The sequence below is a fragment of the Flaviaesturariibacter aridisoli genome, from assembly GCF_004343705.1.
Taxonomy (GTDB): domain Bacteria; phylum Bacteroidota; class Bacteroidia; order Chitinophagales; family Chitinophagaceae; genus Flavisolibacter; species Flavisolibacter aridisoli.
The window spans coordinates 1-57671 of the sequence record NZ_SKFH01000003.1; the positions used below are offsets into that span (position 1 = coordinate 1).

The window sequence follows — 57671 nt, forward strand, 5'->3', positions numbered from 1 at the left end:
TTCAAGGCCGTTTTCAGGGCACAGGCAACACCTTCTGTTGCCAGGCTATCGGATACGAAGTGCCCTACAATCTTGCGCGAGTAGGCGTCGGTGATCAGCGACAGGTAGGCGGTATTTTCCTTGGTTGTGACGTAAGTGATGTCGGCCACCCAGAGTTGTTCCGGACGCGTCAGCTCCAGGCCTTCGGTGCGGTTGGGATGCTTGCGCAACCAGTGTTTGGAGTTTGTCGTTTTCGTATAGCACTTACGCGGTTGCACCAACAGGTGCTCGCCCCGCAGGTAGTCGAACAGGGCGTCGCGCCCCAGCTTCAAGCCCCGGGTCTTTAGTTCGGGGGCAAGCAGGTAATGAAGCTTGCGGGTACCAAGACGGGGCATGAGCTGTCGCTTTTCCTGCACCAGGTGGCGTACAGGCGCCAGCCGAAGGGCGCGCACTTCATTGCGGCTGCGCTGCTGGTAAAAGGCTTGCCGTGAGATGCCAAGCAGCCTGCAGGCGCGGCTCAGGCTCAGCCGTCCTTGCGTTTGGAGGGTTTGGGCAGCTTGGCGCGCAACTTTTTTGGCAACACGATTCCGAACTGCTTTTCCGCTACCTCGATGGTGGTTTCCAGCAGCAGGTTCTTGTCGCGCTCCCATTGAAGTGCAGCTTCCAGTTCTTTGATGCGCTGCTCCGGGGTCTTTTCTGCTTTTTCCATACGCGAACGGGTTTTCCACTGTAAGGTACCCAGTTTGCGTAGCCAGACCAACACCGTTGTCTTGCCTTGAATTCCGTAATGACGCTGGGCCTGCAGGTAGGTAAACTCCCCTTTCTCGATCTGGGCAACTACCTGCAATTTGAAGGATAGTGTATAATCCTTCTGACTCTTCCGTTTCCTTGACTGTCCTGATGTTGACATACATAAGTCTCAGATGTGTCAACTTATTTTAGGACGGGGCAGTTTGTTGTCAAAAGGGACGCTGATCGGGCCCAGGTCGATTGTCGTAATGCTTTGCGTCACCAGTGTAACCGCTTCTTTTGCATAAAGCGCCTTGATCAGCGCAAACACCACCGAAAACACACTCAGCATCGGAATCTCCACTAGGATCTTGTCAATCAGCACTTCTCCGAAAGCGGGAATCTTGATTTCGCGGTTCACGGCTTTGGATGATCCGATCAGCGTGTCCTTGTACAGCAGCTTCACGAAGGGAAACTTGATGGAGCAACTGCCTTTGGTCGGGTTTTTCATCAGCAAGTCAACACGGATGATCAGCCCCGTCCAGGATAACTGGTGAATCATTGCTTTCGGAACCACCACAAGGTTCGCTCCTGCCCTTTTCAGATTCTGGAAGTATTTCCAACCGGCAATAGCACCCGCTCCCAAGAGTCCGCCGGTGACCAGTTTGCCAAAGGCACTCATGATTGCTTATTTCGTTTGCGCTCGATATAGTCGGCCGTGATCTTGTAGCCCAACCAGATAGCACCACCGATCGTCGCTTTCAGAGCGTAGTCCAACAGGCCGGTGAAATCGAGGTTGGCCAGCAGGATGCAACCAGTGAGCAAAACATTGGTACCGGAGGTTTCATGTGTTTTTGTTTCCATAGGATTATGCGGCTTTTTTGATATTGATCTTTTGCGGGAATCCTAATTGCTGCGCAACGGATTCCACCTGGCCAATTGAATAGTATTGGCACTTCTCTCTTTTCACTTCGACTTTCAGGCCGTCGATCCACTTTTTCATGGTCTTGGTAGACACATCGTAAATGGCAGCCAGATCTTTCAAACGGTAGGGACGGATGATCAGGTGGCCTTGCTCGTCGAAGTAGCTTTTGACTACTTTCACGTGCGTTAGTTGAACAGGTAATGAATGGCCGTAACCTGGAACAGGCTGAGCAGGCCGGGCGTTTGTTTGTCGATGAAATAGCTGCGCCAGTATTGATAGTTCTGAAACGTCGGCTCCTCACTGAATTCCAGTACCGCTTCCGCCAGTGCTTTGATCTCGGCTTTGTAGTTCGGAAGCGAGGCGCGAATGGCACGGATCTCTCGGAACCAGTTCTTTGTGCCGGCGAAACCCAGCTCATTTTTTTTGTCGAGCCATACCGAAGGAAGCGGGATGTAGCGGCCTTCCCCGCTGAGTACATAATGGCGGGCAAGGAGTACCCGCTGGCAGAAGGAAAGGAAAGCGCGACGCGGGTCGCGGGCGAGCGTCAGGTAGTCATAGATGCTTGCTTTGGCAAGTTCCATTTCACGCGATGAAAATTGGGTGCAGTTCCAAAGCGAACAGTAGGCAAAGTTCCAGGCAGTATTTACCAAATGCTCCAGTTCGGGGTTTTGCGACAGAGTGCCGCGGATGACGCTGAGTCGGGCAGGGAGTCTTTTTTTGAATGTGCTAGCTTGCATTGTCGGTCAGTTTATCGTGGTTGTATATTTACTGAGTACAACACAAACTTACTATGGCCGGCAAAGGCCATTTTCCACTTTGAGCACCTTTGTAAACGTTTCTGCAAGTAGTTGCAACAAGTTGTTGTTTATTGAAAGTTTGGGCACATTATTTCCTCTTTTTTCGCATTTGAGATTCACGTGAAACTCAGTACAGTAGCGACTTACAGAAAATAAAAAAGCCGCTTGATGCGGCAGACTGTTGCAGATGCAAACAGAACTATTCAGAATGTTTTAGCAGTAATATGATATAGAAAGTATGTCGTTGTTCATTTCATCATTCATCCAGTTTTCCAGGCAGCCCGATCTTTTCAAAAATGGTTTTCACTTGCAAGGCTGTATACAGCCTGCCGACTTTTGTGCCGATGGACTCCGCATGTGGCGTCAGCCAGTTCTTAATGGTGCGGTTGGTCACGCCATAAAGATTGGCAAGCTCGGTAATGCTGTACGGCTTCACTTCAAATTGGTTCTTAGTACTCATCACTTATCCCTCGTGTTTTAATGTTTGTTTCCGGTTCCTAGCTTATCCATAATACCCCACATAATCTCCCGGGTCAAGGGACAGCATGGCACTCATTTCGATGATGCCGGAGCCGGTACGGGACATGTACTCGGCCAGCATCTGGCGCATCAGTTTTGGTTGCTCTTTGGGAACATCCAGTTCCTCGGGCTCCCGACGGCGGATCCGCTGTTGGTTAAATTGTTGGATTAGGTATCGTTTCTGGTTGGGTGTGAGTAAGCCAAGATCATCAGCTCGGTACAACAGCGAAATCATCGATACTTTCCACTTCCGCTTCAGTTCCCCCAGGAGCGGAAGCGTGATTCCCCGCTCAAAGTCTTTCACGATGTGGGCTGCCGGCATCAGGAATTCAGCGGCAAACTCATTTGCCTCCCGGCTGATATCCCGCTCGGCTGGCACCTCCGTAAAGGTGTGCATGACCAATTGGGCCAGCTCGTAGGCAAGTGAGTAACGCAGTCGGTCGCCAAGCAGGCTGCTATTGAGGAAAATAACCGGGTATTTGTCCTCCGTGAGCATGCTCCGGCTATCCACACGCTCCGTGCCGAAGGGGAAGCTGTTAACGACGATTCCCTGCCATTCCAGCGTTCGAACTATATTCTCCACTACCGGAGTACGAATCCCCAATACAAGGCGAAGCTTTTTGGCCGCCTGAGCCGGGGTCTGCTCCACTCCAACTTCCAGAACTGGAAGTTGCGGAACCGGCTTTTGCAAGGCCCTGGTCAGGAGCTGCACATGGCGGCGCATGATGTTGATCTGCGCTTCTATGGGGGTTATCAGCTTTACCGGGACGTGCTGGCGTTTCCGATAGGACAAATGAACGGGCACCGGCGATCCATCCTGGAGAAAGAACTGCAATGGGAAGCTGGTAGCCTCCGAAATAGCGGCTAGCGTTTCCTGACTCACCGGGGTATCTCCCTTTTCTAGCCGGGACACGTTGGCCTTGTGCAAATTGATCTTTTGAGCCAAATCCTGTTGTGTCAATCCCCTCGCCTCTCTCGCCAGAACCACCATGTTTGGGTTCACCTGTCCCGAAATGTGCATAATGCCCTATTTGCTAACAAATTTAGCATTCTCATTTTGCAAATATTAGGTTTTTGTTGCGGAAAAGTTATCCACAAGAAAAGGCTGCGTTGGGGAATATTTGAGGAAGGATTATGAAAAGCACCTAATTAGCGTCGTTTTATCCGGGAGGTTTAGGGAGTGTTTAAGGAATGATTCGACAACGATAAAATCAAGGATCTACTTAGCAACTTTGAAGTTCAACTTAAACATCTTGGAAAGTGCATATTCAACAAGTGCTCTAAAATTAGCTAAGTCATCATCGGTTATGGTGACAGTCGCACGTTTGTGCACTAATTCAGATCTTAGCCGATAGTAATAATCGATCTTTTGCCAATGTCTTTGAGTAAATGGCATAGTTAACTGCACCTCTTTATGAACGTCAAACCTATTCTTCATTATTGATTCCAATCGCGGACCGCTGTAGGCTTGGCTTGACTCATTCAACAAATACTCTTTGAAAGCTATTTCTAGCATGCTGTCAAGAGTTAGCATCGCAATTCGATTCTTCTGGTCCAATTTAAGCTTAACGATTTCATCAACAGCAATCACAGTTTCATATAACCCCACTACCCAAGGCTTTTGATGTGCTAAACCTTTATTTTGACGCTTTATTATGTCCCCATACTTCGGTTTAACAATCCTTGGAACCGGTGGTACGTGTAAACGAATAGAAATATCATCGACAACTTCTCGCTGCACCTCTCCAACTGAATATTTAAATACTGTTTCTGCCCAGCCCCCGCCAGTACTAGCCCTTTTTGCGATCGTCGAGTAGTACACAAGCAAGCGCTCTAGGATGTCCTTTACTTTTCGAAATAGCTCGTGGTTTGGATTTACTTCAGTTTTACTGGAGTTCCAAGGCATTGCTTGTGAAGCTCCATTCAATTTTATTATAGCTCTTACTATTGAAACGGAAGGATGGGGATTTCCAATCTTCAAAGGCCGATAGCCAATTTCCGCTCCTTTGTATGCCTTAGTTATTAAGCGGTTATTACAATAAAAATACGCACCATACTCTCCTCCTGATGGATCACCAGATCGAACTAAGCCAGCCACAATTTCAACCGCAACTGGACCGATTTTGTCAATTTGTATTGTTGTGCAGATGCTCCTGGGTTCGCTGCCCGCTGGAAATGACCAACTTTCAAACAACTTCGGTTTTACCGACTTACCGTTAACCGTCAATTCAAAAAGTTTGCCTGATAAATGAAGCCCATAAATCTCTGCTAACTGAACAATTACATCAGACACTAATTCGTCAGTAAGCTTGATCCTAAGTTTGAATAACTCAATTTGAGTTGTACCAGGATCAATATTATCAACCTCATATGCAGGAAAAGACCAAGTAGTATCATCCTTAATCCAATGCTCATCGATTTCAACAAGGAATGTTCTATCACTATTGTAACGAGTTGTGATGTTAACCTTTTCAGCAAGTGCAATCACTGAACGTTTAGAACCCACACCGAAAATTCCAATTGACTCTTCTAACCCCGTGTTGGTAGAATACCCAGGAGCAACGACCATTTTTAAGTCACTCTCTTTTATACCACCACTGTTATCAACTATTGAAATCACCTGCCTCTCTACGTCCAGATGAAGCGACACCGAAAGCTTTTGACGTTGGTTTCTTTTTCTCCAATTGTCAATAGCATTATCTATTAATTCACACAATGAACTTTTTAAATGATAGTCGGAGATTATTGAAAGATAAGTCCGTTTTGACGGGGTGCCATCGAGGTCCGCTATCTTCTTTTTCATATACAAAAAACATTTCAACTAAAATGTCATCGGTAAATAGCAAAACAACCCACTGGTTATACACAACAACCTTAAGCCATCTCTACTCTTCTTCGAAAATCAGGTCGATTGCGTCACTGTAAATCGGAAGCAGCTCCTTTTCTACGCCAAATTCCTTCTCGATCATTATTTCTACAATACTTAAACCATTTATCAAAACGATCGGAACGGCTCCTGATTGGAAAGATACATCTTTTGCACCCCTATTAAAATCAGATGTTGTAAACAAGATTCCTTGCTGAAACTTTCCTTGTATATCACCACGAAACTGGTTCACGATTCGACGGTCCACGAGCTTAGTAGTGTAACGTTTGCACTCAAAAGCGACAGGCAACGAAGCCAAACCTATTTTCAACTCGCCATGTCCATCAATTCCGCCATCCTTAGACCTAGCAGTCACAACCACATCTCTAAAACCGTAGGTTTCCAATAACTTCTTACAAAACTGTTCAAACACGAATGCGTCAAGTTCAAAAAGCTTAGCCAATAATGCCTTTTTGAAAACAGCTAAATACTGCTCATGAAGCGTCTTCAGGCTGTCGAATGAAGAATCACTTTTGATAGCTGAAGATGGCGCAGGTATGCTTAAAGAAATATCTTTTTTACCCTTGATCCAATAAGTCCCATCAGCTAAAAAGAGAAAATGCTTGGTCTTATGCGCAGTTGGAAAGCTAAGATTCTCGCTATGCCGTCTTAGTTGAGTTCGAACAATGTGTTCCGGATTCTCGGCATTAAAGCGATACAAATCGTCTTCTTTTACTCGTTTATAGATCTCCTGAACACGTAGTGGCTTACCTTCTAACTCTAAGGCTGCAATTATTGCTTCATTTATGGTTCTTTTTGGCATATGAAAGTGGAGGAAGGCTTATGTAATTCAATAATTACCTCATTTGCTTATTGTTCGCCAAAACTGTGACGGTTCCAAAAGAAGTGGTTCTTTAATGTTTATTAAGCCCTTACCCTGCTCAAGATTTTGTATTGCCTTTTCAAGTGACGATTTCGTCTTTGGAGTACCAAGAAAATGCTCAATCAATCCATAATCCTTGTTTCTGATATTCAAGCAAACTGGAATTTTAATTTGAGAGGAAAAATCAAAGTTCTTCTGCTTATAATCTTCAACACCTTGAGTAAGTAAAATTACTACAACACCCTTTGATCGGATAAGCCGTAGCATATTTTCCAGGACCTTGCTCGCGTTCTTATTTTTCAAATAAACATGAGCCTCATCTATAGCAATGACATATCGAATTGGGACAATACGGTTTTCATCAGGTTCAACATCGTTCGAAGATGTAAATTCAGTATTTAAATAATTCAAGATTGCAAATACGCATAGCTGTCGTAAGGTGTCGGATACAGCACTGGGCAGGTTCAAGTAAAGACTTTTGTTATAGAGCTTTTTTGCTCCGGATACTACCTTTGGCTTGAAAACATCAATAGAAAGCTGTTCGACAACGGCGAAAAGCGTATCGGGATCCATTTCACGTTCCTCGTAATAAGCTTTAAGCTCTTCGAATACGTCAAACAAAGTCGGGTGGAGTCCATCTTTTGCGCTATCAAAACATTTTGAAATAACGGAAGTCAAAATATTCTTACGCTTGATAGTGATGTTGGCGTCGATTGCGGCCACCGCGTCAACAAAAGAGCGAATATTAAAGTTCCGAGTTCGTTCGTTGCTCATACTGATATATGACAACGGGTTGAAATCGAACGCTCCGGCAGATATATCTACATATTCGCATGCTGCAGCTGATAAAAACTTCTGCAATCGATCCGAGTGCCCCTCACCCTTGTAATCTATATATATAAAATTCAATGCGTTTGCTGACTGATTCCGGAATTGGTACAGTAGGTCAAGAACAAACTGCGTTTTGCCTGAGCCAATCATCCCGGCAACTGCAATATGACGACTGTCGAAATGATCCAGGTTATTAAGTTCAAGCAACACATTGTTACCTTTTTGGTCCCTTCCGATATTTAAACTGACTTTGCCTTGAAACTCAGTTACATTTATAGAATGGGTAGTTGGAGGCCCTAGGTATGTTGAGCTGTCGGAAACGAAATTTAGCCCGTTCTTAATTATTGATATCAGATAATCAATGTGAGAAAACTTTCCACGAGACTTATCTGTCAAATCGGAATATATCTTGTTCAATCCGAAATTTAAATGGAGTTTCAATAAACGATTGAACTCATTCTCACTGAGAAGCCGACCATAGTGTTGACTGAATAGAGATTTGAATATTGTTGGATTAACAGTAGTCCCCGCTAACGTTTCTACACGATATTCTTTCCCATCCGAATCCAGATCTTCGAACTCTTTTGCATCAAACTTTTTATCAAGTTGTAGAGTATAGTTAATTGCAATACGAGCAATTGCAGCCTCATTTTTAAACGCGAATTTATCTGTCAGGGTCCTTATAGTTACCTGATTTTCTTTGGTTGTCTTGAATGCCATAGACTTAGTTAAAGTAATCCTGCAAAATTTTTGTTCTATTTCCTGTATTCTTTAACAGGTAGGTGTTCGCAAGATGATCTTTCATCTTCTTAGCCCTTTTCCCATCAATTTCAGCATTTTGGGCTAATACAATCACTTGCTCCGATAGGTTCGGATAATAATATTCAATCATATTATCACGGTGATCAAGGTCAAGTCTTCCCAACGGCGTATCGATAAAAACAGGATATTCCACAACGGACTCTTCAAGAATCGCTTTCATCAGAGCAGAGATATAAACTTGTTTCTCGCCTTCCGATAATGAGTCCTGGGGGACGCGCTCTCCCCTACAATCATAGAGGTTTACTTCTAAACCAGCATTTTCTGGCAGAATAGTCACCGAAACTTTATTAATGAAGTCTTTCCTATGCATTAAAAGATTAAGTTCCTTGCTGACAGTATCCCCAAGCCGATCGCATTTCTCTTGCTTTTGCTTTCGGACAAACTCGTTAAGTGTGGCAGATAACTTCGTTATATAATTAATTTGTTCCTGTAGTCCTTGAACAATTGTAACCTTATCGAGTAAATTTTTATTCTTTTCCTCAAGACTTAAAATCTCAGGCTTCAGTCTATTTTCAATCTCTCCTCGTTTCTCTCCAACGAGGCCCAAAACTTTATCACGCTCCCTTTCAGCTTTTTCTTTTTTCTGACGGAATTCATTTACAATATCATCTTGCATTGCGCCTTCAATGCGCCTAATGCTTCTATTAACTTCGTTAAGTTCGTTTTCGATCTTATTGAAAGAAGAGAATGCCTCCTCATAAATGTCTTTTGACTTATAAACGATATTTCGATAGAGCTTTTTGACAGACTCAATATCATTTCTGCTTAATCCATGCTCAAGCTCCAATTGTACTTCTTTCGCATTTCCGCCAAGCAATAGTTTCTCCAAAAGAGATTCTGCCTTTTCCGCATAAAAGTTTTTTTGCTTGAATTTAATATCATCGTCAGGGAATGGCTCCTTATTGAATAGTTCTTCTACAAAAGTTTCTGCCTGCTCCTTTATTGCCTCTTGCCCATATCTTTTGCTGTGGAATTCTTCCTCTATATCGAGTTGATCGACCAACTCTTGAAGATTACCAGCCGATATCGCATAAGGAATTATTTCGATCAATTCAAAGAGTTTCTCAGATACCGAAGATTTCGAGCTTTCAAGTTGCTCCCTTAAAGAATACAGTTCAGCAATGCTTTGAGTGTTTGGCTTTACACCTTGTTTAATTAGATATTCGTCGTATGATGCTATTTCCTTATTAACCTGTAATAATCGCTCCTCTAGTTCTTCAAGTTGGGACTCCAAATCGCGTATTCTGGAGTTTTTGATTTCAATTGCATTTTGATTTGCGTCGATTTGAGCCAAAATAGATCTATCAGCACTTTGCTTTTTCAGATCACTTTTAGTATTCTCAAGATCTTCTATCAAATTTTCATATACAGATAGTCCGAGAATTTTGCCTAAAGCGTCATTGAGAAATCCACCTTGCTCCCTTATACTAAGGTCAGCAATTGATGCAATTCTTTCTGCATTGAAAAAAATGAATTTCGCAGATTCAAGAGGAATAATATAGTCATTTATGAAAAGGCGCTTTTCCTCTTCGTCTTTCACTAGCTCCAAATCATCCCCGTCTACTTTTATTGTAAGTTTTTCTTCTCCGGCTTCAATATCATATTCTCTCATTATTTCGATCGTGGCCAACTTCTTCGCGTTCTCCAATATTCCTTCCGACAACTCAACATCTTGGAATATCATGGTGACTGAGAACTTAGTTTTCCCTTTTTCCTTTGCCGCCCAGTTCAAGGATCGATTTAAGTATTGAGTGTAGTTACCCTTTACCTCCTTTCGAAAGACCTCATCAATAACGCTAATTTTTTCCCCATATAGGCACCAGACTAAACTTACAAGAAATGACGTCTTACCTTGTCCATTGATACCGCCTATTAAGATCACATTTTTCTTACCGTAAGTAGAAAAGTCAATCTCATTCAAACCATAATATGGTTTGAAGTTTTCAAGGAAAACCTTTGCAATTTTCATCAGCTTACGATATTTGAAATTTCGGATTTGATTATTTGCTTTATATCAGCCCTTTTCCTTAGAAGTCTCTTATCTTTCTCGGCGCTCAATAGTCTTTCCAACACTTCATGATCAACTTGATTTCTTTCGCAGAGAGAGTTCAACTCTTCTTTGTGCTTTTTTTTAATCGAGTCACGTTTATTCATGGTGTGCAAAATTTCTGAGCCAAATACTCGGTTATATATATCAAACACACTGCGAGAGTAACCGTCAATTGTCCACAAGATTTGAATTGACTTCAGCTCCTGGGTAGTAATTAACCGCTCCCCGCTATCTTTTTGAGCCTTCAATAACATCGAAAGAATAAGCTCTCGTGTTTCAATATTATACGGACCAGTACCAGCTGCACCATTTCTCCTTACAGGCATTCGATACTGCTCCTTGTCACGATTTTCGTACAGCCAGTCACGCAAATCAAGTAATGGCTCCAACCACTCCTCACCATTATCAACAAGGGCTTCCATGGACTTGTCCTTTTTCACAACCGTACACACCCAACATCCAAATCGACTATTTCCACAAGACGAGGTGGTGGTATCGATGACTAACGGGCATTCGCCACCTGTCGCATTTTTATACAATGTGACCAGTTCTCTATTCGAAGCATTATAGGGAGAGGGAACCTGAAGGAGATATTGCCAGAGCTCTTCGGTTTCCAACGATTTGATCGGACTATAAACGTATGCTAGTTCAAGTTGAGGATGGCGCGACAAGCGTTCATTCAAAATTTGTCTACGATCGATGCTTCTTTTTCTGGAGCTACTCTCGTCTTCGCGCGTTCCTAACAAAACAACAACTTCACCGTGCTTACCAACTTGATCTTTTATGTATTTAGTTGTTGGTGTAATTTTTAATCGCTCCGTACACCAGCGAAAAGTGCTATTAGGGGCAGGGTACCCTTTACCAATTAGATTTACCCAAAAAGAATTTTCTAATTCCGGAGTGGTTTTAATGACTTTAAACGGAAGCTTCTCCTTCTTAGCAGCTTCTTCGATCTTTTCCAATGTACTGTCGAGCCAAGCAACAACTTTAGGATTCTCTACGAGCGTGTCGTTGGCAACGATGTGTACCTCTTTTTTGAGCTTGCTTTTAGGCAATTCCTTAAGTGCGTACCAGACTAACTGAAGCAGCGTGGATGAATCTTTACCACCGCTAAATCCAACGATCCAAGGGCGATCATCAATAAGGTACTGGTCCTTTATCTCATCCTTTATAAATCCAACTTTCGACATTTTCTCACTTTAAAAACTCTGTAAACGTATTTTTTTCTTTATGCTGACGCAGCCAATAGCGAGACTGATAGACGTCTACCTTGAACAATTTCATAGCTATTTTTTCCATCTCTTCCTCTGTAACCTTCTTTCTGCCAATATACTTTTTAAGCATATCAGGTGCATTTCTTGGAAGCTTTTTAAACCGATGATTCTTAATATTATACTGCTTCGATTTAAGACCGACGATCGCACCTGGAAGTATTAGGAAACGGTCGTCTGAATCCAACTTAATATTAGTTAATATGTTCTTTTCGTTTGTATCACGATACTTTTGTACATATTCTTCGATTAATAGAATGTGTTTAGGTTCTTCATTTTGTAGTAAGTACTCTTCAACAATGTCACGTATCGTACCTCCGCGGATACCCTTTTCGTCTTCCCATACTTTCAACCCGTAGGTCGAACTCTTACCAAAGCAAATGATATCAGGAACTCGAAAAATATTTGAGCGCACTGACCCTTCTGAATAAAGCCGTTCAGGATATGTTTCCTGAAGTGATTGAATGATTTCTGTCAAATGCGATGGCTTACCCAGTTTTTCCAGAACATCATGAATTAGGTCAGGTAAGCTGCGATTTGAGTTCTTCGGAAATACTATTTGGCCATCGTAGGTGACAGAAATCCCATATCCAATTTCGAGAACATTTTCAGCAACGCGCTTAATGCGTTCGAAAAGCAAAGCATCAAATGCAGGGACAAATTGGTAAATGTAACCTTCGAAATTCAGGAATTCATCTTCGCTACGCCGTTCGCTAATTTTAACCTCAATGTCTTCTGCAAAAGAATCAAATTCAAAAGCGCTAAACACGTCATTTGCTATTAGAAACGCAAAAGTAGATTGGTCATTTTCGTAGATAAACAAAGTATGTGAATGTCTAAATACGCTGCCAAGCGCACGAAAAATAAATGCATCTTGCAAGTCAGCTATCTCAGCCTCAAAATAATTTTTTCTAATGTTAGATAAGTTGATACAATCTGAAATAGATTGCACATAGGAAGAATTCGCGATTATGACATCTGAAACAGATTTTTCAAACACGAAAAACTTCAGCGCTTCTGCTACCAATGTGGGTCTCAATTGTCGAATACGCTCGGGAGAATAACCCAACTCCATAGCTATATCATTCAAATGAGCATTTTCAAAATCTCTTTTCAAAAAACAGGCAAGCATCATGTGATACTCCGCCTTAATTGGCAAAAAGGATAAAAAGTGATTTGTAAATACCGCAAACAATGGAAACCTTTGTTGAATGAAAGCAACTTCATATTCTAACAGTTGCTGTATTGCAATCCCTTTAGATTTTCCAAATGCATTTATAAACAATTGATAGCTTTCGTCCTGCGCGGAAATATTTTTCTGGACTTCAGAGAATTGTTTTTTTAAATTAGATATTGCCTTATTTAATTCTGAAATTGTCTTTTCACCCGCATTACGAATGTTCCCAATATTGATATTCGTTTTTACGAATGATTCAAAAAACGTTTGTAAAGTAAGGTTTGCCTCTCCCACTATCTTGTAAACTACGTTTTGCGCCCGTACAGGAAGACTTGAAAAACAAATTGAAAACCATTGTTCTAAAACACCGAGTTGAATAGGTGTAAGTATGCCCAAATCCTCCGTTGCAGAGATTTCGATTTCTTTCCGTTCGTCCTCTGTGCTAAATTTCCTTATTTTGTCAACAAACAATGAAAGCTCACTTTCAATTCCTTTTGTCCAATTTCGCAACCGTCGAAACGTTCCGTTATCCTGGTAGTAGTCGAGTACTTGACCGACAAAAGCTAATCGATTTTTTGAAAGAAAATCTAGGGTTTTATCTCGCAAAGGAAAAATGGAGTAAGCATCTTTAACCTTCAAAACTCGATAGCCAGTACTTCCATTCTCTAGCGCGATTACATTTCTGATAGTACCATCTTCTAAATAGTTCTTGTATTTCTCACAGAGCTGCTCGAGTTCATACTGAGACTTCCCCCCACAGTTTCGGAAATTGATAAAAGTTCCCTTCGTCTTATAATATTGAAGAACTTGCGAAAGGAAGAACATGCCGTTTTGCTTGAGGACATTACAAGCTCGGACAGAGAGATTCTCGGCCACTTGCAATTCTTCAACATTTAAATCAGCAATACTTTCAAGCAATTCCACTCTTGTTACAATTAGTTTAGTATAAACTGAATAAATCGCCCAGACACCGCCCAATCAAAACTGATTGACCAGTAAACTATAATGACGGACGAAAATTAGCTGCTTATACGCAAATTAATGCTATTGTGTTAATTGTCAACGCGGACTGACACAGATTACTCCTGGTTTTTGCGACTCAAAGAGAAAACATCCATCATATGCAAAGAAATATATATGCAACAACGCCACATCATGGTTTCTGTTCCATGTTATGATGACCTAAAACAAGTATTACAAGGCATTCCGACTGTTGATTTCACGTAAAGGCACAAATTTGACTCACGGATATCGCAAAAATCTGATTTTTAAACAGTTACTAATACAGTCCCGAGATCCAGTCTTTTGTTAATGACATACAAACAGCAACTGTCCTACCTTGGCGCCGTTAAAGTCTTACAGGCACAGCCAGTAAAGTCCCGCAGCCAAGCCTGCAAAATTTAAGAAAACCTGTTTTAGTCCGGCAGCCATTCCATGCGGCTCAGAGCCATTGCCCTTTGAATGGGCAAGACCGCTGTTTCCTGAACTTGAAGCGTTAATTTTCGAAAGTTTCTTCATTCGCTGCAGTGAAATAATTCAAAAAGTTAGTTGATCTAGTATAAATAACAAACTCAAAGGAGGATGAATCATTTGGTGAACAAAGGGCAAGGAATATCGTTCGCAAGGAGGACCAACTTTATGGTATCGCGAATGCCAAAAAAGTCAAGACATGACGACTTTTGAACTGTAAATAGTACTGTTTATTTAAAAACGCTATTCACCTGAGTCTCAACTAATGGATGGTAGAACTTTGTGAAGTTGAAATCAAGGTAAAAGTAAAGATCGCTTTTGGCGTCCAAGCTGGTCTTGTAACCCATATCAGCATTGTCACTGAACAAAAAGATCAAACTGTTTAGCTGAGGTCTGGTGAGATAATAAACCTCAATCGGCTGCCTGGTTACCCTAGTTGTTTTGCTCAGGCCATGTTTGTCCGTAAAAGCAAGATCAATTTGCATATCTAACACGTTGTCACCTGAAAAAGCAATACGTGGGAAACAAATCGAATCTTGCTCAATAGGCAATTCATAAGAAGCGGAATCGGACTTGGTTGATATGTTCATGAAAATCTTAAACGGCCGGGATGTTTTCGGAAAAACACGACTCTGAAAAGGTATTTTTTCACCTTCGACAACAAGCATGCGATGCGGAAGCGAATCCGAATACTCGTAGAAATAAGTATACCAATCAAATTCGCCAGGCGCTCCCATTACACCTGTTTGCTTATGGCGTATAAAATTGTCAACATAATCCTGGACTACAAGCTCGTAGATTTCGGATTTTTCGATTTGGCCTTGGTTAATCGTTTTTTTTCCATTTACAAAGCTCATAACAACGACTCCGTATTTCGTGCTTACCAATCGGATTGCCGCGCTAACTGAATTGGCTGTAAGTTTATCCACCCCGTTTATCCAATCATCTTTGACCAGCATCTTATTACCATTGTACACTTTCCCATTCACCTTTGTAACTTGATAATCCTGGGCAAATATTTGATTGACCAATAGCAATACATACATGGTCATGATAGTGATGTATTTCATTTTATTCGCTAAAGATTGCAATAAAGCTTTTGTCGCGTTTATAGACTATGATCTTTTTTATTATCGTTCGAACAAACGTAAGATAAGTAGCAAGGTAGAAGAGACTAATAAAGATTCCAAAAAAGTAAAACGAAACAAGATTTATTCCGATCAACAACCCTAAATAGGAAATATACTTGGTCAGAAATTCTTTAATAAATGATATTTTGACCTTTTCGGCTATTTTGACCACACCTTTTTCAGGCGCATAAAATAAGAAATAGCTTATAATGGTATAGATCAAAAATAGCAGCGCGAGCCATATGTAAGAGATCGCAAGATTATGGGTCCGCAAGGTTAGGTACGCATCGAAGAGAATAAGGGTACCTGATATTTCACCAAGATAAGTAGGATGCTTGTCGTTATCGAAATCACCTACTAGAACGTACTTGTCCTTCACACAGTTTTCGAAAAAGTCAGGCCGGTCTATTACTTCCCCCATGTAAAAAAGGTTCGCGTATTTGTCCCCTTTATTAATGGTGTGAAGATCTTGGTTACGGTAATAAAATTCTGGAATAAAAGTATTAAAAGCTATTTGGTTTTTCTCATAGGTAAGTAGATGGTCGTGGTAGAATTTGTCATCCGCCGTATCCATCATAACAAGAGGCAAGCTGCGTAAGGTATCGTTGTAAAATAAAGGATATTTGACAAAGTCACCGCCATTTACTGTATAGTCGGCTGCTCCATATCGGCCGCTGAATAGTGGCTTATCCGGCTTTCCATTGTGTATAGATAGAAATGTAAATACATTACCTGCCTGTTCAAACGGGGCTTTCAACGAAGTGTCATCCGGCGATGGTATCGTGAAAGCAATATCACACAGAACCGTTTTGTATTTTCCTTTGTGCTGATTGAGGATCGTGAAAAACTTCGCAAGCATTTGCCGGTTGGTGATAGGCACACGTCCATAATTCATACCTGTATCATCCACCATAACCTGATCTTTGGAAACGTCTAGACAACAGATACTGTCTTTAACCGGTTTATTATCGATTCGAAAAATGTTGTGTTTCGTGATAGCAAATGCCTTGAAAAATGCAATCTCATCGAACCTTGTTTTTCCGACATACTGTAACATGATCGTGATGACAACCAATAGGATTGCATGTGTTACACATACCACTATTTTAAGGGGAAGCCGTTTTGGGTTAAACATGTTTTGATATTTACCATAGCGTCCAATCTATGAGATTGTTTCCTTCTCTCGTTGTCGGCAACTGTCTGCCTTTCGTCATTGCCGGAACGCGTGTATTTACATATTGTGTCAATCCTGATACCGAACAATGTTCACGATTTAGATATTCAAGAACGCTGGCAGTAAACACAGCATTGGTATCTCCTGTCCTGGCATATTGGTCGGCTGCCGCAGATGAAATGATCGTTGCACCGGTTCTCCTGCTCACGTCGGTAAACATTTGCTGCATTAGTTCGAATAGCCCTTGATTTGCAACTCCGGCATTTCGCTCTTCTTCATCGGCTCTTTGCTGAGCTATCGCATTTAGCTCGTCGATATCCAGATCGTCCGGCAAGTTTATATTGGCTGCTGCAGCGTCTTTGTCGACTTCGCCGCTATGACAGGCGTCGAGGAGGAGCACCTTTTGTCTAGGATGAATACTGTCCAACAAATTTTCGAGTGATTCATAAGGTATTCCACCCGATTGCGGATGATCGAAGTCCACATTATAGCCGGACAAATAGTAATCATAGCTACTGCTAAACAACCCATGACCGGAATAGGCTAAAATAACTTTGTCATTTATCCCTGCTTGCGCTAGCAACCGCTTTCGGCTGCCGACTTTTTCTACAGTGACACTGTCATTGAAAAGTGTATCGACGATACAATTGGCACCAAGCTTTTCCTTAAACCGGAGCGCCAAGCTTCTTATGTCATTGACACTCCAATGAAGAGTATGCTCTCCACTTGCGAATCTATCGGTTGCAATGCCCAGAAAGTATGTATAACCCGCCCCCCTTGTCATATTCTGGTAGGCGACCGGCTTGTGATAACTTTCTGCGCCATTTGAATTTGTGACGGCGGCCTCTATCAAATTGCGGCCTGCCGAAAGCGTAATGTCGACCGTGGTATCCAGGTGTTGCGATTTTTGCTTGGCTAGCCCAATTCCGTTGGCACCGTAGACAGGGACGTGATTTATCCAAACATTTAGGCGATCTAGGGGATGTACTTTGTCGCTTGCTACGATATGTAACCTCAACACGTTGTCAGTCTCTTTGAGGCTGTCCCTATTCATGATTTCGGTAACCGGTGGGTCGTAGTCATTGCTAAAAGTGGTGGTGTCAAGCCTTAGGCGTTCTATACGTTTCAAATAAGCATGATGTGCAGCAGAGATCAATGCTGTATCTGTGCATCCAATTTCCTTAAGCACTTGATCTGGTCTGTTATATTTGACATCTAGCTGCTCAAAGGTAATAGGCTCCAAACTGTCGGTCACATAATGCAATTGTCGAGCGGCGTTCGGTGTGCATTTGTAGTAGCCGGAGGGCAGAAGAGTAAAGTAGTTAGAATGATTGAATATAAAAGAAGTGTATATTAGTTTACCGTTTTCGGCATTCCACAATTTTAAGGTGTGGTCATATGAGCTGGTAACTATCGATTTGCCGGTAGGGGAAAATGCTGCGCCACTGATACCTTCCATTTTTGCTAAAAGAGTGCCAGTAGCAAGTTCCAGTATCTTCAAAAATCCATTAAGTGTCAAAATGGCCATCTTCGTACGATCAGGCGAAAAAAACAATTCGTCAATATACTCGTCTTCCAAAAGACGCCCTTTAGCTGCAAGAAAATAACCTAAAAAGCTGCCATTTCCGGCATCCCATTCTCCTATCCAAGGCTTGGCTGTGGAAAAAATAATCTTTTTGCCATCAGGAGAAAATACCGCGAACTCAATTCTCTCGATGTATTCGAATAAGCTACCCTTCCATGAATGCGTACCATTTAGAACCATGCGTTGAAGTCCTGTTTCGACATCCCAGATTCTCGCCGTTGAATCTCCCGATGTGGTGACAATTTTTCTGTTATCTGGTGAAAAGGCCACGGAAGTTGCCCTGCGTTTGATTCCTTTCACGTCTTTTATCAATTTCCAGGTATCGGTGTCCCATAGCTTTACTGTGGAATCTTTTATTGTTGCAATTTCTTTACCGTCGGGAGATAGTGCAGCAAAATGACCACCCAATTTTTTTAACAATTCTCCGGTTTTACAATCCCAAATTGTAGTGGACTCGCTTTCTTGTAGTATAATCTGCTTATTATTCCGCAAAAATCTAACTGTCGCAAACCTGGGGGGATTCTTCAGCCTTATTACCATCTTTCCTGTCTCGCCATCCCATAGTTCGATATTTGAAGTGTCTGACCTGATTGATGTATACTGAGTGACAATGAGTTTACCATCAGGAGAAATATATTCGGGGTAATCTTTTTGCGCAGGGCCTGCAAATTCCTTTGAAACATTGGCAGTCTTAGTATCCCAAACGCTTATTAAATAATCTCGAGATGCGGTGACTATAGATTTGCCTCCGTGGATAAAAAAAGGATCCCATACCTCGAAGGTAGTTCCGTTCAACACTGTTAAAGGTAAACCCGTTTCTGAATCCCATATTTTAGCGGTATTATCAGATGAAGAAGTGACGATAAGTTTACCATTAGGGGAAAATCTGGCAGAGTTGACGTGATCGGTGTGGCCAACTAAATTTTTAAGAAGCACACCCGTTTGGGCATCCCAGATCTTTGAAGTGTGATCAAAGGAAGAAGTAAGAATCTTTTTGCCGTCAGACGAAAATTCTACGCTGGTAACGTTGGATGTATGACCTTTAAGATCCGCCACAGACGAACCGGTCTGGATGTCCCATATTTTCCCAAATAAAAAAGAAGGAGGTTGAGGATCGTAAGCTGAAATAATAAGCACCTTTTTGCTGTCCGGCGAGAATTTAGCTCTTTCAAAAAATTCAGTTTGAAAATGCGCCACAAGCGCGCCCGTTTCAACATCCCAGATCCGGGCAAATTTATCAGAATAGGTTATCAGCTTTGTGCCATCAGGGGAAAAAATAGCGGTCGAAACAAGGCTTTTGTGCGCCAAAGTTTTTAAAAGCGATCTGGTTTCTGTATCCCAAATTTTTAGAGTACTATCTGAAGTACCTGCTATGAACTTTTTACCATCAGGTGAAAAAGCGGATGAATACTTGGGGCCACGGATATGTAGTGAATCTGTATCGAAAATGTGTTCGCCGGAATTAGCATTCCATATACCAACGGATTGTTGCTGATTTATTATAGTCAAAACCTTTTTACTGTCAGAAGAAATATCAGCATATCTGCTTCTGGTATGCAATGTTGTAAGTGGCAAGCCTGTTCTGCCACTCCAGATTTGCATAGTCCCGCTTTCACTCGTAGTAAGAATGATTTTACCGTCCGAGGAAAACCGAGCCGATAAAACCCGATCGGAATGGCCCTTCAAATCCGCCAGAAACAAGCCAGTCTCTGTATCCCATATTTTTGCTGTTTTATCCGAAGAGCAAGTGACGATCTTTTTCCCGTCCGGAGAGAATTCAGCGTCCCAAACATATACTGTGTGCCCCATTGGGACTGTGACCTTCGGAGTTTGTGCAAAGATTAATGACGTTTGAACGAAGAGAAACAAGAATGACGTGCTTATTCTTCTCACGATTAATTAGTAAAGAAATGGACTGAATTTTTTCCAACAAATAAATTTAATCATTCTTGACTAATCTTAATAGTTTCGTAAGGTAAAGATCCCATAAGTGGGATATAATAATCTGCGATAGAACATTAGACTGTTCTGATCCTTTATAAATAGTGAAAGTAAACGACGCAGTGCCCGATAAGACCTATCTGCTATGGGAGGTCTTCGATGGTTTGGAATTAGTCGTACACTAAATTGTTTTACAGCAAAATTTCGTTGGTGGGCACCTCGAAGTTGATACATCGTCATTTTCTATCAAGTCAATAATTGAGAAGCCAATGGTGGCTGCCTACCTGGACAACTCGTGATTTTTTTGGACATTCGTTAAATAGTGAATAGATTATAGAATATCTGCGTATGCAATTGATAACAGGATTTGATTATGAAGAGTCAATCAACCTCTTAATTACCGACTGTATTTCATCGAAAGTTGTTGAACTAGTGAACCCGCGCCGTATTACCATCCAAACCCGACTCCTCTATAATCTCGCGATCGTAAACCGGGGCATCCACATTGAGTAGCATCTTGTACGAGGGAATCGCCCGATCCATGTTGGACACACCAATTACTGCGCCGGTTATGCCGTCCGTGCAGCGAGCTTTTTGTTGGAACCAGTTATCCCACCAATGATCCCAAAGGCGTTACCATGCCGATCGCGGACGAAAAAGAATTCTTTACCGCGCGGATCTGTTTGGAGTGAAGGTGTAGTAATCTCTGCATTTCCAGAAAAAGCTGAAAAGGCACTGCGGATATCGGGACATTTGATCTTTGCAGAATAAATGCCCAGATCCCCGTATTTCGGTTGTTCTGCCGGTCGGGCCGGCTCGCGGTTTTGAAACTGCCAGATCTCAAAGCCACCCCCACCCTCCAGATTCAGCGACAGCAGGGCCTGACGGCGGTAAATCTGTCCACCGGTATACCGAGTCATTAACCGCGCCTCTGCCACATCGTCGAACACAGGTGTGTCCATACCAAAGAGGCGCGCATATTCTTTTAAACACGTCCTTGCATCGGCTACTCCGATGCCGATCTGCTGAATACCGGAGATATAGTCGGGCATGGTTAAGAATTCTTCCTGAATATACGCTCCAGCTTGACAATTAGTTCATTATCCTTTGGATAACTACCAGTTAAGTCGCCGGCGGTATTTGGCGAACACTTCCTCTTGCGACGCTCCTTTTTTTGTAGAGCTGGATTACCGAGTAATTCGCCCGTTGCACCGGTAGCCAACTGTTCTTTTCGTATTTACGCGCGGAAACCAACGCGTCAACTTTCATGATATTATATCGGGCATTCGCCCGCGCCCGTACGCAGAACTCGTACTCCTCCATGATCTTCATCTCGGTCCGAAATCCGCCCAGCTCTTCGAACAGGTCCCGCCTGATGAACAGTGTCTGATCGCTCCCATACAAATGAAAAGGTCAAACCGGGTAAACCATTCATTGAAAGGAAGCAGCCATTTGTCGGATTCAAAACGCGTTCGGTAGCGACCCATGTCATAGCCTTCAGTAATAGCTGCATGTATATAGTCCCGAAAATTGGCCGGCGGAATAGTATCGGCATGTACAAAATAAAGGACATCGCCTTTGGCATGCTTGGCTCCCCAGTTCATTTGAGCTGCCCTCCCCTTTTTCCGGACAGGCCAGCACAATGGCCCCTTCTTGTGTAGCAATGGCTGCAGTGTCATCACTACTGGCTCCGTCGCACACAAAGATCTTGCAGGTATTACCTCCATATTTCACCAATGGGGAAGGAGCCTGGCTATTATAATGGCTTCACTGAAAACAGGGATGATGATGCTTAATTGCATTTTGAATATTGATCACTAAGATCCTAAATTAAGCGCATACCGATATCTCTCGATCAGGAATGAAATAAACTGAAGTCGCGGTTGATCTATTAAATAGAAGGATCTCAAGTTCTTGGCAATCATATTCCAATTATTACCTATTCGTCCACTGTATTCAAACCAGATTCATTTCTGTTTTCGAAAAAATTATTTTGGTGAATTCGTGTGTCACCTTATCTTCGTTTTGACAGGGAAAAAGCGTGCAAAAAGAACAATACCAGCACACTACGTATTAGCTTATTTGGCATATGTCACTTAAAAGACACAAGTGGCTTACAACAAATTGAGGCTCAAATGGATACGAATCCAGTCTTGGGCACAGAATTTAGAAAAAGGCAATCCGGCAACGGGTTGCCTTTTTCGTTTTATCGATATTCCTTGCCGGTAGCGGGATTTCGAGGAATGTCCCCTTTGACCGGCTTATTGCAATCTACAGGTACCGCACCCATCCTTTTTCCGGGTGAGCGGTCTTATAACGGTCATACCAGCGGCAGAGCGGCCACAGCGCGATCACCACAACGATCCACAGCACATAGATCCAACCAAGGCTGACACCGCTCGGCCCCTCCGGTCGTCCGAAATTGAAGCCGAAGCGGTAGTCGACCGGGCGGTAGCCCTGCAGAGCGATGATCACGAACAGGATCGGGTGAATGAGGTACCAATGCACGATGAAATAAAAGAGCGGCACGCGGCCGTATACGATGGCGATGGCAGCTCCTTTCCCGCGGGCGCCTTCGGTAGCAGCCAGCAGCAGGAACATGATGCCCAGCATCGCCAGGGTGAACGAAAGGGACGGCGGGTATTTGGAAACGTTCAGGAAAGAAAGGATCGTGAAGACCGTATTTTTCTGCTCCTCCCAGGGAACCGTGTCGCCATATACATTCAACCCGCGCAGCAAAAAGAACAAGGCCAGCGACGCCAGGCCGATCCGGACAAACAAGCGCTTCCGGTCCGTTTCGCTACGTAAAAACAATCGGCCGGCGGCGAAGCCCGTCAGCAGAATGCCCAGCCAGGGAATGGGCGGGTATCCCATCACAAACGTCCGTCCGGCGCCGAACGAATAGGCGGCCGGGCCGAACAGCGGCATCAGGATCTTTTTCAAAGGGGCGCCCTCGGCGATGGGCAGCATCAGCGCCGCATCGTGCAAGAAAATGATCGAGAGTCCGATGATGGCGATGGTCCGGACCGAAGCGTTTAGCAGCAATCCCAATACGATGAAACCGGTGCCGATGGTGGCGATCACATCAAAGAGCAGCACCCCGAACCGGATATCGAACCAGATGCCGAAGTTGACCAGCGTGAACTCCAGGAGGATGAGCGAGAGGCCCCGGGTGAACAGGAAACGGCGCGCAGCAGCGCGGTCGCCGCGGCGCTGCAGTGACAGGAAGGCCGAAGCGCCCGACAGGAACACGAAGGTCGGCGCGCACAGGTGCGTGATCCAGCGCGTGAAAAACAAGGCCGGCGTGGTCGTGGCGAGGTCGGTGGGCTGCTGTGTGATGGACGACACGTGGAGCAGGTCGCGCGTGTGATCGAGTGCCATGATGATCATCACCAGGCCGCGAACGATATCCAGACTGCGGATGCGGTTCATGTCAATGGTTTGTGGTGCTGTGAAGCTTAAAAAGGCGCAAGGCATTTGCCACGGCCTGGTGCAGAATCGTTCCGTGGTCTTCATCGGGCAGGTAGTCGAACTCCACATGCACCAGCCGGCTTTTCGAAGCACGCAATTTGTCGGCGAGCAGGTTCGCATCCACTTCCATCACCCGCGGAATATCGCCCGGCACCACGCCTTCCTTGCCCACCCCTACGTACACCTCGAGCGGATGGCTGAAGCCCTCCCGGAGCAGGTCGGGCTTACGTTCCAGCAAGGAACCGTTGTCCCACCAAAGGCTGGGGCTGACAATGATATAATGCGTAAACAGTTCCGGCTTCGTCAGCAGCACTTCCGTGGCCAGCAGGCCGCCGAGCGACTGACCGATCAGCGTGCGTGTGCCCGTACAGCGGTAATGCGTTTCCACGAAGGGTTGCAATTCTTTTTCCAGGAAAGAAATAAAACGCGCCGACTTCCCCGTGGTCGGGTAACGCGTGCGGTCTTTTTCGTTGCGGGTGGGATAGGTGAAATCGCGGCGGCGGTCTACCGTGGCGATGCCCACCACGATCGATTTGGGCACGCGGTCCACCCAGGGAAAGCTGTTGAACTGGTAGAGTCCGGCAATATGAATGAAGTCCTCATCGGCCGAACCATCCAGCAGGTAGACTACGGGGTAGCGTGCCGTATCGTTGGCCCTGTATCCTTCCGGCAGGTAGACGTTCAGGATACGTACTTCACCGAGTTCCTTCGACGGTAGCTCCTCGATCTTTCCCAGCACAAAGGGACGTTCCTTGGGTGCGCTGGCTTCGGGTTCCTGGGCGGCACCGTGCAAGCCCATTGACAGGAGAAAAATCAAAAACAGGATGCGGTTCATACAGATCTTTTTTTCGAGCGCCGGCGGCACAGCGCAGGCATCCTGCGAATCTAGCGGCTATCCCTGACCGCAGCGATCATTTTCCACCAACAACACTTTTCGGCGCACGGAAAACACCCTGCGCCTGCAGTTCAGCGCTGCGCGTCGAGCGCGGCCAGCACCGCTTCCTTGTAATTGCGGCCAATGGGCAACTGCTTGCCGCCTACTTCCACGTCGGTGGCTGAAAACGTATCGATCTTGTCCTGCGCCACGATGAACGAGCGATGGATCCGAAGGAAGTGGTTCTGCTGCAGCAATTCCTCGATCTCGCTGAGCGGGTACTTGGTCAGGATGGACCGGTTGTGCGTGCTGATACGGATGTATTCGCGCAGGCTTTCGATGTACAGGATCTCGTCGAGGCAGACCTTCACGCGCCGCTTGTTGACGTTGAAAAACAGGTGCGGCCGCACATCGGCTCTTGTGACCGGGATAGCCTCGAAGGGCTTTCCCGGCGCCGCCTGCAGCTTGTTCACGGCCATGAGAAACCGGCTCCATTCCACCGGCTTCAGCAGGTAATCCACCACGTTGAGTTCATAACCCTGGAGCGCGTAATCACTATACGCCGAAACCACGATCACCCTTGGCGGATGGGCGAGCGTGCGGATGAAATCCAGCCCCTTCATCTTGGGCAGGTGTATATCTAAAAAGATCAGGTCGATGGGTTCACGTTGCAGCACGTCGAGGGCGAAGAGCGCGTCGGGGCAAACGGCCCGCAGGTCAAGAAAAGGTACCTGGCCGATGTATTCCGCCAGCACCTCGGCCGCAAGCGGCTCATCTTCCAGCAGCAGGCAACGGATCGTTTTCATATTGCAGGTTAACAGTCAAAGTAGCACTAAACATCCGGTCGCTGTGTTCCAGGGTCAGCGCGTAGCCGGGATAGGTCAATTCGAGCTGCCGGCGCACGTTTTTCAATCCGATGCCCTCCCCTGCTCCACCCGGCGCGGCGCTCTCGGTGCTGTTTTCAATTACGAAGGTAAGGCGCCCGGCCTGCAGCAACAGGTCGATGTGTATGTAGGAGTCGTGGTGACTGTCGGCGGGCCCATGCTTAAAGGCGTTTTCTACGAAAGGCAGCAGCAGCAGCGGCAGCACGGGCTGTGCATCGTTGTCGATCTCGCGGTAAAAGTTCACGGTCAGGCGGCTGTCGTAGCGGATCTTTTCGAGCTCGATATAATCGTCGAGCAGGCGCACTTCTTCGGCGATACTGATCCGCGGCTTCGCGCTTTCGTACAGCATAAAGCGCAGCAGCTTCGACAGGCGTAGGATCACCTCGGGCACCGCGTCGGAGTTTTTCCGCGCCAGGGCATATATATTATTCAATGTGTTGAACAGGAAATGCGGGTTGGTCTGGTTGCGCAGGAAGCGCAGCTCCGACTCCAGCTGCGCCTGCAGAAGCGCAGATTCGCGGAGGCCCGCGGCGCGCTGCTGACGGAACAACCGGATGGCCAGGGCCGCGCCACCGACAAAGCCGATGTCCATCAGTGCCACCAGGAAACCGAGCGCGTACCACAGGGGCTGGCCGCTGCGCCAATGGTAAATATACGGATCGATGACGTACACCACCAGCGACCGGTACAGCACCAGCGACAGCAGCAGGGCCAGCACCGTATGCAGAATGCGGCGCCCCTGCCCGATCGATTTTTCGGTACTGCCCAGCCCGAACCGGAACACCCAGTAGGTAAACAGCATTTTTGGCAACAGCAGCACAGCGCAGTTGGCCATCGCCAGCAAGCCGTCCGCCCCGGGTGTTTGCGCCAGGCGGGTACCATTGACGAAAAAGATCAAAAGCACGTTTTGAAAAAAATAGAGCAGCCAGAACAATGCGTGCAGCAGGACTCTTTTCATGGAACATCCAAGTTGCGAAAAAAATCCGCAGCCGCCTCCAAAAAAACTGCGGGCGACGGCTACCGGCGCACAAACAGCAGGCTGCCGCACAGCACTGCCGCTTCCCCCGTACTTTTACGTTCGCCGGTCTTCTCACCCCGGCGCCACAACGAAACCCCTATGACCCGACTTTCCTTATTTGCCCGCGCGCTTACGCTCCTGATCCTTTCCGGCACCGGCATTACTTCCGGCGCCCAAACCGACCACACACCCGACTGGAGCAAGGGCATCGTCTGGTACCAGATCTTCCCGGAGCGCTTCCGCAACGGCGACGCGTCGAACGACCCGAAAAAGAGCGACCTCAGCGGCGCGTATCCCTTCGATGATTCGTCGGCCTTCCAAACGCATCCCTGGACGAGCGACTGGTACCAACTGCAGCCCTACGAAGTGGCCAATGGCAAGAACATCTGGTTCAACCTGCAGCGCCGCCGCTACGGGGGCGACATCCAGGGCATGATCGACAAGCTCGACTACCTGAAGGCGCTCGGCGTGGAAGCCATTTATACCACCCCGTTGTTCTGGTCGCCTTCGTCGCATAAATACGATGCGCTGATGTACCACCACATCGATCCCACCTTTGGCCCCGACCCCGAAGGCGACAAGCGCCTCATTGCCGCAGAAAACCCGCTCGACACGGCTACCTGGGCCTGGACGGCCGCCGACAAGCTGGCGCTCAAATTGATCGACGAGGTGCACCGTCGCGGAATGCGGATCATCTTCGACGGTGTGTTCAATCACGTGGGCATCCGCAATTTTGCGTTCCAGGACCTGGAGAAAAACCAGGAGGCCTCGCCGTACAAAGACTGGTTCATCGTGCAAAGCTGGCGCGACAGTGCCAAGGGAACGCCCTTCCGCTACAAAGGCTGGTTCGGCGTGCGCACCCTGCCCGAATTCCGCGAAGACAGCGGCGGCATTGTGGCCGGTCCGAAGCAGTATATCTTCAACGCCACACGTCGCTGGATGAACCCGATGAATAAAGGCATCGCCCACGGCATCGACGGCTGGCGCCTCGACGTAGCCTACGACGTGAGCCATGCCTTCTGGAAAGACTGGCGCCGCCACGTGCGCTCCATCAACCCGCAGGCTTACATGACCGCCGAGCTCGTAGACCCGATCGAAAAGACCCGTCCCTATCTCATGGGCGATGAGTTCGACGCCACCATGAACTACAACTTCGCCTTCATTGTACACGACTTCTTTGTGCAGGACAGCCTCGGCATTACGGCAACGGCTTTCGACAAGCGGCTGAAGGACCTCCGGGAGGCCTTCGGGAGTGCTGTGGCCCTCAACATGCAAAACCTGATGAACAGCCACGATGCCACGCGTATTGCCAGCGCCGTGGCCAACCCCGATGGCAAGCGCTTCGGCGACTGGGGCCCCTATTTCAACTGGAGCCAGAAAAGCAACAATGCAAACTATAATGCCCGCAAGCCGACGGCGGAGCAGCGCAAAAAGCAACGCCTGATCGCTGCCTTCCAACTGCTGTACCTCGGCGCGCCGATGATCTATTACGGGGACGAAGCCGGCCTCTGGGGTTCGAACGATCCCGACTGCCGCAAGCCGATGCTGTGGCGCGAGTTCAAATACGATCCCGAGACGGCCAACCCCGACCAGTCGAAGCACGAAGCCGACAGCGTTGCCTTCGATCCCGAGTTGTTCGGCTGGTACCAGAAGTTCATCGCCCTGCGCAAGAAATACCCGTCTATCCGCACCGGCAGCTATGAGACCCTCAGCGCCAACGATACCGACCGGGCCTATGCCTTCAGCCGCGTGCTGGGTAAGGAAGAGGTGATTGTGGTCATCAACCGGGGCAGCCGGGCGCTCGAATTCGCCCACGGACGCCTTAAAAAGCGAACGTTCCGCGACGCCTTTACTGGGAAAAGCGTGCGGAACGTTCAAGTGGCGCCTATGGGGATCGCGGTGCTGGTAGCCCGCTGATCCCGGGCGTCAAAAAATAAGTGCAGCAGGAGCGGTACCTCTGCGGAACCGGCGCATCGCAGGTGCGGTTGTTCCTGCTGCGGTGCAGCTCTTGCCGTATCGGGTGTTACGATTGGTCGTCGGAGCGGGGTACCGTCTCGTCGCTGGTCTGGCAGATGGTCAACTCGTAGCGGCTGCTGAGGCTGAGCTCGAACTCACGGTCAGAAATGAGGGTGCCGACAGCGCTGTCGTTGAGCAGCACCTGCGCCAGGCTCGAGGCCAGGGGGTGGTCAATGATCACTTCGGTGGTTTTGCCGTTGCAGATACGGATGTCGAACTTATAGCCCGATTTGCGGGTGAGGCCGATGCGTTCGAAATCGTTGGCGTTCAGTTTCAGCACCTGGCTGCCCGTCAGAGCGCGCTTCATAACGATGCGGATCACCGGCAGGTACTTTTGCCAAACAATTTCGTAGTTATAGGAGGTCTTCATAAAAAAATAGTTCAAAGATAGTGATGCCGTGCTTGCGCGCGGCTTCGGCCGTAAAGCCTTAACAGAGCTTTGTCTCCATCGGTGCCCGGCGGGGTCGCGGATTGGATCGCCGGTGACCGCTCCTAGCGGCGGCGGGTGCGGGGTGTCCACACAGCGCCGTTGCCGACCTTATAAGAGCCTTTCTGTACCCGCACTTCGGGCGCTTCCTCCACCACGATGCTGTGGCCGTGCCAGGTGGAACCGTTGAGTGCTTCGATGGCGCGCTGACCTTCGGCATCGCCCAGCTCCACGTAGCCGAAGCCCCGGGAAAGGCCCGTAAAGGCGTCCTGCGCGATCTCGGCTGAAGCTACCGGTCCGTACGAAGTAAAATGGGCCGCCAGCGCTTCCTGGTCTACAACGGCATCGAGATGATAGATAACAAGTCTCATAATTTGTTCAAGGGGGAAAAGTGAAAGGATCTGGCGCAGGATGAATGCCGTGGGGCGCAAACCGAAGTGCGGAGAAGAGGCGTTGTGCGGCAATTGGAAACCGGCAGCAGGCCCTAAAGGTAGTCTTAAATCAGGCGCCGTGCGGGATTATTCCGCTACGGCCCTGCTGCGGGCTCAACCTTAGCAAATAGTTGGCGCAAATGTCCGGCTTAAAGCGTATCTTCACCAAGTCAAGCATTGAGCCTCGCATTCAGTACCAGCTAATTATCCTGCATCGCGCACTTACCTGCCTTACGCATCTTAGTTACTCTTTTACTCCTTGCCTTTCTCAGAGCATTTTAATCAGCATACAAATAAAAAGTATGAACATTTACGTTTCGAACTTAAGCTTCAGCATTCAGGATGGCGATCTGAGAGAGTTTTTTACCCCCTATGGCGAGGTAACTTCGTCTAAAGTAATCATGGACAAATTCACGGGCAAGTCGAAAGGCTTCGGCTTCGTGGAAATGAGCGACGATGAGTCTGCCAAAAAAGCGATCACCGAACTCGACGGCGCTTCCGTTGACGGCCGTACCATCCGCGTGATGGAAGCCCGCCCGAAGGAAGACCGCCCCGCCCGCAGCGACAACGGCGGCCGCGGCAACCGCTGGTAATATAGTGTAAGGGCCTCCGTTGGAGGCCTTTACTTTCTCAAGCTCAACCGTAAACCCGACGGCTGACCGGATGCATCCGGCTCCGACGGGAATTATTTTTAAAAAGCAAAAATTTGCATGGCCAGATCAAAAGAAACATTCAGCAAGAAAGAAATCGAAAACCGCAAGCGGAAACAAAGGCAAGAAAAGAAGGAGCGCATGGCTGCCCGGAAAGAGCATGGACCCAAATCCTTCGACGACATGATCGCCTACCTTGACGAGAATGGCAACCTGAGTACGACGCCGCTCGATATCAAGAATAAGAAAGTGTACAAGCTGGAAGAGGTTCCTGACGCCGTTCCCAAGGCGGAGGCCTACATTCCCGACAACCAGATGCACCAGGGCACGGTGCAATATTTCAGCAAATCGAAAGGATTCGGATTTATCCAGGACGGCACCACCGGCGAACGCATCTTCGTTCACAAGGACCAGTGCAACTTCCCGATTACCGAAACCGACAAGGTCACTTACCTGAAGCGCATGGGCGACCGTGGGCTGATGGCCATGAATGTGCGCAAAGCGTGATGATCGAATTGCCAGAGACCTGATATTTGCACGAAGGTGTTCATCAGGAAGCTGTCCCTCCCCCTTCCTACCCCGAAAACAAGCTCACTATGGCGAAAGTCAAATTCGACACGCGGAATACCGCTTTTTACCAATCCCTGAAGCGGGAAACAGAAAAGTACTTTCAGCAAAACGGCATCCGTAAGACCGGCAACTGGAAACTTTATTCCAAAGCACTGGTACTCCTGCCCGCAGCCGCGGGCATTTACTCGTTCCTGCTGTTCGGCAATCCGCCGATATGGCTGGGACTTTTGCTTTGTTCCATCATGGGACTGGTGATTTCAAGTATCGGCTTCAACATTATGCACGACGCCTGCCACGGCTCCTATTCGAGCCGCAAGTGGGTCAACGAAGTACTGGGCCTGTCGCTCAATTGTATCGGCGGTAATGCCTTTTTCTGGAAGCAAAAGCACAATATCCTTCACCATACCTACACGAACATTGAAGGTCTGGACGATGATATCGCGCAAAGCCGCCTCCTCCGGCAAAGCCCCACACAGGAGTGGCTGCCAATCCACCGCTACCAGCATCGCTACCTGCCGCTGGCCTATGCGCTCACACTCTTTGTGTGGATCGGCCTGCGCGACTTCGATAAGTATTTCAAGAAGCGCATTCATACTACGCCGCTGCAGCCGATGAACACAAAGGAACACGTCTTGTTCTGGCTTAGCAAGACCCTCTACGGGTTCTTCTACGTGGCACTGCCGATCTACCTGCTGGGCTTTGGCGCCTGGGCGGCCGGCTTCAGCGCGATGTGCGTCACTGCGGGCATCGTTCTCTCTTACACCTTTCAGCTGGCGCATGCCGTGGAAGGACCGGAGTTCGAAGCCGTTGGTCTCGACGAGCGCGTGCTTGAAAGCGAATGGGCAGCCCACCAGGTTCGCACCACCGCCAATTTTGCCCCGCGCAACAAGCTTATCAACTGGTACGTGGGCGGCCTCAACTACCAGGTGGAGCACCACCTGTTTCCCCGCGTGAGCCATGTTCATTACCCGGCCCTGAGCAAGATCGTACAGGAGCAATGTGCCCTCCACGGCCTCCCCTACTACAGCTTTCCCACGGTGGGCAAGGCGCTTTCCTCGCACATGCGCACCATCCGCAAACTTGGTGAAAAACCGAAGGTTGCAGAGACGCAGGAGCTGGCAGTAGCCTAGCCTTTCCGATCCGAAAAATATAGGCAGCCCGTCAGGGCTGCCTTTTTTGTTACCAGCAACGAGGTAGCGGCATTTTACCTGGCCTGACCTATGCGGCTCCACTTCAGGTATCCGAGGTGCAGCTCATCTTCCGGGCCGGCGGCAGGCTCCAGCCGTAAGGCGTAGCGCTCCCGTATTTCTACGGGAAGAATGTCCAAAACGTCGGCAATGTCGTCTACATCGATGCCGTACTTGTCGTCGATGTGCGATTCGGCACCCTTGAAACCCGTGTGCTTGTAAAACGCGCTGCGCCGTGCGGCAGCGATAGCGCCGGACTTGTCGCGGGCCGCTACGACCATCTTGTAATGAAACTCCTCGAATTCTCCCGGCTTGTAGCCGCCGAGGTTTACAAAAAAAACCCGCAATTCACCCGGCACGGCATCGGCGCGGTCAACCACCTGCACCCTGTAATCGCCCACCTGGCGCACGGATCGCCAGGCATCGATGTGAAGCGTTCCCCCGTCGGGCCAGAAGTTGCGGATGGCAGGCCGTGCGTCGGCGAGGCTTTCGGCGATCGTGAAGAAGATGTCGTGCTGCTCGGTATGGCGCCCCTCCGGGCGGCAGCCAAGGAGGATCATGAATAGCTGGAGGCTCATCCTACAAAGCTAGCCGGTGGTCATCGAAACGTTAAAAAAAGGGTTGCAAACGTCGGTTCCTGCCAGAATACTCAATAGTGAGTATTCGCGGGCAGCGGCCGGCGCCGGAATTTTCGCCCATGATGCACCTCAAGCCTTTCGCCCGCCCAGCCGCGGTGCTGCTCCTGGTACTCCTGCTACTGCAGGCCGGAAACGCCTCCGCGCAGACCAGCATGGACGTGGAAGTGACCGTAGTGGACGATCGCCAGCAACCCCTCCCCGATGCCCGGGTGCAGCTGCTGGAACTGGCTACCCACCGACAGCTTGAGCAAAGCTCCGACGGCCGGGGCATAGCGCAATTCCGGCTCGATAAGGCTGGCGAATACCAGGTGTCGGTTAACGACCAGGTGCAAAGCAGCGACCCGGTGGTCGTGCGGGCCAACCAGCACGGCAGCACCAGCCTCTACCTCACGTACAACCCGTCGCTGCAGGAGCGCACGCGCCGGCAAACCTTCGACCGGAGCAGGCTCGCGGATATAGCGGTGCAGGGACAGGTAGCGCCCGCAGACGTGGCTGAAGGTTACAACCGCATCGAGATCGAAGTGGTGAACAGCGCCCGTCAGCGCCTTCCCGGGAAGCGCGTTTGCCTCGTGAGCCTCGCCAACCGTAAGCGCTACGTGGCCTTCAGCGATGCCTCGGGAATGGCCTACTTTCACCTGCCGGGAAAAACAGCCTACGACATCGACGTGGAGGAACAACTCAATGCCTCCTTTATCATTCAGGACCAACTAGAAGGTTATACGCTTTCGCAGACCGTTGTTTACGACCAGTACGACATGACCGAAACGCGCCGCAACGACACGGTGCTGCAGCAGATCCGCCTACCCGTGGAAGACAAGCACTCGCGGGCCGTGTACCGCATCAGGGTGCGCCGCGATGGCAAAACCTGGAACAACGGACTGCTCTTCCTCGACGAGATCGGCACGCGAACGGTGTACAAAGGCCGCACCGACGGCAAGGGCGAAGCTGTATTTATACTGCCCTTCGGAAAGAAGTACCTCGTGCATTTTCCTTACGAGCGCGACGTGGACGTGGTGAATCTGGAAGATGCCCGCAACATCGCCGCCGGCTCGCTCGACCTTACCTACCTGCCCAACCCCGCACTGGAGCACCCCGAACGCTTTGTGCCCACACCGGCGCAACTGATGCTCACCGACTTCCCGTATTACCACCGCAACCCTTACCCGCTGGATCCTGCGGCACCTTCGCCGCTGTTGCTGCGCGCGGGCGGCATCGGTCCCGAAGCGGTGCTCGAGATCGGCCTCAGCGCCCGCGCAATCGAGGGATCGGCAAGACCGCCGCTCAACATGGCCTTTCTGCTCGACATCAGCGGTTCTATGTCGGGTTATGAGCGGATCGAAAGTCTCAAACGCGGCCTCATTGCAGTGCTGGGCAAGCTTCGCGAGCGCGACGTGCTGTCCATCACCCTGTTCAACGACAACCAGCGCCTGCTACTGCCGGCACAAGCGCTGGGTAAAGACCGGGAGAAGATCATTGCGCTGGTACAGGGCATCGAGCCTTCAGGGGGCACCGATATGAAAGCAGCGCTGGAAACGGCCTACACACAAGCCACGCGCTTCTACCGCCCCGATGGGGCCAACACGCTGGTGCTGCTCAGCGACGGCTACGACAGCAATCCCATAGAAACACTGCTGGCGGTGCAGGCTCCGTGGAAGGACAAGATCTTCTGCACGGCGATCGGCGTGGGCAACGACTATAATTATGACCTCCTCAAGCGCCTGGTGAGCAACGGCGCCGACCTGCTGCAGCAGGCCCACGAAGGCGCCGAACTGGAACGCCTTTTTTCCGAAAAGCTGATCACGCTGGGCCAGCCCGCTATGCGCGACCTCCGCGTTGAGGTACGTGTGGAAGGAGGGCTGACGCTGCGCCAAACTTTCGGGCTACGCAACGTAACGCAGGTACCCGGCGGCTTCAACGCCACGCTACCGGACCTTTTCCCTGGCCAGGAATTGCCGGCACTGGTTTCTTTTACCCGTGGCGCCGCTGCTGCGGGTGCAGCACGCGCCACGGTTATGCTATCTTATATCAATGCACAAACCGGCCGGCGCGAACAACGGACGGAGCAATGGTCGCTACAGGAAGGAGGGAGTCCCAATGCGGGTTTTGAAGAACACCGCAAGCTGTACGCCGTAGCATTTGCCAACGACTGCCTGCTGCGTATGGCGCGCAGTTTCGAGCAACAAAAATGGAGCGATTGCAAGCGTGCGCTGGACGAGGGACAGGCCCGGCTGCAGTCTCTTTATTCCGGCACAAACGATGCGGACATCCAGGTGCTGGCCGGCAAATTCCAGCTTTATGTTACCGCCCTGAAAAATATTGCCTACCAGCAAAAGATCGGCAAGTAATTTTTTTCGGCTAGGCATCGCGTTTGGAATTCTGGAAATAAATCCTACCTTACCACCGCCAACACAAACTCCTGCGCAGGCAAAACCATTTTATGCCTGCGATACTGCTTACGAATAATCGTGTATCGATTCCCACAATGCGTGCGCTGCGCGACCGCTTCCAGGGAGTATACACACCCATACCCGCTTCCGACGACTACGCCGAGCTGACCTTTGCAGCTGCGGGTGTTGGTCTCCCCCTCCATGCATTGGAGCCGGAAGCGCTTTTTACGGAATTACACCAGCTCCTGCAAAACAACCCGGAGCTCGTAGTGATCTCCTTTGGCTTCCCCCTGCGCATTCCGGCAAGCTTTCTCGCAGGTGCCGGTCATCGCTTTTACAATGTTCATTTCAGCCTGCTTCCACGCTATGCCGGCCCCGTACCGGTATTCTGGCAGCTCCGCGCCGGCGACCCGAGCGGTGGCGTCACCGTGCACCAGATGACGGAGCGGATAGACGCCGGGCCGGTGGCGGCACAACAAGCTGTAAACCTGTTCCCGGGCGAAACCTACGGTCTGTACACCGCACGACTCACCGCTGCTGCCTTTCCACTTGTGCAAACCTTGCTCGACGGCTTCGCCAACGGCGGTGGGCCAAAATTACGTCCGCAGGATGCCACGCTGCGGACCTACCAGCGCAAGCCACGGGAAAAAGACCTGCTGATCGACTGGGACACCCAACCGGCCGGCGCCATCGAACACCTCGTCAACGCCTGCAACCCCATCGCCACCGGCGCCTGGACCTGGTTTCGCGGACAGCCGCTGCAGATCTTAGAAGTGAGCCCGGCTGAAGGCACGCTAAAGGCTCCGGCCGGCACCATCGTGCACGCCAATCCCGTGCAGGGCCTGTTCGTCTGCTGCTGCGACGGTAACCTGCTGCGCATCAACGTGGCGAAACTTCCCGAAGGCATTCTTTCCGGCGGTAAGCTGGCCGCCATCGGCTTCCGGCCGCAGGAGTGCTTCGATAAAGGCACCATCGCGTCCCCCACAACCGTCTCTCATTAATTCATCATAAAAAACAAAAAGAACATGGAACCACTTCTCGCAGAAATCAAATTATTCGCTGGCAACTTCGCCCCCCAGGGCTGGTACTTCTGTGACGGCGCTACAATTGCCATCAGTCAGAATCAGGCACTGTTTTCCCTGCTGGGCACCACCTACGGCGGTGACGGCGTAACAACCTTCAAACTCCCCGACCTGCGCGGCCGTGTGCCGGTACACGCCGGTGCCGGGCAAGCCGGTCCCGGACTTTCGCCCTACCAGCCCGGCCAGATTGGCGGCACGGAAAATAACTCCCTCAATGCTACCAATATGCCCGCACACGTGCAACCCTTGCCGGCACCGCGCAGCTGATGGTGAAAAACGCCAACGCCGACTCCGCCGCACCTGCCAAGAACACCGTTCTTGGTATCGTAAACGACGGCCAGCGTGAAGCAGCACAGTACCCTGCGTACGCAACGGGCACAGCAGACACCACCCTGAATGATGGTTCGATCGGTGGCACTACCGGTATGGCCGGGGGCAGCCAGCCGTTCAACAATATGCAGCCTTACCTGGCGCTCAATTACATCATTGCCTACGAAGGCGTTTACCCCTCGCGCCCTTAAGCCGGCCGGGATAAATCCATTGATCAATTAACAACCGCTCCTTCTTTCATCGCAAAAACAATAATCATGGAACCTTTTGTCGCTGAGATCAAGATATTCGCCGGCAACTTCGCCCCCCAGGGCTGGTTTTTTTGTGATGGCAGCCTCCTGCCGATCGCCCAGTACTCCACCCTCTTTTCACTGCTCGGCACCACGTATGGTGGTAACGGCCAGAATACCTTCGCCCTCCCCGACCTGCGCGGCCGCGTGCCGATGCACGCCGGTGCCGGCCAGCCCGGACCGGGTCTTCCGGCGCACTCGCTCGGCGAAATAGGCGGCTCGCAAACCAACACCCTCACTGCCGCCAACCTGCCCGCGCACAACCACAACCTGGCCGGCACCGCACAGCTGATGGTGAAGAACGCCAATGCTGATGCTGCTGCTCCCAGCAAGGCAACCGTACTTGGCATTGTGAACGACGGCCAGCGCGAAGCGGCGCAATATCCCGCCTATGTTACCGGCACGCCGGACACTACCTTGAACGATGGTTCGATTGGTGGCACTACCGGTATCGCCGGCAGCAACGTCCCGGTGAACAACATGCAGCCCTACCTCGCCCTGAACTACATCATCGCCTGGCAAGGCATTTACCCGTCGCGCCCCTGATCCCTCCCGGATCCCCGAAAAAAAACCGCGTCCGTAACAGGACGCGGTTTTTTTAGCTGACCTAGATCAATACAAAATCTAATCTCTACATTTACTAAGCATCTTTCCAGATCCTGCCTAAGCGTTTTCACCGGCACGTACGGTAAGATGCTAAACTGAACGGATCGTATTTCAATCAACCGCTTCCGAACGGAGACGCTGTCGCCAAAGCCCCCTATATGCCACCCCTCAAACGCCTGTTCCGGATCTCTTTTGCGCTGCTGTTCACCGTGGTGCTCTTCAACCTGGTCCTTTACTTCCTGATAAGCGATAAGACCCGTCAAAACAAGTTGTACGAGGAAGGAGAAAACACGGCGTCGAGCCAGCAGATCTACATGCAGCAGATCGTAGGCAAGATCGCCGCCCTTTCCATCCATCATCATTTTTCCGAAGAGCAGTTCGCCAACCAGCTGACCTACCTGCGGGAGGCAACGGAAAGTTTTCGCAGCGGGCAAAATGAATTGCGCCGCACGGTCGGGCAGATCAAAAGGAACCCCGCGGAAGCGGTGCTCCTCGAGCGAGCCGACACGGCGTACCAGGAGCTCTACCGGCAGGCCGTGGCGCTGCTGGAACACCCACAGAAGAACAGTAATGAATGGAGTGATGCAGGACGGCTGTATGCTGCCTCGGCGGTATACCTGCCCGCGATGAAAGAGTTACACGACCAGCTCCGTGCCGATGAGGTCAGCTCGGAAGAACGGATCGAGCATATGAACCGGGCCATCATCATCTCCCTCATCGGCTGTCTCATCTACCTGATCGTGCTGGTGATCGCACCGATCTTCCGGCAAAGCGCGCGCAACTACGAAAAGCTCCAGCGCAGCCTGGAAGAGGTACGCAAAACCGAGGCGCTTCTCCAGGATTCGGAGCGGAAATACCGCTACCTGTTCGAATACAACCCGATGCCGATGTGGATCTTCGACCGCGCCACGCTGCGCTTCCGGGAAGTGAACCATATGGCGGTGCAGCATTACGGCTACAGCGCCGAGGAATTCGGGCAAATGACCATTCTCGAAATCCGCCCCGGGCAGGATCACGAACGGGTGCTCGGTCTTACCCGCGATGAACGCGAGCCGGGCCATGCGCGACAGCAAGGGCAGTGGGTGCATCACAAGAAAAACGGCCAGGCGATTTTTGTAGAGATCATCTCCCACCCCATCGAATACGACGAGCGGCCCGCTATGCTGATCCTCGCCAAAGACGTTACACGCCACATCGAGCTGCAAAATGAGCTGGTGGAAGAAAAGATCGCCCACCAGCGCGAGATCGCGCGGGCGACGGTAATGGTCCAGGAAAAGGAGCGCAACGAGATCGGCCGGGAGCTCCACGACAATGTGAACCAGATCCTCACGTCGGTGAAGCTGCACCTCGAATTCATGGGGCAGACGGAAGCCGATCGCGAAAAGCACCGGCTTGCCAGCGTGGGAATGGTATCGACGGTGATCCAGGAGATCCGCCGCCTGTCGCGGTCGCTGGTGCCGCATACGCTCAACGACGTTGGCCTGCTGCTCGCCATCGGCGACCTCACCGAAAACCTAAACCTGCTGGGAACCGTCCGCTTCCGGTTTGAATACGATGGCCTGGACGAAGACAAGCTCCCCGCCGGTCTCAAGCTGACGCTGCTGCGGATCATCCAGGAGCAGACCACAAACATTCTCAAGTACGCAAAGGCGACCGAGGCCCGCACGGAACTGGTGCAGCAGGGCGATAGCCTGCGGCTGCTCGTTGCCGACAACGGCATCGGATTCAACCCCACCGATCATCGCAACGGCATCGGGCTCACCAACATCATGAACCGGGCGGATATCTACAATGGAAAGCTGTCGCTGCAGGCCGCTCCGGGCATGGGCTGCCGCCTCGAAGTGGCCTTCAGCCTCGAAAAGGTGCGGCGCCTGAAACGGCAGCCGGCCGCCGACCTCGGAGCTTAAGCGAAGGCCGGCAATCCCTGGCGGCGGCGCTCATCGCGCTCAAAGCGTAGCAGGCGCTCAGCCTGGATCTTTTCCTGGATCGCCACCGGCAGTACCAGCTGGTTGAATTCCACCGCATTGGCGGCCCACTCGTCCAGGATCAGCGCGATATCGGCGATGGTCTTTTCCGCATTGACGCGCATCCGTACCAGCTCACGGGTATTGCCCTCGATCGGCGTGTGGCTGTACTCGGTGTATTGAACATGCGCAGGCGTAACGGTGAGTCCTTCATCGCAGCTGCGCATCGGCAAAATATCGGTAAGGAATTCTTCCGAAGAGAAGGGCACCTTATACGTATAATAAAATGTCTTTTCCTTGTGCCGCAACTTGTAGCCCTCGGGCCCCTCGTCAGGCAGCACGTCCTTTTTATGTGTGTCTTCCTTGGCCTTGTCGGTGAGCAACTCGGGAATATAGATGAGGTGCTCTTTCAACAGGGTTTCGGGCAGGCTGAAATCGGCCAGCGCTTCATCGGTTAACTGGTGTACGGCAATTTCCAGCATATTAAGCCGGCGTTCGAATAGATAGTGCATACGGGCCTTCTTTCGGACTGTGGGTGCAAGAAACAGACCAGCAACCTCAACCCATGGCATGGGAGCCTTGCGGCAATTCAGGCGAGCCGGCGGTGATTTGTTCGGGTTGCTTGCGGCCGGTAGTCAGGAGGAGGGCCGCGATGGAGGCGCCCAGCAGGCCCACGGCGATCAGCATACTTTTCATAGTCGATTGTTTTCCGAACAGGTGCAAGCGCTGTACCATAAAAACAGAAGCGCCCGTTGGGGCGCTTCTGTCTCTGTATATAGACCTAACTCCTGCCTCGTTACTGGCCGCCGCTGGCGTCCATGGCATCACCCTTCACTTTGGTCTCACCTTTTTTCGTCTTGATCTTCAGTTTCTTGCCGTCTTCCGTCTTGATCTTGTGCTTATACTTCGGATCGGCGCTGTTGGTGCTGTTGACCGCTTCGGTCGTTGTACCGTTATCGGTAGACGTATTGTTTATATCGGTGCCCGTACCGGTGCTCATCGACGAGTTGGTACCCATACCCGACGTGTTGTCGCCGGTGGCGGGGGTCGTCATCGTGGCAGAATCGGCTTTGGCGGCGTTGTTGGAGTTGTCCATCAGTTCGCCGTTGGCCATATTCTCGTCATCGTGACGGAACACGTCGATCGCGGCGAACGAGGAACCGTCCTCACCGATAAATTCATTGCGGGCCATACCGCCGTCGAGGGTATTGATCTGGTAGGCGTCCTGGCCGTTGGCAGCCTTCACGCGGGAGATCGAGTAGAGGTTGCTGCCATACGTGTTCAGCGCACGGGTCACTACTTCTTCAGGAATGTAGCCGTTCAGCACCGGCAGGGCTACCGAGTAGCTGTTACCGTTGGGAGCATAGTACACCATCACGTTGCGGTTCTGGTTGTTGAAGCTCGCGCGGTACCAGTCGCCCGACTGCTGCCAGGTGGGATTGAACGCCGTGGGGTAGTCGCGCTGCAGCGAGGTGCTGAAGTTGCCGGGGACGGCCGTAGCAGCGCCATACGCGGGATAATTGCTGTTGCTCTGCATCGAGCCCTGTGTGTTTTGCATACCGTCTACACCGGTCGTCGTGCTGCTTTGCAGCGTGCCGGTGGTGTTGCTGTTGCCCGGGTTCACTACCGGCGAACTGGTAGCAGGCAGTCCCGTAGACGGAGTTGTGCCCGTCATGTTGTTCGTCGTGGGGGCATTGCCGTTCACACTGGTATTGGTGCCCGAAGGATTTTCCTGCGGGTCGGGGGCCGTGGGGGTGCCCGGTGTGTTCACGGTCGAAGGTGCGTTTGTTTGCTGCGTGTTGGTGCCAGACGAAGTGGTGTTCGTCGTATTCTGCGCCCAACCCATTGCTCCGGTACCCAGCAGGGCTGCCAGGGCAAGAATTGACTTTTTCATAGATCAGTGTTTTTTTTGTTAATCAATGACTGACCTGTTAAAACAAGTACAGTGCCGGTCACGACTCTGCCACAGGAAAAAATCCAGGCAACCGTAGTTCTACGGCCTGTCGATTTTCCACTACGTTTCTTACTGTCATCTCCTGCCTGGGTGAAAAAATGCTGTACCCTGCACCTCCGGTTACAAGTGGGAAGCCGGCAAAAATGGCTGTCGGATTAGGGCAATAAATCCACAATTATGCAGGGGCTTAAACCCGCCGCCAGCGCTAAAATGCGCAGCATCGTTTCAAATTACGGCACACCTTAAACGAGAGCGCGCTTTAATTCAGCCAGAAACAGCGCAAGCCCCGACGGCGGAGCTTTAAGGAATACTTTTTGTACCATCTGTCGCATATGAGAAAGCGTCCCGACCAACCGACAACCGAAGCACTGACAGTACGCAACTCTGCCCTCACTGTCGTTCATTCCACCCGCCAGCAAGAGCCGGCACTGACGAAAGTGATTTCCGGTGCTCCCGCCTTGAATCCCGCGCCCGTATATTATTCAGCTTCCTATACCAAGGACGGCCCCGGCGGTAATTACCAGGGTTTCTGATCCTCTTTTTCTTTGGGTCGCTGGGGCGGCAGGTTCACCGGCTGCCCGCTGTAACGCACGCGATTGCCATAGATCCCAGGCCCCGCAAAGGGGTTTTTTCCATTTACCCCCTGCGCCACGCCATTGGTGCCCACATTCCCGGTGCTGGAGCCCGTACCCACCGAGCCTGAGCCCGTGTTGCCGCCGTGCGTAGTGGCCGTCGTGTTGTAAAACAACAGGTGGCCGTGCGCCACGCCGTAGCGGAGCCTCGGTATGTTAGGAATAGGCCGTACCGGCTCATCGAGCGGCACGGCGCCGGCAGCGCGACCGTTATACAAGGTCAGGAACGGATCGGCAATGCTGAAGCGTTGCCCCTGCGTGGGCGCAAAGGCTGCCTGCGACGAGCTCTGCTCCAGGCGACCCGCTACGGCCGGGCCCACAGCGGACTTTCGCGCGCTCTTGCTTTTAAGGCGCGGCTGCGCTTCGGCGGCGGCGCCGCACAAAGCCAGCATCAATACACACATTCCTAATCGCTTCATGGCATTCCGGTTTGTTCCGGAATAGAAGGGCAAAGGGGCTGCCAAAATCAGCCCTTCTGCTCCCCTTCGTTGCCGGATTGCCGGCGCAGCTTCTCGAGCGTTTCCTGCTCCTTCGGCGCGTTGAGACCTTCCGACTTTTCCAGTTGCTGCTTCAAAGGATCTTTCATCGAGGCGGGGTCCTGCGCGGCATTGTGCACATCATCAGGCAGGCGCTGATTCTCTTGCTGGTTGGGATCGTTTCGCATGGTATTCTTTTTCTAAAAAAAAGAAAGAAGTGTGCCATCAGTGCAGGTAGTCTTTCTGCAACAGGTACAGGTAGGCGTCGAAAAGGTGGTGCGTCCACACCCCATACCCTTTGTCGGGATCGTTGGGAAAGCGCGCGAAGTAAGCGCTGTCCGGCTGCAGCACCACCGGCGTACCGGCCCGCATGTAATTGAGCGCCGGTACGGCGCCGGGCAATTGCAGTCCCGGCAGTATTTTGCGCACGGAGCGCCCCACTTTCCGTCCCAGGTATTTTTTGTAGGTCCCGGCCGCCTTCCGGCTCTTGCGCGTGATCTTTCCATACACCATCGCGGCATACAGGCGCACGGGGAGCTTTTGCCGCCGCAGCATATGGTGCAGGTCGGTCAATGGGTTGAGCGGGTTCAGGTCGCTGAGCTGTTGCACAGTCACCGGCGTCTCCGGCACCCAGTCGGCGGCATTGATCACGTTGAAAGCCCAGCCGCCCCGGTTGATGAATTCATAATCGTACGCATACACCAGGTTGCCCGGCTTCGGGGCGGCACTGCAATATGTCTTATACGTAATGTCGGCCGGAAGGGCACCAGCCACGGTGCGGTAGTAAAGCCAGGAGCGCAGCAGGTAAGCGATGGCGCCGCCCTGGCTGTGCCCGCTCACATAGATGGCGCGGACACCCTTCGCATGCAGGGCCAGGATCTGCCGCTCGATGTCGGGCGCCAGCGCTACCAGCGCAATGAGCCAGCCCGTGTGCACGGCGGCGTCCGCACTTTCGGCGAGACGGTAGTCGGCTCCGACGCTGTCGTTCAGCTGCAGGTGTCCCTGCGCGGGCTGCATCACCGAATAGATGTTGGCCAGCCAGCTTTTCTGGCTGGCCACGGTGCCACGCACCGCAATAACGGCGGCATGGCCGTCGGTGCGCTCATACAGCGTCCAGCGGTTGTCGAGGCCCATAACCGGTGAGGTGTAGGTCTTACGGTAGGCCACCGGCGCCCCGATGGCCTTCTGCAGGCTGTCGTAGCGGCCAAAATTGAGGGCCAGCAGGTCGCGGTATTCGGCCGCATCGAATCCCGGATGCATTTGTGCGGCGGCGCCCAGCGCAGTGAAAAGCAGCAGGAAAACGGAAAGGATATTTTTCATAAGGCGAATTGCGATTAACGCACCTAATTTAGCAACGCGCCATCCCCCTTTATGATCCGACTAGAATATTTTACGCCCGACGATTTCGAACAGCTGATTGGCTGGATCCACAACGAACACCTCCTGACCAACTGGTCGGGTTCGCTCTTTCGCTTCCCGCTTACGCGCCAAAGCCTCGAGTGGTACCTCGAAGACACCAACGATCCCGCAACTTCCGACGCACTGATTTACAAAGTGGTCGATACCGTTTCGCAGAAGACTGTGGGACATGTGTCGCTGGGAGGCATCAGCCGCAAGAACCGGTCGGCGCGCATCAGCCGGGTGCTGGTGGGCGACACCCACCAAAAGGGCCGCGGCCTGTGCACCGCTATGATCAAGGAGTTGCTCCGTATCGGCTTCGGCGACCTGAAGCTGCACCGCATCAGCCTCGGCGTGTACGATTTCAACCACGGCGCCATCCGTTGCTATGAAAAAAGCGGCTTTGTACGCGAAGGCGTGCAGCGCGATATCCTGCGCTACGACGACCATTACTGGAGCCTGCTGGAAATGAGCATTCTCGAAGACGAATGGCGCGCGCGCCAGGAGCTTACCTGAGCGCTCCTTCCAGGCGGTACAGGCTCACCGGCGTGCCGCCAACCTCCGTTTCTTCCATTTCCCGCACCGAGCTTCGGAGCGCGTCGATAAAAGGCGCTCCCATGATCCGCTGCGGCGTAGCCAGCAGCACCACCGTACCCTGCGCCAGGAAGCGCCGGAGCACTTCCTGCAATGCCGGGAAAGCCGCGGGAGCGTAATTCACATCACTCAATAAAAGCACATCTGCGCGCGTGTGGGGCGGAAGAGCGTTCCAATCGAGGAGGCGGGCGTCGTAGTTAGTTAGCCCCAATTGCTCCGCGTTTCGTTGCAGCAGGTTCACGGCCTCGGGAAGGTAGTCGCTTCCCGTCACCGAGCGTGCCGATGGGGCTACGAGCAGGGAAGGCAGGCCGATGCCGGCCGCGAGCTCGAGCACATCTTTTCCTTCGGTCCAATGAGGATGACTTGACAACCAGGCCGCCAGCGCATGAGCAGCCGGCCAGAGGCGGCTCCAATAGGGCAGCTCGGGACGCTCCCCTGCTTCGAGCTGCGCACGGTACGACCGCTCCACCCACCCGGCGTCGGGCAGCAGGAGGGAGATCGTGCGCCCGGCTACAACAAGGGTCGTTGGGGTTAGCGGCATCGGCATGCTGCAAAGAAAGCGCACCTTAGTCGCGCTCGGTCATCGCTTCCTTTTTTTGTTGCTCCGCAGCCGCTTCATCCGCCGCTTCCTGCTCCGGGTCGTCGGGCTCCTCGGGTAGCGGATCACGGAAAGGATTGTGCAGTTCCTGCGCGGCTTCCTGGGTGCCCTTCGAGGGTGGGGTTACTTTTTGTTCATCGCGTTCCATACTATTCGTCGTTTGATGATTCGCGCCCGGCGCGCAAGCCTTCCTCCCACTGCCGCCGCCGCTCCTGGTCGCGGGCGCGCTCCTCGCGGTCGCTGCTGTCCGGGCGTTCGTCGTCGTCCAGGAAATTAATATGCTTCTGCCGGTTGGCTTCGGCGGGCACGTCCAGCATGGGGTCTTTGGGTTGTTCGCGTTCAGGGCGCATGATCTTTTAGGGTATCCGCCGCGAAATTGATGCCAGTGCGGGCACGAAAAAGCCCTTCCGTTCGGGAAAGGGCGGAGGCAGGGGTCGCTGAAACGGGTCAGTTGTTACCGAAGATCGTGTCCAGAATGCCGGGGCGAAACACGAGCAGAAGAATTCCCAGCGCAAACAAAACCACGAGGATCAGGAAAAGCGTCAATACCGGGTTGCGTTCGCGGCGCCTGGGGTCGTCGTCGTGTTCATCAGGAATCGGATCGAGTTCGTTCATCGGGATGCTGGTTTTCCGCGCAAGGTACAACCAGAATGCGTCCGGAAGCCTTGTCAGGATCCCCGCCCGATCGGGTGCCGCCGGACGGCCGGGCTCCGCTCCTTCTGCCAATCTGGCAACTACCCATCCTTTGGAACAAGGCTTGTGCAGGAGGGCCACACGAACAAACCGCAAATTGCCATGATTCAAGAAAAAGGATCCATCTCGATTCACACCGAGAATATCTTCCCCATCATCAAGAAATTCCTCTATTCCGACAACGAGATCTTCCTCCGCGAGCTCGTGAGCAACGCGGTGGATGCCACCCAAAAGATCCGGCGCCTCGCCGCGCTGGGCAAATACGGCGCCGAGCTCGGCGACACGACCATCCAGGTACGGGTAGACAAGGACGCGAAAACCCTCACCATTTCCGACCGCGGCCTTGGCATGACGGCGGAAGAAGTAAAGAAATACATCAACCAGATCGCCTTTTCGGGAGCCACGGAATTTATGGAGAAATTCAAGGAAGCCCGCGACGCCAACGAGATCATCGGTCGCTTCGGTCTTGGCTTCTACTCGGCCTTCATGGTGGCCGACAAGGTGGAGATCCAGACGCGCAGCTACCAGGAAGGCGCCGAGCCGGCCCGCTGGATCTGCGACGGCTCTACCGAATTTGAGCTTACCGAAGGCAACCGCAATGAGCGCGGCACCGACGTGATCCTCTACATCAACGAAGAGTCGCAGGAGTTCCTCGAAGAACACCGCATCCATGAGATCCTCGACAAATACGCCCGGTTCATGCCCGTGCCCATCCAGTTCGGCACGCGCAACACGAGCGAGGAAGACGGCACCGGCGAAGACGGCGAGTCGAAATTCAAGACCGTGGAGGTGCCCAATATCATCAACAACACGGCGCCGATCTGGACCAAAGCCCCGAGCGAGCTTTCTGACGACGACTACCTCAACTTTTACCGCGAGCTGTACCCGCACTCCGACGACCCGCTGTTCTGGATCCACCTCAACGTGGACTACCCGTTCAACCTCACGGGCGTATTGTACTTCCCCAAGATCAAGAACGACTTCGAGCTGCAACGCAACAAGATCAAGCTTTTCAGCCGCCAGGTGTTCATCACCGACGAAGTAAAGGACATCGTTCCCGAGTTCCTGATGTTGCTCCACGGTGTCATCGACTCGCCGGATATTCCGCTCAACGTGAGCCGCTCCTTCCTGCAGGCCGACTCGAACGTGAAAAAGATCAACGCCCACATTACCAAGAAGGTGGCCGACAAGCTGCAGGAGCTGTTCCGCAAAGACCGGAAAGGTTTCGAGGAAAAGTGGAACGACATCGCCGTGTTTGTAAAATACGGCGCGCTCTCCGATGAGAAGTTCTACGAGAAGGCGAAAGACTTCGTGCTGCTGACCAATACGCAAAACGAGCACTTTACGCTTGAAGAATACCATGCAAAAGTGAAGGACTTCCAGACCGACAAGGACGAGCGCCTGGTGTATCTCTATACCAATGATGCCGAGCGCCAGGACGCCTATATCCAGGCCGCGCGCAAACGCGACTACGACGTGCTGCTGATGAACTCGCCGCTCGACAACCACTTCATGCAGCACCTGGAATCGAAGCTGGAGAAGACCTCCTTCAAGCGTGTGGACGCCGATGTGCTCGACCGCCTGATCGTGAAGGACGATGCGAAGACGCACACGCTCACGGAAGACGAATCGAAGCAAGTGAAGGAAGTATTTGAAAAGGCAATCGGCAACCCTTCGATGCACGTGGAGGTGGAAGCCCTCGGCGACAGCGAGCTGCCCGTGACCATTACGATGGAAGAATGGATGCGCCGGATGAAAGACATGGCGAAGCTCGGTGGCGGCGGCATGCACTTCTACGGTTCGCTGCCCGACACCTACAAGGTGGCCGTCAACGCCAACCACCCGCTCATCAACCGCATCCTGACCGCCGAAGCCGGCGACGGCACGAAGCTGGCCCGCCAGGCTTACGACCTCGCGCTGCTGTCGCAGGGACTCCTCAAAGGCGCCGACCTCACGGCCTTCGTGGAGCGCAGCGTTCAGCTGATCTAAGGAATAATGACAACAACAATATCAATGAAGCCGCCTCGGGTAGAGGCGGCTTTTTCTTTTAGGAACGCAGAGAAAGTAAGCAGATACCTGAACGCAATGAAGGCGGAGGACGCGGCTTTGGTTTCCGGCAATGGCGTTCATGCAAATGGCCTCGGCGCGGCTGTCCGTCGTAAGCAGAGCGCCCTGCTGCGCAGTGCCGGCGCGAAGGCCGCACCAACAGCCTGAGCAATCCCTCAGCGTCTCCCTCACCTCTGCGCCCAAATGACTTTTCGCCGTGTCTCCGCGTTAAAAAAAATTACGTAGCACTTGGCTGCGGCGCTGCTGTCACCACTGCCACATTTACCGCCGGCGGCTCCGGGTCGGGCACTTTCACGGGCTTCAGTCCTCGGTTGCCGGTAAGGATGCCGAACAGCGGCGGCGCAACGGCCTTGAGCAGCATCCCGACCGCAGTGGCTGCCAGGATAATGGCCAAAGGCAACAACAGGTACGTAGTCATACGGTAATAGCGGAAGGGCTGCAACAGCCCGTGCACCGGGTCGATCAGGTAGGTGACCAGCGGCACGTGGAGGGCGTAGATCATAAACGTCTGGTCAGACATATGCCGGAACCAGCGCTGCCGCAGGCACCAGTTTACGAGCCGGCCGGAGCCGTACCAGGCCACAAGCATCCCGGTAACGATCACCCACTTGTGCAGGAACCACTGGATCATGCCCGGCAGATAAATGTTCGGGAACAACCCCGTATGAAAAGCCAGCCAGGTTTTGGTCATGCTCAGCACAACAAAGAGCGCCGCAAATACTTTCATCGAAAAACAGCGCGGAGCCACCGACAGGTCTTTTCCGCGCTTGCACAGCCAGATACCGAGACAGAACGGAAGCAGACCCTCGCCGTCGAGGAAGATGCCCCAAGGGCCCTGGAAGTGTTGCAGGACGCCCGTCAGCTGCGATTTCTCTCCGGCGATCATCATCGCGATCTGCAGCGGCGAGGCCGGCGTGGTAAACCAAAGCAGGGCAATGAACGTAAACAGCGCTACCGGCGCGTGGCGCACGAGGTAGCGCAGCAGCGGGTAGATCAGGTTGAGCAGGAACAGGCTGCGCAGGAACCAGAGCTGGTAGCTGACGTTGGTGCTCAGGATCGTATCGCGCCACTCGCGCCAGCCAAACTGGTCCCAGTTTTTTTCGGTGGGCTGCATGTGGGTGTGGAGTACCGAAGCGTGGGTAAACGACCAATGAAAGAGGCCGAAGGCGATGAGCGCGCCGATGGCCGACCAGAGCAAATAGGGCACGGCCAGCGTACGGAAGCGGCGGGCAAGCACCTTCCAGTAGCCCTTGTGATCGGCGAGCGCAAGCAGGTAGCCCGAGATCGCAAACAACATCGGGATGCGGAAGCGGAACAGGCCATTCGCCGTCAGGTATTCGAAGAAGGCTGTCCCGGTCATCTTTTCCAGCACCGGCGTGAACGGCTGCAGGTAACGATCGTTGAGATCGTAGCCGTGAACGTATACGAGCAACATCATCGATACAAAGGAGAAGAACCGCATTTTGCGGCTCCATTCGGGACGAAGGATGTTTTGCATACCGTTGGGACGCCGCAGTTTCGGACGGCGTTACACAAATGTGGCCTTTTTCGCGCGTCCGCCTCACCGCGCTGTGATGGATTGCCCCGGACACGTGATGAAACGGGAAGTATACCGGACGGTTACAGGTACCGGAACACAGCCGTTTTATAAAGTTCGAGGTCGTCGAGTGTCGTCAGCTCATCGAAGGCCTGGCGGCGGCCGCTGCGGTCGCTGCGCGTGAGCACCACGCGCTCGCCGTTGACGATCGTGCTGCGCGCCCGCTGGAACACCCGGTCCAGGGCATCCAGGTCGCGGATCGTTTGCCACTCCTCGATCTTCGTCACGTCGATGATATACTCCTCCATGGGGCAAAGGTAGGATACGTGAAGCGTGAGCCGTGAGCTCGCAATGCAACCAACGAAGAAACGGATGCCATAGGCATCCGTTTCTTCGTTACCGGTCTCAGCGCTCACGGCTCACGGCTCACGGCTCACGCCTCACGGCTCACGCCTGACGACTAAAAGCTCACCGGGCAGCGCAGCTTGTCGGCCGAGCTGTTGCGGATGTTGAGGAAGTTCTTGTAGGACAGCGTCAGCTCAAAGCCGCCCTTGCCGTTGGTCGCCCCTTTGATCTTGCTGATCGAGGCGTCGTAGGAGGCGCCGATCGACCACTGGTAGTAATCGAGCTTCAGCACCGGCGCCACGGCGTCGTTGAGGCGATAAAATGCACCTACGGAAAGGCTGACCGTTTCGCCTTCGTCGCCGAGCTGCTGCAGGTCGTGGCGGTAGAGGAAACCAGCCTGCGTGGCCGTATTGCCGCCCTGCTGAAACACGTCGCCGTAGATCATCAGGTTGTCGTACTCACTGGTGGGCACCGACAGGCCGGCATTGAACGTAAACTTGCTGTTGAGGCGAATGTCGGTCGCGGGGTTGAAGGCTACCTTGGGCTGGTTAAAGTGGTAGTAGGCCACCCCCAGGTAATACTTCAGGTCGCTGCCGGCACTGCTGCTGTACGACAGGCCCGCGCCGGCATCCCAATACTTTACATTGGTGTTGCTGAAGGTCTGGCGTGTAGGGTTGGCGGCACTGTAGGCACCATTCACAAACTGGTCATCGAACTTCAGGCCGGTTGGGTCGAAGCGCTGTTGCACCATACCCCCGATGAAGCCCACCGACAGATAGGCGTCGCGGTCTTCGCTGAGCAACTTGTGGTACGTAAGCACCGGCAGCAGGGCCGTCTTGCCCATCTTCGAATCGCCGGCCACGTCGTTGGTGATTTGAAGGCCGAGGCTCAGGTAGTCGTTCGACTCGGCACTGAGGCCGAATTTCGTTTCCACACCAAGTGCCTGCGTGCGGTAAGCCGTCGTGGCGCTGTTCCATTGGCTGCGATAGGCGGCGGCGGCACGCACGTCGCCGCGGAACATACCGGCCAGCGCAGGGTTGCGCAGCAGCGGCATTTCGTAAAACTGCGAGAAGTTGATGTCCTGGCCAAATGCCAGCGTCGTCATCGTCACGCTTCCCAGGAGCAGGAGGAGTTTTTTCATGGTCTTATTTTAACAGCGACACGTTGCCTTTATAGGTGTAGGTGATTCCATTCTCGCACACCACTTCGGCGGTGTAGATAAATACGTCGGGGGAGCTCACTTTGCCCTTCACCTTGCCATCCCAGCCGAAGGCCGGATCATTCGGTGCGAAGTTGGCACGCTCGTAGACGGTCTCGCCCCAGCGGTTGAATACGCGGAACGACTTCACCTGCGCGATGCCCGTACCGCGCACCATCAGCACATCGTTGATGCCGTCGCCGTCGGGCGAGAAGGCATTCGGGATGTAGGTCTGCAACAACTCGCAAACGGTGCGGATCGTCAGCGTATCGGTGTTGGTACAACCGAAGCCGTTGGCGCCTTCCACTACGTACGTGCGGTTCTGCCGCACCGTTACGGAAGGCTGCGGGCAGGTGCTGCAGCTCAGGTCGGTGGCCGGCGACCAGAGCCAGCTTACGATGGGACCATTGGTGACGGTGCTCACGAGCGGCTTTACCGTCCCGGTAGCCAGCACGAGGTCGGGGCCCAGGTTGATCTCGGGAATGCCGCCCACACCGATCGTGATGGGAATGGTTTGCGTAAAGCAGCTGTTGGCACCGGTGACGGTGGCCGAGTAAATACCGGGTACCAACGGCCGGAACACGGGGTTCGGACAGGTGCTGCAGCTCAGTACCGCCGTTGCCTGGGTCACCCAGCTGTACGAGGTGGCACCACTGGCGAGGAGTTGGATCGAATCGCCGATACAGATGCTGTCGGAAGCCGGCAGCACGGTCATGGTGATGGGCTGGGTCACGTCTACGATCGCTGTGTCGGAAGCGGAGCAGCCGAAGGCGTTGGTGGCGGTAACGATATACGGTGTGGTGAAGAGCGGCGTCGCCACCGGGTTGGGGCAGGTGGTGCAGCTCAGGCCGGCTGTCGGCGACCATTGCAGGTTGGCAGCGCCGCTGGCGTTGGCCTGCAGGTTGGCCGAACCGCCGCGGCAGATCGGCGCCGGGTCCACGATCGACACCGTCGGCGACGGGTTGATGGTGATCAGCGGCGAGGTCAGGTTGACGGCGCAACCGTTCACCGTGCTCACGCTCAGGTCGGCAGTGTAGGTGCCGGGAGTGCCGAAGATGGGCAGGAACGGACGGCCCGTGCCGTTGATCCCGTTGCTGGTGAGCCACTGCACGTTGGCAATGGGATCGGCCGAGTTGATCACGGCGTCGAAGGTCACCGGCTGGCGGGCGCAACCCTGGTTGCCGGCGGGCGGCACGAGGGTAACGACGGGGTTGCTCCAAACGGTCACCGGCATATCGATGTCTTTGGTCAGGATGCAGCCGCTGGTACCGGTCACCTGCAGCGTGGCGTGGAGCGTATTGCTGTTGGTGAAGGTCTGCGTGGTGGTAGTGGCGTTGTTCACAATATTGCCATTGCTGAAGGTCCATTTCGTACTCACCACCCCGAAGAACACCGAGGAGGTGTCGGTAAAGGTGATGGCCGTGCTGCCGCAGCTCTGCACCGTCTGGCTGGTAAAGCCCACCCGCAGGCGGTCGGCGCGGATCAGCGACGACCCGGTGATGAGGTAGGCGCAGGCACCGCTGTTCATCGTCACCTTCGGTGTGTAGGTGCCGGGGTTCGGGTATACGTAGTCAAACGAAGAACTGTTGTTGGTCACCGGGGCCGAGCCGTCGCCCATATCCCAGGTATACGAGGTGGCACCGCCGCCCACCACTTCAAAATGCGTGCTCTGGCCGTCGCACTTGTAGCCGCCGGTATACTGGAGCGTGCCCGAGGGCCCGCTGACCGTGACTGCTTGCGTGGTCACATACTGGCACCCGGCCGGCGTGTTCACGGTGAGGGTCACATTGTAGGTGCCGGCGAGCAGGAAGGTATGGTTCACCGTATTCAGCGAAGACGTGGGGCTGCCGTCATTGAAATCCCACAGCACCGAAGAAGCCGGCGTCGTGTTGTTGGTAAACGTTACGGCAAACGGTGCGCAAGTGCTGGTCGTACCCGACACCGTCATCGAACCGGTTTGCGAAGCCACGATCTGCACGTTGGTACGAAGCGTATCGGTGCAGGTAACCAGGCCGCCCGCGTTGGTGTTGTAGGCCACCAGCATTACGGTATACGTACCGGGGGTGCTGTAGCTATGCTGCGGCGAGGCGGTGGCAGTGGTTGCCGGGCTGTCGCCGAAATTCCACTGGTAGCTGGTAGCACCGGTAGAGCCGTTGTTGAACGTGATCGGTGCGCCGACGCAGGCCTGCAGGGTCGCCGGGGTAAAGGCAGCGGTCGGCTTGGCGTAAACGGTAATGGTGATATGACCGGTGGTGTCGGAACAGTTGTTTTGCCCGCGCAGCGTCATGTTGTACACCCCAGGCGTGGTATACACGTGCGTCTGCGAATCGATCGGGTTGATGGTACTGACCGAGGGGCTGCCGTCCTGGAAATTCCAGGTAAACTGCGTGCCGCCGGGCGAGCTGCTGTAAAATTTAACCGTGTGCGGCGCACAGCCGGACAACTGGTTGCCGTTAACGGTCAGGTTGAGGTCGACCGAGTTGGGCTGCACCGTGAGCACGATGTTCTGCGTGCTGCTGCCGCAAATGTTGGTCGCGGAAAGCGACACGGTGAAGTTGCGGAGCACGCCCGTTGTAAAGGTGTGTGGCAGGGGCGCGCCGGAGGTGGTCACCAGGGGGGCCGAGCCGTCGCCGAAGTCCCAGGTGTAGGTGTTGCCCGTACCGATGGTGTTGTTGGTGAAGGTCACCGTCATCGGGGAACAACCCTGTACCGCGCTCGGCACGAAAGAGGCTACCGGCGCCGGTGTTACCGAGATCAGCACGGTGTCGCTGATGCCCCCCGTGGGTGTCGGGCAGCGGTTGGAACGCACGATGCGGCGGTACCAGGTGTTCTGGTTGAGCACGCCCGGGGCATAGTTCTGCCCATTGGCGCCAGGGATCGAAATGAAGTTGACGCCGTTGCTGCTCGACTCCCACTGGTACGTGAGCGTAACGGCACCCCCGAACGCCGTCGGCAGCGAGCCGGCCAGCGGTGCCGGCGGTGTATTCGCACAAATGGTCTGGGACGCCGTGATCGTGTTGTTGGTCACGGGGGGTTCCACCCACACTTTAATAGTGTCGGAGATCGACGGGCAGGTGCCGATGGTCACCAGGCGGCGCAGCCACACGGTGTGATCGGGGTTGAAGGTATAATCCGACAGCGTGAAGGTACCGAGGTTGGTAAAAGTGATGCCGTCGTCGGAAGACTGCCACTGGTAGCTGGGCACACCGCCGTTGCCGCCGGTGGCGGGGAAGTTGCCGGTGTTGTAGCTCACGCCCGAGCAAACGGAATCGATTCGGCCGCTGATGCTGTTGTTGATCGCTCCGTCAACGGGCAGCACGATCGAAGCCGTGTCGTTTTTGAGGCAAAGGGCATTCACGGGCGCCACGATGAATTGAAGGGCCACATCGCCGGTGAGGTTGGCGAGGCTGATGTTCGGGGTCGTGTTTCCGGCAACGTCAATAAAGGGATTGGTAGCAAGCGGTGCGTCCTGGCGGCGCCATTTCACGATGTTGCCTTCATAGCCCGTTGCGCTGATGCTGGCGCTGCTGTTGAAACAGATCGGGTTGATCGGTCCCAGCGTGCCGGCCGAGGGGCGGCGCACGATCGTGATGGTCATCTGGTCGCTGGTGGCGGGGCAGCCGCCGTCGTTGCTGATCGACCACTGGAGGGTGATGGAACCCTGCAGCGGGCCGGCCCCGAGGCCGACGGTGTTGATCAGCGAGCCGCCCTGGTTCGGATCGACGATCGTCGGGGCAGCATTGAGCGTATTCGAGCCGGCAACCACGGTCCACGTACCCAGTTCCCAGGGATGCGTCGGGTTGTTGCCCTGCAGGTTGAACGAAGAGAAGATACCGCCCACGAAATCGCAGATCAGCGTATCGTTACCGGCGCTGGCGGGGCTCGGCAGCGGGCGGTTGAGGATCGTCACCGTATCGCTGACCGTGGCGCAGATGCCGGTGCCGGTTACCGTCCAGCGGAACTGGTAGGTGGCGTTCGGCACAAGCCCCGTGATGCTGGTCGTGGGCGAAGCGGGTGTTACGATCGTGGTGTTGGAGCTGGGGATCTGGTCCCACACGCCCGTAGTGCCGGGGGCCAGCACGGCCTGCATGGTTACGCTGGAGGCGTTACAGATAATCTGGTCGGCACCGGCGTTGATCGGGGGCGTCGGGTTGACGGTAATGGTGTACGTACGGGCCGGGCCGCTACAGGTGCTGCTGCTCGGGATGACGGTGATCGTGGCTACGATCGGCGTATTGGTCGTGTTCACCGCAATGAATGCCGGCACATCGCCGCTACCCGAAGCGGGCAGGCCGATGGCGGGATTATCGTTGGTCCAGGTAAAGCTGATGCCGGGCAGCGGGCTCACGAAGGCGGTCGCCGGCGCCGTCGACGTATTACAGACCACCTGGTTGGCGGGCGCATTCACCGTGGGCGTCGGGTTGACCACCAGCGGTTGCGCCAGCGAGGTGGTACCGCACTCGTTGCTGACGTCGAGGGTGACGTTGAACGTGCCCGTATTGGGATAGTCGGCCACCGGCGTCGCCGATACCGAAGTGGCCGGCGTACCGCCGTTGAAGGTCCACAGGTAGGTCGACGGGGTGCTGGCGAAGCAATCGTTCACCGTGGCCACGGGCGAGAATTGGCCCTGGCAGATCGGCGCCAGCGGCTGCCAGTCCACGGTGGGCTTCGTTTTGACGGTCACCGTTTGAGTAGACGTAGCAAAGCAGGTGTTGCCCGGGGGGGTCGTCACCAGCTGCACCGTGTACACACCCGGGTTGGTAAACGTAAACTCCGGGTTGGTAGAGTTGGTATTGCTGCTGTTTGCGAACGACCAGTTGCTGGCCGAGGGCGTGCAGCCCGTTGTGTTGGAATAAGAAACGGTCCAATCGTATCGGTTCGGGTTGCAAAATGCGGGTACCGACGCGTTGACGGATGTAACATTGAACGGTGCGCAACCGGCGCTGGCGCTGAGCGTGAAGTCGGCCGTCGGATGCCCGTTGACGCAGATCACCTGGTCGATGGAATCGATGGGACACAGCGAGGTATTGCCTACCAGCATCCGCACGCGGTACGTGCCGGGCGTATTGAATACGATGTTGAGCGTGGTGTTGCCCGACGTCCATACGCCGGGATCGGGCGAGTTGAGATCGTTACCCAGCACACCGGTCACGGTGTAGCCGGTGGCGGGCGAGATCTTCCACACCACCTTACCGGGCGAGCACACGCCGTTGCTTACGCTCTGCATGTTGCCGCTGGCGTTGGAAACGGTCACGGGCACGTTGGTACAAACGACATCGCTGGGTCCCACGTTGAGGATCGGCACCGGCTTTTTCGACACGTAAATAGGTACGATCGAGGCGCTCGACGAGCCGCAGGGATTCGTGGCGCGGATGGTGGCCGAGAACGAGTTCGGGTACGAGGTCGACCCGCTGGTGCTGGTGGTATTGCAGGAAGAAATGAGAAAGTTGTGCGTGACGTTGGCGGGTGCCGGGTGGTTGAACACCTGCGGGGCCGAGCCGTCGTTGAAGGCAACCGTATACGAAGTGCCGGGCGAGTTGGAGCCGGTGCTGGTGATCGGGAAGGTCAGCGAGCTTTCCGAGCAGGTAACGGTGTTACCGGGGTTGGACAGGCCCACCGCCGGGTTCGAACCGATATACACACCGTAATAACCCGTATCGCGGCAACCGCCGGCACCGGTTACGGCAAAGGCAAGGGTATAGGTGCCGGGCGCATAGGTGTGGTTGACGCTGGTGAACGTGGCGTTGGGCGTGAAGTTGGTGCTGTTGTCGCCCCAAAGGATCACGTAGTCGGTGTTCGTGCCCGTGGTCGTAGAGTTATTGATGAAGGTGAGCGTGGCACCGGTCGACGTACAGGAGGTGAAAACCGGCTGTCCGTTAAAGCTGGTGAGGCCCGAGCCGCCCAGGTTGGTGCTGGGAGAATTGGTATGAACGGACTGGCTGACCGTGGCCGGGCATCCTTCCGTATTGGTCGCCGTCAGGCTTACATTGAAGGTCTGCGCACCGCCCAGGGGGCCGCCGAGGAAGAAATGCAGTGGGTTCACACCTGTGGAAACGCTGTCCAGGCCGGCATTGGGATCGTTGAAGTTCCACAGGTAGGTATTGGCGCCTGCCGTGTTGTTGGTGAATTGGATCGGCGTCGTGGAGCACTGTCCGTCGGGTGCTGCACTGAAGGAAGGCACCGGCGACGAAAAGGCGGTCACCTGGAGCACCGGCCAGAAGTACGTCGTGGCGCCATCGGTCACTTCCACGCTCACGTCGCCCGGGGTACCCGTCACGAGCGAATCGCGCGTGGCACCGGGAATGGGCGCGCCGTTGCGCGTCCATTGAAAGGTGGCACCGGCCGGGAAGTGGGTGGCATGGATGGTTAAGGTGCCGCCGGGGCAGATGCCGGCCACCGGTTGGTAACCGCTCCAGGTAAAGGAGTCGGCCGGCAGGCGTTGCGTGGAGGCCGGAGCGACGCTCCCGCGGGGCGCGCGCGTTCGGGCAGACTGGGCGATTCCGTACACGGACAGCAGCACTCCGAGAAGGAGGATGAAAATCTTCTTCATGTAAGCAATTAGTGGTGGTGGTTAACCTGACGGTTGCAAAGCTAAAAATAAGGGAAATTAACTAACAGCCGGGCCGACAGGCAGGCGAAACGGCCGTTTTAACCGGTCAAAACGGCTATCCAACTGTTTATAACAGAACCGGTTAACCGTGCACCGGCGTGGAGATTCCCTTAAGGCGCCGGTAGATCTCGGTGGCGTATTCGTCGGTCATGCCGCTCAGGTAATCGAGGGCGCTCAGCACGCGCTGGTAGCCCGGCTCGGCCTCCCGGAAGCCGGTGAGGTGGTAGGGAAACAACTTGAGTATGATGCCCTCGCGGTGCGACGGCCGTTCCCGTAGCAGGGCCGGCACCAGCAGGGCCAGCAGCTCCGACATCAGGTTGTAGCCGGCGAGCTCGATCTGCAGCACCGTGTCGTGCTGGTAGATGCGCGAGCGGCTCAGGGCCTGCACCGTTTCGAGGGCGCCGGTAGCGTCGTGCAGGTGGTCCACCAGCGTGTCGTTGAAGGTGCCCGACAGGATGGCCATCTCGTGGTCGAGGAAGATGCGGGTGCAGCGCTGCACCAGCTGGTTGATGACCCGCGCCCGCAGGAAGGCGATGCCCTCGTTGGTGTCGCTGATCTTTTTATAGTGGGTGAACGTGCTGTCGGGGCCCGCGCC

55 protein-coding genes (1 of these 55 running past the window's edge) are annotated in these 57671 nt (G+C 52.7%); 13 read left to right on the forward strand and 42 right to left on the reverse strand.

The window, feature by feature from the left end:
* The 24 genes from E0486_RS18705 to E0486_RS03080 form a co-directional block, all read right to left on the reverse strand.
* The coding region (locus tag E0486_RS18705; protein ID WP_165917165.1) for a DDE-type integrase/transposase/recombinase at positions 1-374 on the reverse strand (374 nt) is incomplete at its 3' end.
* Between the two features lie 128 nt (positions 375-502).
* A complete protein-coding gene (locus E0486_RS18710; protein ID WP_165917166.1) occupies positions 503-688 on the reverse strand; it encodes a hypothetical protein in 186 nt (61 codons plus the stop codon).
* Positions 689-907: 219 nt separating this feature from the next.
* Entirely contained in the window at positions 908-1390 is a 483-nt protein-coding gene (locus E0486_RS02980) for a hypothetical protein (protein ID WP_131850653.1), read from the reverse strand.
* Positions 1387-1572: a hypothetical protein gene (locus tag E0486_RS02985; protein WP_131850654.1), complete on the reverse strand. Its 186-nt coding sequence runs from the start codon at positions 1570-1572 to the stop codon at positions 1387-1389. The genes E0486_RS02980 and E0486_RS02985 overlap by 4 nt, the downstream gene beginning before the upstream one ends.
* 4 nt (positions 1573-1576) lie before the next feature.
* Positions 1577-1813, reverse strand: coding sequence for a hypothetical protein (locus E0486_RS02990; RefSeq protein ID WP_131850655.1), 237 nt, complete (start codon positions 1811-1813; stop codon positions 1577-1579).
* A gap of 5 nt (positions 1814-1818) precedes the next feature.
* A complete protein-coding gene (locus E0486_RS02995) occupies positions 1819-2214 on the reverse strand; it encodes a hypothetical protein (protein WP_131850656.1) in 396 nt (131 codons plus the stop codon).
* 472 nt (positions 2215-2686) lie between these two features.
* Positions 2687-2890, reverse strand: a complete 204-nt coding sequence (locus tag E0486_RS03000) for a MerR family transcriptional regulator (RefSeq protein ID WP_131850657.1) — start codon at positions 2888-2890, stop codon at positions 2687-2689.
* Positions 2891-2932: 42 nt separating this feature from the next.
* Positions 2933-3970 (reverse strand): helix-turn-helix domain-containing protein, encoded by a 1038-nt coding sequence (locus E0486_RS03005; protein WP_131850658.1) that lies wholly within the window; start codon positions 3968-3970, stop codon positions 2933-2935.
* Between the two features lie 198 nt (positions 3971-4168).
* Positions 4169-5752 carry an ATP-binding protein gene (locus E0486_RS03010; protein ID WP_131850659.1) on the reverse strand — a complete coding sequence of 528 codons (1584 nt, stop codon included), beginning with the start codon at positions 5750-5752 and terminating at the stop codon, positions 4169-4171.
* A gap of 82 nt (positions 5753-5834) precedes the next feature.
* Positions 5835-6638 (reverse strand): restriction endonuclease, encoded by an 804-nt coding sequence (locus E0486_RS03015; protein ID WP_131850660.1) that lies wholly within the window; start codon positions 6636-6638, stop codon positions 5835-5837.
* A 39-nt stretch (positions 6639-6677) separates the two neighbouring features.
* A complete protein-coding gene (locus E0486_RS03020; protein ID WP_131850661.1) occupies positions 6678-8249 on the reverse strand; it encodes a DndE family protein in 1572 nt (523 codons plus the stop codon).
* 4 nt (positions 8250-8253) lie between these two features.
* Positions 8254-10320 carry a DNA sulfur modification protein DndD gene (gene dndD / locus E0486_RS03025; protein WP_131850662.1) on the reverse strand — a complete coding sequence of 689 codons (2067 nt, stop codon included), beginning with the start codon at positions 10318-10320 and terminating at the stop codon, positions 8254-8256.
* The gene (gene dndC, locus E0486_RS03030; protein ID WP_131850663.1) at positions 10320-11591 is read right to left on the reverse strand and encodes a DNA phosphorothioation system sulfurtransferase DndC; all 1272 of its coding nucleotides are present in this window, start codon (positions 11589-11591) and stop codon (positions 10320-10322) included. Before dndC ends, dndD begins: the two co-directional genes overlap by 1 nt.
* A gap of 4 nt (positions 11592-11595) precedes the next feature.
* Complete coding sequence (locus E0486_RS03035) at positions 11596-13773, reverse strand: hypothetical protein (RefSeq protein WP_131850664.1); 2178 nt, start codon at positions 13771-13773, stop codon at positions 11596-11598.
* A 432-nt stretch (positions 13774-14205) separates the two neighbouring features.
* The gene (locus E0486_RS18715; protein WP_165917167.1) at positions 14206-14367 is read right to left on the reverse strand and encodes a hypothetical protein; all 162 of its coding nucleotides are present in this window, start codon (positions 14365-14367) and stop codon (positions 14206-14208) included.
* 182 nt (positions 14368-14549) lie between these two features.
* Positions 14550-15389: a hypothetical protein gene (locus E0486_RS03040; RefSeq protein WP_131850665.1), complete on the reverse strand. Its 840-nt coding sequence runs from the start codon at positions 15387-15389 to the stop codon at positions 14550-14552.
* Position 15390: 1 nt separating this feature from the next.
* Positions 15391-16584, reverse strand: coding sequence for a CHASE2 domain-containing protein (locus E0486_RS03045; RefSeq protein WP_131850666.1), 1194 nt, complete (start codon positions 16582-16584; stop codon positions 15391-15393).
* Positions 16585-16594: 10 nt separating this feature from the next.
* Positions 16595-20101: a caspase family protein gene (locus E0486_RS03050; protein WP_131850667.1), complete on the reverse strand. Its 3507-nt coding sequence runs from the start codon at positions 20099-20101 to the stop codon at positions 16595-16597.
* Positions 20102-20718: 617 nt separating this feature from the next.
* Entirely contained in the window at positions 20719-21201 is a 483-nt protein-coding gene (locus E0486_RS03055; RefSeq protein WP_131850668.1) for a VOC family protein, read from the reverse strand.
* A 276-nt stretch (positions 21202-21477) separates the two neighbouring features.
* Positions 21478-21876 carry a glycosyltransferase gene (locus E0486_RS19340; RefSeq protein WP_131850669.1) on the reverse strand — a complete coding sequence of 133 codons (399 nt, stop codon included), beginning with the start codon at positions 21874-21876 and terminating at the stop codon, positions 21478-21480.
* A 544-nt stretch (positions 21877-22420) separates the two neighbouring features.
* Positions 22421-23581 (reverse strand): acetyltransferase domain-containing protein, encoded by a 1161-nt coding sequence (locus tag E0486_RS03065; RefSeq protein WP_131850670.1) that lies wholly within the window; start codon positions 23579-23581, stop codon positions 22421-22423.
* 1 nt (position 23582) lies between these two features.
* Positions 23583-24455 carry an alpha/beta hydrolase gene (locus tag E0486_RS03070; RefSeq protein ID WP_131850671.1) on the reverse strand — a complete coding sequence of 291 codons (873 nt, stop codon included), beginning with the start codon at positions 24453-24455 and terminating at the stop codon, positions 23583-23585.
* 131 nt (positions 24456-24586) lie between these two features.
* Complete coding sequence (locus E0486_RS03075; protein ID WP_131850672.1) at positions 24587-25300, reverse strand: LytR/AlgR family response regulator transcription factor; 714 nt, start codon at positions 25298-25300, stop codon at positions 24587-24589.
* Entirely contained in the window at positions 25266-26336 is a 1071-nt protein-coding gene (locus tag E0486_RS03080) for a sensor histidine kinase (protein ID WP_131850673.1), read from the reverse strand. The genes E0486_RS03075 and E0486_RS03080 overlap by 35 nt, the downstream gene beginning before the upstream one ends.
* A 159-nt stretch (positions 26337-26495) precedes the next feature.
* On the opposite strand from E0486_RS03080, the gene E0486_RS03085 reads away from it, so the two are divergent.
* A complete protein-coding gene (locus E0486_RS03085; protein ID WP_131850674.1) occupies positions 26496-28313 on the forward strand; it encodes a glycoside hydrolase family 13 protein in 1818 nt (605 codons plus the stop codon).
* A gap of 106 nt (positions 28314-28419) precedes the next feature.
* Here E0486_RS03085 and E0486_RS03090 read toward each other — a convergent pair whose 3' ends face one another.
* Together E0486_RS03090 and E0486_RS03095 are read right to left on the reverse strand one after the other, a co-directional pair.
* Positions 28420-28782, reverse strand: coding sequence for a hypothetical protein (locus tag E0486_RS03090; RefSeq protein WP_131850675.1), 363 nt, complete (start codon positions 28780-28782; stop codon positions 28420-28422).
* A 122-nt stretch (positions 28783-28904) separates the two neighbouring features.
* Positions 28905-29210, reverse strand: coding sequence for an RNA recognition motif domain-containing protein (locus tag E0486_RS03095; protein WP_131850676.1), 306 nt, complete (start codon positions 29208-29210; stop codon positions 28905-28907).
* Positions 29211-29572: 362 nt separating this feature from the next.
* Here E0486_RS03095 and E0486_RS03100 point away from each other — a divergent pair, with 362 nt between their 5' ends.
* The 3 genes from E0486_RS03100 (at position 29573) to E0486_RS03110 (ending at position 31620) form a co-directional block, all read left to right on the forward strand.
* The gene (locus tag E0486_RS03100) at positions 29573-29863 is read left to right on the forward strand and encodes an RNA recognition motif domain-containing protein (protein ID WP_131850677.1); all 291 of its coding nucleotides are present in this window, start codon (positions 29573-29575) and stop codon (positions 29861-29863) included.
* A 198-nt stretch (positions 29864-30061) separates the two neighbouring features.
* Entirely contained in the window at positions 30062-30427 is a 366-nt protein-coding gene (locus E0486_RS03105; protein ID WP_165917169.1) for a cold-shock protein, read from the forward strand.
* An 89-nt stretch (positions 30428-30516) separates the two neighbouring features.
* Positions 30517-31620, forward strand: coding sequence for a fatty acid desaturase family protein (locus tag E0486_RS03110; RefSeq protein ID WP_131850679.1), 1104 nt, complete (start codon positions 30517-30519; stop codon positions 31618-31620).
* A 74-nt stretch (positions 31621-31694) separates the two neighbouring features.
* Here the strand turns inward: E0486_RS03110 and E0486_RS03115 are convergent, their stop codons facing one another.
* The gene (locus E0486_RS03115) at positions 31695-32255 is read right to left on the reverse strand and encodes a DUF1543 domain-containing protein (RefSeq protein WP_207906191.1); all 561 of its coding nucleotides are present in this window, start codon (positions 32253-32255) and stop codon (positions 31695-31697) included.
* A gap of 119 nt (positions 32256-32374) precedes the next feature.
* Between E0486_RS03115 and E0486_RS03120 the strand changes: the two genes are divergently transcribed.
* The 6 genes from E0486_RS03120 to E0486_RS03140 all read left to right on the forward strand — a co-directional run bounded on the left by E0486_RS03120 (position 32375) and on the right by E0486_RS03140 (position 38917).
* Entirely contained in the window at positions 32375-34660 is a 2286-nt protein-coding gene (locus E0486_RS03120) for a VWA domain-containing protein (protein WP_131850680.1), read from the forward strand.
* Between the two features lie 92 nt (positions 34661-34752).
* Complete coding sequence (locus E0486_RS03125) at positions 34753-35703, forward strand: methionyl-tRNA formyltransferase (protein WP_131850681.1); 951 nt, start codon at positions 34753-34755, stop codon at positions 35701-35703.
* A gap of 24 nt (positions 35704-35727) precedes the next feature.
* Positions 35728-36051, forward strand: coding sequence for a phage tail protein (locus tag E0486_RS19170; RefSeq protein ID WP_243697359.1), 324 nt, complete (start codon positions 35728-35730; stop codon positions 36049-36051).
* The gene (locus tag E0486_RS19175) at positions 36051-36305 is read left to right on the forward strand and encodes a phage tail protein (RefSeq protein ID WP_243697360.1); all 255 of its coding nucleotides are present in this window, start codon (positions 36051-36053) and stop codon (positions 36303-36305) included. The genes E0486_RS19170 and E0486_RS19175 overlap by 1 nt, the downstream gene beginning before the upstream one ends.
* Before the next feature lie 66 nt (positions 36306-36371).
* A complete protein-coding gene (locus tag E0486_RS03135; RefSeq protein WP_207906192.1) occupies positions 36372-36950 on the forward strand; it encodes a phage tail protein in 579 nt (192 codons plus the stop codon).
* Between the two features lie 218 nt (positions 36951-37168).
* Positions 37169-38917, forward strand: coding sequence for a sensor histidine kinase (locus tag E0486_RS03140; RefSeq protein WP_131850683.1), 1749 nt, complete (start codon positions 37169-37171; stop codon positions 38915-38917).
* On the opposite strand, the gene E0486_RS03145 is transcribed toward E0486_RS03140, so the two are convergent.
* The 3 genes from E0486_RS03145 to E0486_RS03150 form a co-directional block, all read right to left on the reverse strand.
* Positions 38914-39486 carry a hypothetical protein gene (locus E0486_RS03145; RefSeq protein ID WP_131850684.1) on the reverse strand — a complete coding sequence of 191 codons (573 nt, stop codon included), beginning with the start codon at positions 39484-39486 and terminating at the stop codon, positions 38914-38916. The two genes, E0486_RS03140 and E0486_RS03145, sit on opposite strands and share 4 nt — an antisense overlap.
* Positions 39487-39532: 46 nt before the next feature.
* Complete coding sequence (locus E0486_RS18720) at positions 39533-39670, reverse strand: hypothetical protein (protein WP_165917170.1); 138 nt, start codon at positions 39668-39670, stop codon at positions 39533-39535.
* A gap of 100 nt (positions 39671-39770) precedes the next feature.
* Positions 39771-40868 carry a hypothetical protein gene (locus E0486_RS03150; RefSeq protein ID WP_131850685.1) on the reverse strand — a complete coding sequence of 366 codons (1098 nt, stop codon included), beginning with the start codon at positions 40866-40868 and terminating at the stop codon, positions 39771-39773.
* A gap of 392 nt (positions 40869-41260) precedes the next feature.
* Between E0486_RS03150 and E0486_RS03155 the strand changes: the two genes are divergently transcribed.
* Positions 41261-41461, forward strand: a complete 201-nt coding sequence (locus tag E0486_RS03155) for a hypothetical protein (RefSeq protein WP_131850686.1) — start codon at positions 41261-41263, stop codon at positions 41459-41461.
* Here E0486_RS03155 and E0486_RS03160 read toward each other — a convergent pair.
* The 3 genes from E0486_RS03160 to E0486_RS03170 are packed head-to-tail and all read right to left on the reverse strand — an operon-like array spanning position 41446 to position 43356.
* Positions 41446-41979, reverse strand: a complete 534-nt coding sequence (locus E0486_RS03160) for a hypothetical protein (protein ID WP_131850687.1) — start codon at positions 41977-41979, stop codon at positions 41446-41448. The genes E0486_RS03155 and E0486_RS03160 overlap by 16 nt on opposite strands.
* 47 nt (positions 41980-42026) lie before the next feature.
* Positions 42027-42224 (reverse strand): hypothetical protein, encoded by a 198-nt coding sequence (locus tag E0486_RS03165; protein WP_131850688.1) that lies wholly within the window; start codon positions 42222-42224, stop codon positions 42027-42029.
* Positions 42225-42261: 37 nt separating this feature from the next.
* The gene (locus E0486_RS03170) at positions 42262-43356 is read right to left on the reverse strand and encodes a lipase family protein (protein WP_131850689.1); all 1095 of its coding nucleotides are present in this window, start codon (positions 43354-43356) and stop codon (positions 42262-42264) included.
* Between the two features lie 51 nt (positions 43357-43407).
* Here E0486_RS03170 and E0486_RS03175 point away from each other — a divergent pair, with 51 nt between their 5' ends.
* Entirely contained in the window at positions 43408-43950 is a 543-nt protein-coding gene (locus E0486_RS03175; RefSeq protein ID WP_131850690.1) for a GNAT family N-acetyltransferase, read from the forward strand.
* On the opposite strand, the gene E0486_RS03180 is transcribed toward E0486_RS03175, so the two are convergent.
* The 4 genes from E0486_RS03180 to E0486_RS18725 form a co-directional block, all read right to left on the reverse strand.
* Positions 43943-44575: a class I SAM-dependent methyltransferase gene (locus tag E0486_RS03180; protein WP_131850691.1), complete on the reverse strand. Its 633-nt coding sequence runs from the start codon at positions 44573-44575 to the stop codon at positions 43943-43945. The two genes, E0486_RS03175 and E0486_RS03180, sit on opposite strands and share 8 nt — an antisense overlap.
* Positions 44576-44594: 19 nt before the next feature.
* The gene (locus E0486_RS03185) at positions 44595-44774 is read right to left on the reverse strand and encodes a hypothetical protein (protein ID WP_131850692.1); all 180 of its coding nucleotides are present in this window, start codon (positions 44772-44774) and stop codon (positions 44595-44597) included.
* Position 44775: 1 nt separating this feature from the next.
* Complete coding sequence (locus E0486_RS03190; RefSeq protein WP_131850693.1) at positions 44776-44976, reverse strand: hypothetical protein; 201 nt, start codon at positions 44974-44976, stop codon at positions 44776-44778.
* A gap of 97 nt (positions 44977-45073) precedes the next feature.
* Positions 45074-45241: a DUF485 domain-containing protein gene (locus E0486_RS18725; RefSeq protein ID WP_165917171.1), complete on the reverse strand. Its 168-nt coding sequence runs from the start codon at positions 45239-45241 to the stop codon at positions 45074-45076.
* Positions 45242-45421: 180 nt separating this feature from the next.
* On the opposite strand from E0486_RS18725, the gene htpG reads away from it, so the two are divergent.
* The gene (gene htpG, locus E0486_RS03195; protein WP_131850694.1) at positions 45422-47308 is read left to right on the forward strand and encodes a molecular chaperone HtpG; all 1887 of its coding nucleotides are present in this window, start codon (positions 45422-45424) and stop codon (positions 47306-47308) included.
* Positions 47309-47603: 295 nt separating this feature from the next.
* Here htpG and E0486_RS03200 read toward each other — a convergent pair whose 3' ends face one another.
* The 5 genes from E0486_RS03200 to dgt all read right to left on the reverse strand — a co-directional run.
* Entirely contained in the window at positions 47604-48884 is a 1281-nt protein-coding gene (locus tag E0486_RS03200; protein ID WP_131850695.1) for an acyltransferase family protein, read from the reverse strand.
* Positions 48885-49006: 122 nt separating this feature from the next.
* Positions 49007-49231: a hypothetical protein gene (locus E0486_RS03205; RefSeq protein ID WP_131850696.1), complete on the reverse strand. Its 225-nt coding sequence runs from the start codon at positions 49229-49231 to the stop codon at positions 49007-49009.
* A 152-nt stretch (positions 49232-49383) separates the two neighbouring features.
* Positions 49384-50409 (reverse strand): PorP/SprF family type IX secretion system membrane protein, encoded by a 1026-nt coding sequence (locus tag E0486_RS03210; protein WP_131850697.1) that lies wholly within the window; start codon positions 50407-50409, stop codon positions 49384-49386.
* A 4-nt stretch (positions 50410-50413) separates the two neighbouring features.
* Complete coding sequence (locus tag E0486_RS03215) at positions 50414-57016, reverse strand: PKD domain-containing protein (RefSeq protein ID WP_131850698.1); 6603 nt, start codon at positions 57014-57016, stop codon at positions 50414-50416.
* Positions 57017-57158: 142 nt separating this feature from the next.
* Positions 57159-57671: the 3' end of a dGTP triphosphohydrolase gene (gene dgt, locus E0486_RS03220; protein WP_243697361.1), read on the reverse strand. Its footprint extends 873 nt past the window's final position; only the last 513 of its 1386 coding nucleotides appear in the window; the start codon falls outside the window, past its right edge — the gene reads right to left on this strand; its stop codon occupies positions 57159-57161.

What these genes read in the sequence shown, in the direction of transcription:
- E0486_RS03145 (WP_131850684.1), bottom strand. Translation starts at nt 39,486, where the DNA reads ATGCACTATCTATTCGAACGCCGGCTTAATATGCTGGAAATTGCCGTA.
- E0486_RS02980 (WP_131850653.1), bottom strand. Translation starts at nt 1,390, where the DNA reads ATGAGTGCCTTTGGCAAACTGGTCACCGGCGGACTCTTGGGAGCGGGT.
- E0486_RS03040 (WP_131850665.1), bottom strand. Translation starts at nt 15,389, where the DNA reads ATGAAATACATCACTATCATGACCATGTATGTATTGCTATTGGTCAAT.
- E0486_RS03045 (WP_131850666.1), bottom strand. Translation starts at nt 16,584, where the DNA reads ATGTTTAACCCAAAACGGCTTCCCCTTAAAATAGTGGTATGTGTAACA.
- E0486_RS03065 (WP_131850670.1), bottom strand. Translation starts at nt 23,581, where the DNA reads ATGAACCGCATCCGCAGTCTGGATATCGTTCGCGGCCTGGTGATGATC.
- E0486_RS03155 (WP_131850686.1), top strand. Translation starts at nt 41,261, where the DNA reads ATGAGAAAGCGTCCCGACCAACCGACAACCGAAGCACTGACAGTACGC.
- dndC (WP_131850663.1), bottom strand. Translation starts at nt 11,591, where the DNA reads ATGTCGAAAGTTGGATTTATAAAGGATGAGATAAAGGACCAGTACCTT.
- E0486_RS03010 (WP_131850659.1), bottom strand. Translation starts at nt 5,752, where the DNA reads ATGAAAAAGAAGATAGCGGACCTCGATGGCACCCCGTCAAAACGGACT.
- E0486_RS03070 (WP_131850671.1), bottom strand. Translation starts at nt 24,455, where the DNA reads ATGAACCGCATCCTGTTTTTGATTTTTCTCCTGTCAATGGGCTTGCAC.
- E0486_RS18725 (WP_165917171.1), bottom strand. Translation starts at nt 45,241, where the DNA reads ATGAACGAACTCGATCCGATTCCTGATGAACACGACGACGACCCCAGG.
- E0486_RS03170 (WP_131850689.1), bottom strand. Translation starts at nt 43,356, where the DNA reads ATGAAAAATATCCTTTCCGTTTTCCTGCTGCTTTTCACTGCGCTGGGC.
- E0486_RS02985 (WP_131850654.1), bottom strand. Translation starts at nt 1,572, where the DNA reads ATGGAAACAAAAACACATGAAACCTCCGGTACCAATGTTTTGCTCACT.
- E0486_RS03125 (WP_131850681.1), top strand. Translation starts at nt 34,753, where the DNA reads ATGCCTGCGATACTGCTTACGAATAATCGTGTATCGATTCCCACAATG.
- E0486_RS03095 (WP_131850676.1), bottom strand. Translation starts at nt 29,210, where the DNA reads ATGAGACTTGTTATCTATCATCTCGATGCCGTTGTAGACCAGGAAGCG.
- E0486_RS03210 (WP_131850697.1), bottom strand. Translation starts at nt 50,409, where the DNA reads ATGAAAAAACTCCTCCTGCTCCTGGGAAGCGTGACGATGACGACGCTG.
- E0486_RS03180 (WP_131850691.1), bottom strand. Translation starts at nt 44,575, where the DNA reads ATGCCGATGCCGCTAACCCCAACGACCCTTGTTGTAGCCGGGCGCACG.
- E0486_RS18715 (WP_165917167.1), bottom strand. Translation starts at nt 14,367, where the DNA reads ATGAAGAAACTTTCGAAAATTAACGCTTCAAGTTCAGGAAACAGCGGT.
- E0486_RS03185 (WP_131850692.1), bottom strand. Translation starts at nt 44,774, where the DNA reads ATGGAACGCGATGAACAAAAAGTAACCCCACCCTCGAAGGGCACCCAG.
- E0486_RS03000 (WP_131850657.1), bottom strand. Translation starts at nt 2,890, where the DNA reads ATGAGTACTAAGAACCAATTTGAAGTGAAGCCGTACAGCATTACCGAG.
- E0486_RS03055 (WP_131850668.1), bottom strand. Translation starts at nt 21,201, where the DNA reads ATGCCCGACTATATCTCCGGTATTCAGCAGATCGGCATCGGAGTAGCC.
- E0486_RS18720 (WP_165917170.1), bottom strand. Translation starts at nt 39,670, where the DNA reads ATGAAAAGTATGCTGATCGCCGTGGGCCTGCTGGGCGCCTCCATCGCG.
- E0486_RS19175 (WP_243697360.1), top strand. Translation starts at nt 36,051, where the DNA reads ATGGTGAAAAACGCCAACGCCGACTCCGCCGCACCTGCCAAGAACACC.
- E0486_RS03075 (WP_131850672.1), bottom strand. Translation starts at nt 25,300, where the DNA reads ATGAAAACGATCCGTTGCCTGCTGCTGGAAGATGAGCCGCTTGCGGCC.
- E0486_RS03020 (WP_131850661.1), bottom strand. Translation starts at nt 8,249, where the DNA reads ATGGCATTCAAGACAACCAAAGAAAATCAGGTAACTATAAGGACCCTG.
- E0486_RS19170 (WP_243697359.1), top strand. Translation starts at nt 35,728, where the DNA reads ATGGAACCACTTCTCGCAGAAATCAAATTATTCGCTGGCAACTTCGCC.
- E0486_RS03080 (WP_131850673.1), bottom strand. Translation starts at nt 26,336, where the DNA reads ATGAAAAGAGTCCTGCTGCACGCATTGTTCTGGCTGCTCTATTTTTTT.
- E0486_RS02995 (WP_131850656.1), bottom strand. Translation starts at nt 2,214, where the DNA reads ATGGAACTTGCCAAAGCAAGCATCTATGACTACCTGACGCTCGCCCGC.
- E0486_RS03175 (WP_131850690.1), top strand. Translation starts at nt 43,408, where the DNA reads ATGATCCGACTAGAATATTTTACGCCCGACGATTTCGAACAGCTGATT.
- htpG (WP_131850694.1), top strand. Translation starts at nt 45,422, where the DNA reads ATGATTCAAGAAAAAGGATCCATCTCGATTCACACCGAGAATATCTTC.
- E0486_RS03215 (WP_131850698.1), bottom strand. Translation starts at nt 57,016, where the DNA reads ATGAAGAAGATTTTCATCCTCCTTCTCGGAGTGCTGCTGTCCGTGTAC.
- E0486_RS03115 (WP_207906191.1), bottom strand. Translation starts at nt 32,255, where the DNA reads ATGAGCCTCCAGCTATTCATGATCCTCCTTGGCTGCCGCCCGGAGGGG.
- E0486_RS03200 (WP_131850695.1), bottom strand. Translation starts at nt 48,884, where the DNA reads ATGCAAAACATCCTTCGTCCCGAATGGAGCCGCAAAATGCGGTTCTTC.
- E0486_RS03090 (WP_131850675.1), bottom strand. Translation starts at nt 28,782, where the DNA reads ATGAAGACCTCCTATAACTACGAAATTGTTTGGCAAAAGTACCTGCCG.
- E0486_RS03105 (WP_165917169.1), top strand. Translation starts at nt 30,062, where the DNA reads ATGGCTGCCCGGAAAGAGCATGGACCCAAATCCTTCGACGACATGATC.
- E0486_RS03165 (WP_131850688.1), bottom strand. Translation starts at nt 42,224, where the DNA reads ATGCGAAACGATCCCAACCAGCAAGAGAATCAGCGCCTGCCTGATGAT.
- E0486_RS03150 (WP_131850685.1), bottom strand. Translation starts at nt 40,868, where the DNA reads ATGAAAAAGTCAATTCTTGCCCTGGCAGCCCTGCTGGGTACCGGAGCA.
- E0486_RS03015 (WP_131850660.1), bottom strand. Translation starts at nt 6,638, where the DNA reads ATGCCAAAAAGAACCATAAATGAAGCAATAATTGCAGCCTTAGAGTTA.
- E0486_RS03205 (WP_131850696.1), bottom strand. Translation starts at nt 49,231, where the DNA reads ATGGAGGAGTATATCATCGACGTGACGAAGATCGAGGAGTGGCAAACG.
- E0486_RS19340 (WP_131850669.1), bottom strand. Translation starts at nt 21,876, where the DNA reads ATGGAGGTAATACCTGCAAGATCTTTGTGTGCGACGGAGCCAGTAGTG.
- E0486_RS18710 (WP_165917166.1), bottom strand. Translation starts at nt 688, where the DNA reads ATGGAAAAAGCAGAAAAGACCCCGGAGCAGCGCATCAAAGAACTGGAA.
- E0486_RS03140 (WP_131850683.1), top strand. Translation starts at nt 37,169, where the DNA reads ATGCCACCCCTCAAACGCCTGTTCCGGATCTCTTTTGCGCTGCTGTTC.
- E0486_RS03005 (WP_131850658.1), bottom strand. Translation starts at nt 3,970, where the DNA reads ATGCACATTTCGGGACAGGTGAACCCAAACATGGTGGTTCTGGCGAGA.
- E0486_RS03085 (WP_131850674.1), top strand. Translation starts at nt 26,496, where the DNA reads ATGACCCGACTTTCCTTATTTGCCCGCGCGCTTACGCTCCTGATCCTT.
- E0486_RS03120 (WP_131850680.1), top strand. Translation starts at nt 32,375, where the DNA reads ATGATGCACCTCAAGCCTTTCGCCCGCCCAGCCGCGGTGCTGCTCCTG.
- E0486_RS03100 (WP_131850677.1), top strand. Translation starts at nt 29,573, where the DNA reads ATGAACATTTACGTTTCGAACTTAAGCTTCAGCATTCAGGATGGCGAT.
- dndD (WP_131850662.1), bottom strand. Translation starts at nt 10,320, where the DNA reads ATGAAAATTGCAAAGGTTTTCCTTGAAAACTTCAAACCATATTATGGT.
- E0486_RS03160 (WP_131850687.1), bottom strand. Translation starts at nt 41,979, where the DNA reads ATGAAGCGATTAGGAATGTGTGTATTGATGCTGGCTTTGTGCGGCGCC.
- E0486_RS03190 (WP_131850693.1), bottom strand. Translation starts at nt 44,976, where the DNA reads ATGCGCCCTGAACGCGAACAACCCAAAGACCCCATGCTGGACGTGCCC.
- E0486_RS03135 (WP_207906192.1), top strand. Translation starts at nt 36,372, where the DNA reads ATGGAACCTTTTGTCGCTGAGATCAAGATATTCGCCGGCAACTTCGCC.
- E0486_RS03110 (WP_131850679.1), top strand. Translation starts at nt 30,517, where the DNA reads ATGGCGAAAGTCAAATTCGACACGCGGAATACCGCTTTTTACCAATCC.